Here is a 57,671-nt window from a genome sequence, read left to right on the forward strand (position 1 = left end):
AAAGGCGAGCCAATCCCCGAATTTGATGTGCAAGCGCCGATGTTGAGTTTGCCATACATTCTCGGTACAACTAAGTCAACAATACCTGCAAATACTGCTTATTTAACACCCCCAGCAGATTGTCAATTGGCTCTATTACCAGGACGCAAATTCAAAGTGGGGATTGTCTGGGCGGGAAATCCTAAACATCGCAAAAATATGCAGCGTTCTTGCAGTTTGAGCGCATTTCTGCCACTTTTGGACGTTTCAGGGGTGAGTTTTTATAGCTTGCAGAAAGAGCTGTCACAGGCCGATCGCACGCTGTTACATCAAACCTCGATCGTCGATTTGAGCCCCCATTTGGGGGATTTGGCTGATACCGCAGCCGCGATCGCTCAACTGGATTTAGTGATTACCGTCGATACCGCTGTTGCCCATTTGGCGGGGGCTTTGGGCAAACCAGTGTGGATTTTGCTGGCGTTTTCCCCCGATTGGCGCTGGCTTTTGGAGCGGGAAGACAGTCCTTGGTATCCGACGGCGCGGCTCTTCCGTCAGTCGATCAGGGGCGACTGGGAGGGTGTTTTTGGGCGGGTGGTACAGGCTCTGGGGCTGGCGGTTTCTCAGCATGGCGCGCCTTCGGATTTGGCCGATGCAGCGTTGCTGGAGGGGCGTGATTTGCAGCGACAAGGCAAGTTTGCGGGTGCGATCGAATGCTATGAAAGGGCGATCGCGATCGATTCTCATAACCCCATGGCGTACAGCAATTTGGGTGTTGTTAAACAACAAATGGGTTTGCTCCCACAGGCGATCGCCCATTACCGCCAAGCTTTAGCCCTTGAGCCGAATTTGGCGGAAACTCTCAGCAATTTGGGGAGTGCTCTGGCGGATGCAGGGGAAACAGCAGATGCGATCGCAGTTTACGATCGCGCTTTGAGTTTAAACCCTAATTGCGCCGAAGCTTGGATTAATCTGGGGCTGGCGCGGGAAGCCCAAGGGGAGTTGGCGGAGGCGATAAACTGCTATCAGCAAGGGATTCAAGTTAATCCTAATTGTCCTGAAGCTTACTTGAATTTGGGCATTGCTTTGGAAAAACAAGGGGATAAAGAAGGGGAAGCCAAGGAGTTTTACGATCGGGCGATCGCCAATTATGAACGGGCGATCGCGATCGAACCGAATTACTTTGAAGCCTTGCACAATCTAGCCTACGCTACTATTCGACAGGGAAAAATTGCCTCGGCGATCGCGTATTACGAGCGATCGACTGCACTGCAACCGAGTTTAGCAGAAACTCTGATTAGTTTGGGGAGTTCGCTGCAACAGCAAGGAAAGTTAGATGAGGCTCTAGCCGTTTGTCAGCAAGCGATTCAGAAATTGCCATCCCATGCTGAGGCTCATTGTAATCTCGGAATTGTGTTTCAGAAACAGGGAAAAATTGCCAAGGCGATCGCCTGCTATCACCAAGCTTTGAGTCTCAAACCAGACTTCCCAACAGCTTTGAACAATCTGGGTAAGGCTTTTGAGGATGATGGCAAAATGGCAGAGGCGATCGAATGTTACCAACGGGCGATCGAACTTCAACCCGATGGAATTAATTCCTGCAACGGTTTGGGAAATGCTTTGCGGCAACAAGGACAGTTTACAGATGCTGTCGCCTGCTACAGTCACGGAGTTGAGTTCAATAAAACTCATCCAGAAGCTCACTTAAATCTCGCTTTAGCTTTGCTGCTGATGGGAGATTTTGAACGCGGTTTTTCCGAGTATGAATGGCGGCTGCTCGTTCAAGAAAAACAGTTTCCCACTAATAACTTTATCCAGCCTTTTTGGGATGGCAAAGATTTGGAGGGAAAAACTATTTTGCTGTGCCCAGAACAGGGTTTAGGCGATGCCATTCAGTTTATCCGCTACGCAGATTTAGTTAAGCAAAAAGGCGGCAACGTCATTGTTTGGTGTTCGCCCCAATTACAGCGCTTATTTGAACAGGTTTGGGCCATCGATCGATTAATAGTCGATCCAGAAGCAGCCCCGGATTTTGATGTGCGCGCCCAATTAATGAGTTTGCCTCACCTTTTGGGTACCACCTTAGCAACTATACCCGCCCAGGTTCCCTATTTAGCACCGCCACCAGGTCTAGAATTTACTCTTCATGCAACTTCCAATTTAAAAGTAGGAATTGTCTGGTCTGGAAATCCTAAAAATTCCCAAAATAACCTGCGTTCATTTCCCTTAACTTGCTTAGTAAAACTCTTAGATATTCCGGGAGTAGAGTTTTACAGCTTACAAAAGGAATGCCCAGAAGCAGAACGTACCTTATTAGAGCAAATGCAGATTGCAGATTTAAGTGCTTATTTGCATGATTTTGCTGATACAGCCGCGGCCATTTCGGCTCTGGATTTAGTCATTTCCATGGATACTTCTGTTGCCCATTTGGCTGGTGCATTGGGGAAACCAGTGTGGATTTTACTTTGTTTTACCCCCGATTGGCGCTGGATGTTGGAGGGGGAAGAGAGTCCTTGGTATCCGACGGCGAGGTTGTTTCGACAAGAAAAAGCCGGGGATTGGGAAGGGGTTTTTGGGCGGGTGGCTTTAGCACTAAAAGCTCAGATTTGCGAGCATCAACCCGATGAAAATTTAATCGAAAATCAGTCCCTTCTAGAGTTAGCTCAACAACAGTTTAATCGGGGAAATCTGCTGAAGTCCCAGGGTGATTTTTTTGACGCGATCGCCTATTTTAAAAAAGCTTTAGTTTATCAGCCAGATTTGATAGCAGCTACAACTAATTTGGCGGTGACGCTGCACCAAATCGGCGATTTTACCGAGGCAGCCAGATATTATTTACGAGCCATAGAAATCGACCCAGACTCCCCTCAAGGATACAACAACTTGGGTATTTTGCACCAATCTCAGGGGCATATGGCCGAGGCTGTGTCTTGTTTTCAAAAGGCGATCGCCCTGAATCCACTCTATGTCAAAGCTCTGAACAATCTCGGCTCAATTCTCCAGCAGCAGGGAGAATTTTCCAGTGCGATCGCTTATTTTCAGCAAGCGCTTTTTGCTACTTCTAATTACGTGCCAGCACTGATAAATCTGGGCGTGGCAATGGAAGCCAAAGGTCAGCCAGAAGAGGCTAAACGCTTTTATCAACAGTGCATTTACCTAGAACCTGACAACTCGCAAGGATACTATTATTTGGGTAATTTGTACTTAAAATTACACGAATTCCCATCAGCAATTGATAATTTAGAAACCGCCTTAGTTTTGCAGCCAGATTCTGTGGAAAGTTTGAATAATCTAGGCAGTGCTTTAGAAGGAATTGGCGACATACCCAAAGCAATTGCCTCTTACGAACGAGCCTTGAAACTTGATGCAAAATGTGGTAAAGCTCATTTCAATTTAAGCTTAGCATTACTGTTGCAAGGAAACTTCGAGCGCGGTTTTGCTGAGTATGAATGGCGATGGGAAACAGAGCAGGGAAAACAATTGGACTGGTTCCCTTTGACACAGCCAGTTTGGGATGGTTCTGATTTGGCAGGAAAAACAATTTTGTTACGTTGCGAACAAGGTTTTGGCGACGCGATTCACTTTGTACGTTACGCCTCCATTCTCCAGCAAAAAGGTGCTAAAGTATTGGTCTCTTGCTATCCAGAACTCAAGGGTTTATTCCAAACAATTCCGGGAATTGAACAAGTAGTAGTTAAAGTAGAAGAGTTGCCGGAATTTCAGTTACAAGCACCGCTGATGAGTTTGCCCTATATTTTGGGAACAAACTTAGAAAATATCCCGGCAAATATTCCTTATTTATCGCCTCCTGCTGACGGGAATTTCTCCCTAGATTCAAACCCAAATTTTAAAATAGGGATTGTTTGGGCTGGGAGTTCGGAACATTTGAAAGATTTTATGCGATCGACTGATTTAAGCTATTTTCTGAAATTGTTAGATATTCCAGGAGTAAGTTTTTACAGTCTTCACAAAGAATTATCGGCGGGCGATCGCACTTTATTAAATCAAATTCCAGTCACAGATTTAAGCGATAATTTGAAGGATTTTGCCGATACCGCAGCGGTGATAGCACAATTGGATTTAGTAATTTCTGTAGATACTGCTGTCGCCCACTTAGCCGGTGCTTTGGGAAAACCAGTCTGGATTTTGCTCTCTTTTGTACCCGATTGGCGGTGGATGTTGAACAGAGAAGATAGCCCTTGGTATCCGACAGCACGGTTGTTTCGCCAGCAAAAACCTGGTGATTGGGAGGGAGTATTCGATCGCCTAAAAACAGCCTTACAACACAGGGCGGGCACGCACCATCCACAAGACAGGGCGGGCACGCACCATCCACCAACCCTAAAGTCTAATTTATTATCACCCGCCCAGGTAGAATTTCACATAGCAAATGCTCTCAACAAACAGGGTAAAAAAGCAGCAGCGATCGCCCGATATAAACAAGTAATTGCGCTGAATCCCAGTCACCCAGAAGCCCACAGTCATTTAGGCTATCTCCAACAAGAAGACGGGCTAATATCCGAGGCAATTTCCCATTATCAACAAGCCCTAGAAATCGACCCCAATCAAGGTGAAACCAACTTATACTTAGGTTACGCCCTCGAAGAAGAGGGAAAAGTTGCTCTTGCGATCGAATATTACGATCGCGCAATTCAATTATCTTCAGACTCAGCGCATACTCATTTGAGACTAGCCTTAGCCTTGCTTTCAACTGGCAATTTTTCCCGCGGTTTTGCTGAATATGAATGCCGCTGGCAAACTCAAGAATTGGAATCCAGATATTTCGCCCAACCACTTTGGGATGGTGGTAATTTCCAGGAAAAAACTATTTTGCTGCACTCAGAACAAGGTTTTGGCGATGCCATTCATTTTATCCGCTACGCACATTTAGTCAAGCAAAAAGGAGGCAAAGTTATTGTTGCTTGTCATCAATCTTTGCAGCGTTTATTTGAAGGAGTTGCAGGCATAGATTGTGTAGTAACGAAGCCAAAGGATTTGCGAGAATTTCAACTGCACGCCCCACTATTGAGTCTACCAAAAATTATGGGTACTACCTTAGAAAATGTACCAGTTAATATTCCTTACATAGCTCCCGTACAGGATTTTAAATATTCCATAGAACCCAATAATCAACTCAAAGTAGGGATTGTTTGGTCTGGTAGCCCGCTGCACCGAAAAAATCCCGTTCGCTCCTGTACGTTGAAGGATTTTAGGAAGTTTTTAAACGTGCCAGGAGTGAGTTTTTATAACCTTCAGAAAGACTTGTCACCGGGCGATCGCACTTTATTAAATCAACAGCAAGTGCAGGATTTGAGCCCAGAGTTAGGAGATTTTGCCGACAGCGCAGCCATTATTTCCCAACTGGATTTAGTAATTTGTGTGGATACTGCTGTCGCCCACTTAGCCGGTGCTTTAGGAAAACCAGTGTGGATTTTGCTCTCTTTTGTGCCCGATTGGCGGTGGATGTTGGAGCGTGAAGATAGTCCTTGGTATCCCACTGTCAGGCTGTTTAGGCAGCAAAAAGCGGGTGATTGGGAGGGAGTGTGCGATCGTCTAAAAACAGCCTTAGAACACCTAATTTCCACTCGTTCCCAGGCTCAGCCTCAAATTCAAGCCCCAGAAACGCCCCCACTAACCCCTAGGGAGTGTTTTCAAGCTTTCCAATTAGATTCAGATCCCCCTAAATCCCCCTTAAAAAGGGGGACTTTGAGTGAATTCTCCCCCCTTGTTAAGGGGGGCTGGGGGGGATCTCCGGGTTTGAAAACAGGCCCTCGTTCCCAGCCTCAGCCTGGGAACGCAGATGCTTTGGCTCCGCCTCAAATTACTCGTTCCCAGGCTCAGCCTCAAATTCAAGCCCCAGAAACGCCCCCACTAACCCCTAGGGAGTGTTTTCAAGCTTTCCAATTAGATTCAGATCCCCCTAAATCCCCCTTAAAAAGCGGGACTTTGAGTGAATTCTCCCCCCTTGTTAAGGGGGGCTGGGGGGGATCTCCGGGTTTGAAAACAGGCCCTCGTTCCCAGGCTCAGCCTGGGAACGCAGATCCAGAGGCTCAGCCTCAAATTCAACCCACACAAACACCCCAAAAACTAACAGGAATTGGTATCACCTGGCCAGTCAGCGTCACCAGCGGCTGGGGAATTTACGGCATGAATTTAACACTGCAACTGGCGGCAAATCCCGCCTGGGAAGTTGCACTATTAGCACCACCTTCCATCTCAGAAATTATCAATCCGCTGCACAAAACACTGTTATTACCATTATTAGAAAAACAGAAACAGTTTCAAGAATTAGTAGCAGCCAATTCAGACAAACAAATCAATTGCAACTTTCCAGCACTTTACGCCCTGGGCAATAATTTAGTATCATCTGGTGTGGAAAATCAAATTACCAGTGACTTTCCAGTAGGAGTCATCTTTTTTGAAGACACTATAATCACAGCAGAAGCATTAGAAAAAGCCAAAAAATATAGTTCGATTGTCGCCGGTTCCCACTGGAATGCCGATGTTTTGAAAAGCTACGGCTTGACTAATGTGGCGATGGTAAATCAAGGCATTGACCCCGCAATTTTCCATCCTGCACCCAAATCTAATCTATTTGGCGATCGCTTTGTCATCTTCTCCGGCGGCAAACTAGAATATCGCAAAGGTCAAGATATTATTGTCGCCGCTTACAAACGCTTTCACAAAAAACATCCCGAAGCATTATTACTAACAGCATGGCACAACTTCTGGCCTCAATATATGTTAGGAATAGAACAAACCGGAAACGTCATCGGACTTCCCAATATTAACCGCGATGGCAGTTTAGGAATTGCCCCATGGTTAGTAGCTAACGGTTTACCTGTTGACTCTTTTATCGACATTGGCTTAATTCCCAATCATCTCGCCGGACAAATATTGCGAGAAGCCGATGCAGCCGTTTTCACCAATCGCTGCGAAGGCGGCACTAATTTAGTTGCAATGGAAAGCATGGCCTGCGGAATTCCTACTATACTATCAGCAAATACTGGTCATTTAGATTTGATTCATAGCAATAATTGCTATCCTTTATCAAGTCAGGGACGAGTTAAACCTACTGTTCATTTTTCAGGTATAGAAGGCTGGGGAGAGTCTGATGTTGATGAAGTCGTCGAGGCTTTGGAACAAGTTTATACTAATCGGGAACAAGCTAAAAGTCGCGGTTTAGCTGCGGCGAATTTCATGCTTGATTGGACTTGGGAAAAACAGGTTAAGCGTTTTTTGGATGTGATTGGCGGGCTATATACATAATTCCCGTAGGGGCGGGTTCATCAACAATAATCGCCCCAAAACTAACAATTTCAAAAACCCGCCCTCTCTCACTCTCACCCAACAAACAATATTAATGTACATTCAGATTTACGGTGGGGCGGGGGCGGGTTTATATTAATTGTCGGTGATTATTATGTATGGTTGGCGAACCCGCCCCTACAAATAATATCGTTTCCGGTTGTATTGGAATGATTTAACCGCAGAGAACACAGAGGACACAGAGGGAGAGAATAGAAATCTGAATAATTCAGATGCTACCGGATTTGATATAAAATGTAGGTTTAAATTACAATTAGCCTAATTTGATGCTGGGGATTTGCTGCTATCAAATTAAGGAAGAAGGAAGAATGCTTATACAGTCTTATTCCTTAAAATTGTAGGGTGCGTTAGGTGAATTTCTCAAACAATTATGCAGGGTTTAGAGATCTGACGCACCTTACTAATTGTGACAATTGGGTAACTCCTAATCAAGTATATCACTGAGGACGATTTATGAAAAACCAAAAAGGCAAAGTTTATCTAGTCGGTGCGGGGCCCGGAGATTGTGATTTGATGACAGTGCGATCGCAAAAATTGCTCTCCCAAGCCCAAGTCTTAATCTACGACGCTCTAGTCGATATCCCCCAACTAGAATTAATCCCCGTAACTTGCCTCAAAATCGAAGTCGGAAAACGCGGAGGCAAACCCTCAACTCAACAACAAGAAATCAACCGTTTGCTAGTAGAATACTGCCACAGAGGCAAACAAGTAGTCCGCCTCAAAAGTGGCGACCCCTTTATTTTTGGACGTTCTAGCTCCGAAATTCAAGCATTAATCGCAGGGGACTGTGACTTTGAAGTCATACCGGGAATTTCCTCCGCCTTCGCCGCACCATTGCTAGCAGGAATTCCCCTCACCGATCCAGTAATGAGCCGCTGTTTTGCAGTGATGAGCGCCCACGAACCAGATGCTCTGGAATGGGAAGCATTAGTCAAGATTGAAACCTTGGTAATATTGATGGGAGGGCGCAATTTGGGTGAAATAGTTTGGCAATTACAAAAGCATGGATTATCCAGCCAAACTCCGATCGCGATTATCCGAGATTGCGGCCGCCCAGAACAACGAATTTGGCTGGGTAATCTCTCCGATATTATATCCAAAACTACAGATCAATCTCTGTCACCTTGTGTGATAATTATTGGGGAAGTAGTAAGATTACGCGAATATTTAATCCAGCCCGAAAGCACCAACATGATCGACATAAATATCACTCTTAATAAGAACCCATTGCCGCTAGCAGGCAAAACTATTTTAGTCACTCGTGCAGCTTCTCAATCTGGTCAATTTACCCATCGCCTCCAGCAACAAGGAGCCCGCGCCATCGAAATGCCGGCCCTAGTTATTGGTCCCCCTTCCACCTGGGAACCATTGGACAGCGCGATCGCCCAATTGTCAAGCTTTCACTGGTTAATTCTCACTTCCACCAACGCGGTAGACTACTTTTTTGAAAGACTAGAAACCAGTGGCAAAGATGCCCGCAGCTTGTTCGGAATTAAAATTGCAGTTGTCGGCAAAAAAACAGCCGAAACCTTGCGATCGCACTCTTTGCAACCAGACTTTATTCCCCCCAACTTTGTCGCCGATTCCCTAGTCGAAAACTTCCCCTGGGAGGGCGTGGAGGGCGAGCGCGGGGGCATCGCCCCTACCAACTGCAAAATCCTATTTCCCAGAGTAGAAAGTGGTGGCAGAGAAGTTTTAGTCAAAGAATTCACCGCCAAAGGAGCCCAAGTCATCGAAGCACCAGCCTATCAATCTTGCTGTCCCGAAAACATCGATCCGATCGCCTTAGCTGCGCTGCAAAATCGAGCAGTTGATATTATAACCTTTGCCAGTTCCAAAACCGTACAAAATTTTTGTAAACTGATAGAACACAGCCCAGAATTGTCTCGCAATCAGGATTGGTTGAAAAATGTTTGCATCGCTTCCATCGGACCGGAAACTTCCAAAAGTTGCTATAATTTTTTGGGTAAATTAGATGTGGAAGCTAAGGAATATACCTTGGATGGGCTCAGTGAGGCGATCGTTCAATGGGTTGCAGAAAATCCAAGTTTGTAGTTTATTACCAAAAATTTGAGTCTAAAGTCCCGTTCTTTTAGGAAGACTTTAATTTTCCCATGACAGGTCAGCTAATTGCCTAGGTTTTTGATTGGTCGATCGCCCTACCAGCATCAACGCCCAATGCGATCGCCTCAGTCAAACAACCAGCAACCCAACTATTAACAGCCTTTGATAATTTAAAACTTAAAAAAAATGGTTTCAACAGAAAAAGCACCGACGACTGGCCGTGTTTCGTCTCGGTGCTTTTTCTGGTTCGCTCCTCACACGTCCATTACTCTAGCCGACTCAGCCAACCCTGTCAAGACTTTTTACAAAACTTTTTTTGGCAAGTCTTCTAACAGCGGAAACATCAGCCTTGAAAGCCTTCGGCACAAAGGATCGGGATGCTGGGGAGACTCATCAATTCAACTGGGCCATCCAGTCCAAAATCAGAGCATTGACTTGAGTGGGGCGTTCGTCGTGGGGACAGTGCCCTGTGTTGGGAATCGAAACAAATTTGACCGATCGCCCATTATCGGCCAAATCCTGATAGATTTTACTACCTGCGATCGGAGTCCAGGGGTCATCTGCACCCCAAAGCACCAATAAGGGGCGATCGACTTTGGGCAGCAATTCCGAGGGTTGAGGACCTGCGGGGGCTGTCAGAATCGACGCAAAAACCTGTTGGGCTCCCGGATCGCAGGAGGGGGCGTGGAGGAGTTCTACAAGTTCCTCCGTAATGGCTTCCTGGTTCCCGTAGACTTGGCGCAGGGTGTTGCGGATGCGGTGTTTTTGGCGGATGTTGTGGAATAGCAATGGGCCAAAAATGGGCGATCGAACTAATTTAGCAAAAGTCCCCATCACGAATCCCAGAACAAAGTTAAGTTCTTGGGGACGGTGGTTGAGCCCACCAGCACAATTAATCAAGACTGCGCCGGCGGATATTTCGGGATGATTGGCGACTACCATCAAACTCAGCAAAGCGCCGATGGAATTCCCGACAAACACCGCCGGTTCCTGTACCAACTCCGTCCAAAAATCTGTCAGCAATTCTTCCCACAACTCTAGGCTGTAATCTAGAGCTGGCTTAGCAGAAGCACCGAATCCCAGCAAGTCTAGGGCGAATACTCGGTAGCCGCCAGCAGCCAGGGCGGGGATGTTGTTTCTCCAATGTCCGATCGAAGCTCCAAAGCCGTGAATTAAGATGAGAGGGTGGCCTGTTCCTTGGACTGTATATTGAATTTTGTGGCCGCGCCATGTCCAAATTAATTTTTCTAAGCTGTTGGCTGATACTAGCTGTTGTGTAGTCACGGCAGTTATGCAAAGTTTTGTTAACTAATTCGATCGTAGCAGGATCGCGCGGCTTGAGCTACTGCCTCCGCTAGAATCTAGAAGATAAGTAGAAGGAAGAAGGAAGAAGTCACCCCCCCCAGCCCCCCCCAAGGGGGGAAATTCAGGAAGAAGATCGATGTGAAGAAGGAAGAAGTCACCCCCCCCAGCCCCCCCAAGGGGGGAAATTCAGGAAGAAGGAAGAAGACTTATGCAGTCAGCTTTTCGGTCATCCGTATTTTACGTTTAATTAAGTGGATTTACTTAATAGGACTTATGGAATAGCACTCAAGAAACCGGGTTGTTTATCAAATATTGAGCAAGAACGAGTATTCTCACAAAAAAAACTGATTCTCACCTCCGCGTAAATCCGAAAAAAGTTCGATCGCACATCCCCCATAATTCCTGTGGAACAGGCTGTAGGGCCTGTTTTTGACTATCTGTTTGGGAGACATCTATAGCAATCCTAAATCATTTGTGAAATTTCTCTCTTACCCCCTCCCCTTAGTAAGGGGAGGGTTGGGGTGGGGTAAAAACTTTACGACTCCTGCAAGGATTGCTATATTCTTGAAATTAAATATTAAAATTTCTGGTGCGTAATGTGAGTTTTGTGAACAATCTTTTGTCGTTATAGTTGTCCAGGTTTTGATATGCTAACAAAGTGAGTCTCACAAACGCGATTGAAGTATGACAGGCAGCATAGGACAACCCACAGCTTTAAGCAATCGACCATATTTAGTCTTAAATAGTCAAGGCCAAGTTTTACAGTTTGAGTTGACACAGCAGCAACACGTATTGGGGCGCGATCGCACTCGTGCCGATTTAATCGTACCTGAACTCTGGCGCGCAGTTTCCAGCGTTCACGCTGTTTTGCGCCAAGTAGGTGATAATTACTGGATTTACGACGGTAACGGTCAACAGCCAAGCACTAATGGCCTATTTGTCGATCGCACGCGCATCACTCCCAACGACGGTTATTGTCTGAAAAATGGTACAGAAATTAAAATCGGTCTTGACCCAAAAAATCAAGTTTTACTGACATATTTTAACCCCACTGCAAATCAAGTTGTAGCATCAAACAAACAGTCAATTTCCCTCAAAAATCGGTCTGTATTGTTGGGTCGCGATCCGAATGCAGCACTGCAATTAGACTCTCCCCTTGTGTCCAGACGCCACGCCACCATTGACCAAGACAGTCGCGGTAATTATATTTTACGAGACCACAGCGCCAACGGCGTGTTTGTTAACGGTCAGCGAGTCACAAATTCTCTACAATTGTCCGAGGGAGATGCCATTCGGATCGGTCCGTTTACTCTAATTTACCACAATGGCGAGTTGGAGATGCAAGACTCCGGCAATCAAATTCGTTTGGATGCTGACTGTCTGGTGATTCCCAAGCGTTTAAGGCGGATCAAATTAGCGATCGAACCAGGGCAATTTGTCGCCTTAGTAGGCGGTAGCGGCGCGGGAAAATCTACTTTAATGCGGACACTATTAGGAATTGAAAAAACTACTAGCGGTGTCGTTTATATCAACGGCGACGACCTCAGAAAAAACTTCAATATTTATCGCAATCAAATTGGTTACGTCCCTCAAGATGATATTATCCACGCAGATTTGAAAGTAGAAGAAGTATTAACCTATGCAGCTAAACTACGTCTACCACCCGATACAAATGTTAAGCAAGTAGTCGCAAAAACCTTAGAAGATATTGAAATGACTCACCGCAGCAAGGCTTTAGTCAAAGAACTTAGTGGCGGACAGCGCAAACGGGTTAGTATCGGAGTCGAACTGTTAGCCAACCCGAAACTCTTCTTCTTAGACGAACCGACATCAGGACTAGACCCCGGTTTGGATAAAAAGATGATGCAACTGTTGCGAAAGTTGGCAAGTCAAGGTCGGACGGTGATTTTAGTCACTCACGCCACAGCAAATATCACCATGTGCGATCGTATCGTATTTATGGGTCGTGGCGGTCGCCTCTGTTACTTCGGGCCACCAAAGATAGCCCTAGACTTTTTTGATGTTAAAACTGGTGATTTTGCCGACATTTACAACGAACTAGAAACAGAAGAAAGCAACGTTCAAAGCTGGGCGGATAAGTTTAGTAATTCTCCCTATAATCAGCAATACATTGAAAATCATTTCAGCATAGACAAGACCACAAATACCCCACAAAAAAAATCTACACCCCCTCCCCAGCCAAAATCTGTATCTTTTATCCAACAACTGGTTATACTTGCTCAACGTTATTTCCAGCTAGTTTGCCGCGACGGCGTTAACTTAAGTTTAGCTCTTTTAACTGCGCCGATAGGCATTAGTTTACTGCGGCTTGCAGTCAGAGACAAAGACCCGTTAATTGGCGCACCGGAAGCAACTTTAGCACCTTTAGCCTTGCGAGTTTTGTTTGTCTTTACCTGTGCAGCCATTTGGGTAGGATTGGCAACTTCTATCCAAGAAATTGTCAAAGAATCAGCTATTTATCTCCGCGAACGTTTAGTCAATTTAGGATTATTTGCCTATGTAGGTTCAAAAGTTTTAATCCTGTCCGGGTTAGCCCTATTGCAAACTATCTTAATGGTAGCAATAATTTTGATTGCTTTTAAACATCCAGAACCGAGTTTAATTTCCTGGCCTGTGGGAGTAAGCATTACCACTTTTCTGACTTTACTTAGTTGCGTCAGTCTCGGATTAGTGGTTTCAGCCATCGTCAAAAATGGCTCTCAAGCTAATAGCGCTTTACCTCTGTTATTACTACCTCAGATTATATTTTCTGGAGTTTTGTTTAAGATGGAAGGTGCCGCCAGTAAATTTTCTTGGTTGATGTTAAGCCGCTGGTCTGTGGGTGCCTATGGCTCTTTAGTTAATGTCAATGCCATGGTTCCCGCAGCTACTAAATTGCCCGATGGGAGTACGCTTCCTCAGCCCTTTGAGCCTACTCCTGTTTACGATCCCACTTGGGAAAATTTGAGTTTAAATTGGGGGATTTTGTGCGTGCATATTGTGGTTTATTTAATCTTAACTGTGTGCTTGCAGAAATGGAAGCATATTTTGTTCCAATTCTTCGATCGGATATCAAATCTGGTTAAAAAAATGATGAAGCTAGTGGGAGGTAAATAGAATATTCTGAGGATAGCGAATAGATTGTATGAATTATTGGTTGATGAAGTCGGAACCGGATGTTTATAGTGTTGCGGATTTGAAATCAGATGGGATTTCGCTCTGGGATGGCGTTCGTAATTATCAAGCTCGGAATTTTATGCGAGAAATGAGTCAGGGCGATTTAGTCTTTTTTTACCATTCTAATACTAAGATACCGGGGATAGTCGGCTTGATGCGTGTCGTTGAAACTAATATCCCCGATCCAACTCAGTTCGATACAAATAGTGAATATTATGATGCTAAATCCACCTTCGCAGCGCCTCGCTGGCAAACTGTGAGAGTGGAGTTTGTGGAGGAATTTGTAAAATTAATATCTTTGGATGAACTGAAGGAAAATTTTAGTCCCGATGAGCTTTTGGTGGTGAGGAAAGGCAATCGGTTATCGGTGATGCCGGTTTCTGAAGCCGCGGCTAAGAAGATTTTGAATCTGAGGATGATATGTTGATTTTAGAGTCGGTTAAGTTTCAAATTAGTTTAAGGGATATTTACGATCGCATAAAATTTGATGGGGAGTATCAACCAGTCTAGATCCCCCTGGCATCCCAGGGCTGTTTCATTCTCAGACAAATCATAATTTTGTAGGGGCGGTGTCAAGAGTGCCCGCCCCCCTCATCCACTTAAGATAGCCTAAAGACCCGCTGCACAAACTGCCGCTCCAATCAACCCTACATTGCTATTCAAAACAATGTGAACTGGTATCATTTCCAATAGCGAATCCATCCGCCCTTTGTGGGTAAACGCCCGCATAAAACTGCCTTCTTCCATCAGTGGCAAAATTTTAGCAGCAATGCCACCAGCGATGTACAAACCGCCGTAGGGTAAAAGGGTAAGACCCATATTTCCCGCCACAGCGCCGTAAGCTTCTACAAACATTTGCATAGTTTGTTCCGAAAGTCGATCGCACTTTTCCAGTGCCGCCTTGGCAATTGTCGCTCCGGGATCGACCGTTTTTTCAGTTTTCCCAATTTCTGACTCCCATTGTTTAATAATTTTCCCTACCTCCGCTGATTCCGGCGCAAATTTTATGTCCCGCAAAAACTGATAAATTGCCACAATTCCCTGGCCCGAAACTACTCGCTCGATGGATATTCTGGGAATGTCGTGTTTTGCTAACAAATATTTCAGCAATTGAAACTCCAACTCGGAGCGAGGTGCAAAGTCACCGTGTCCCCCTTCGGAAGAAAAAACTCTGAGCCCATTGGTGTCGGGAATAGCAAAACATTTGCCCAAACCAGTACCCGCACCAATCACTGCAATTGGATCGCGTTCTCGGAGTTTTCCGACTTGCAAAGTGTGCAAATCTGTCCCATCCAAACCAGACACGCCGTAGCCAATGGCGACAAAATCATTAATTAAACTAACGTGAGATATTCCTAATTCTTGTTCGAGACGCTTTACCTCAAGCTGCCAAGGCAAATTCGTCAGTTTGGCAGTATTGTTAAGGACAGGGCCTGCGATCGCAAAACAAGCTGTTTCCGGTACTGGTGCCAAGTCCAGCTTCACAGCAGCTTCCGCCAAAAAATGCTGCACCATCGGCACTAAATCTGGAAACTCTCCACTGGGATAGCGCAACTCATAAAGAGGTTTCATTTCACCCTCAACAGTCTTTTCCACTAAGCGTAAAATCGTCTTAGTTCCGCCAATGTCACCAGCCAATAATAATGCCATAAACCTCCGATTAAACCAACTGTTAACTGTTAACTGTTAACTGTCAACTGTTAACTGTCAACTGTCAACTGTCAACTGTCAACTATAACTATCCGTCCTCTGAATTGCCAACCAAGCCCGCAGCACCTCAGCGACTGTCCAAGCTTGTGCAGTGCAGCCCCTTGGGGAATGGGGTGCATCGCCCTCAAAAATTTCACCCAAACTGCCAACTCCGCCAGCTAATATATGATGTGCCATTGGTGCTAGGAATTCGCGAGCTTGTGCTGGGTCTTTGTATACCTGCAAGTGAGCCAACACAAAGGGCCCAATCAGCCATCCCCAAACCGTGCCTTGGTGATAGGCGCTGTCGCGCTGCAATGGATCGCCTCCGTAGTCGCCCCGATACTGCGCGTCTTCCGGCGAGAGGCTGCGAAGGCCAACGGAAGTCAGAAGTTGTTGAGCGCAGGCATCTACCACGCCCCGACATCGATCGGGCGTGAGTAAAGGTGTATACCGCGGCCCATGCTTAGCCCCCATCTCTTTTGGTGACAAGGAGTTGGGCGATGGCAGACAACTTGAGTCTAGGGGTAGAGACACGGCGAATATCTGGTTGGGCCGCAGTCGGTCATCATGTCCGTCTGGGCCGTCGAGAACATCGTAACAGTAACCTTTCCTGTCGTTCCAGAAACGAGTGAATCCGGCTGCTGTGCCACGGGCTAATTTCTGGTATTCATAGTCAGGTTTTCCCAATTTTTGAGCAAAACTGACCATTGCTTGTATGGCATTGTACCAAAGAGCGCTGATTTCGATCGGCTTACCAATCCGCGGTGTCACCACCCAATCGCCGATTTTTGCGTCCATCCAAGTCAGTTGCACCCCCGTTTCCCCGGCGTAGATCAAACCGTCCTCGGCATCGAGGTGGATGTTATACCGAGTACCCTTGATGTGCCAATCCACAATCTCACATAATGTCGGCCAGAGTTCGGTCAAGAGTTCGTCGTCTCCGGTGTCATCTATGTAAGCGCGAATTGCTTCAAAGTACCACAGGGTCGCGTCTACGGTGTTGTATTCCGGGGCACCACCGCGATCGGGAAAGCGGTTTGGCAACATCCCGCGATCGACATACCGCGCAAAAGTTCGCAGGATCGATCGAGCAATGGACGATCGCCCCGTACACATTGTGAGACCTGGTAGAGCAATCATCGTATCCCGCCCCCAGTCGCTGAACCAGGGATATCCGGCGATGATAGTTTTGCCCTCCGGTTCCTCTGGTAGCGGGCGACTGACGATAAATTGGTCGGCGGCTAGCACTAAGTGATTTATCCAATCGGGATTTTTTCTCACATTTGACCATTTTTCCAGCACTTCTTGGTCATAGGTGCGACGGATTTCTAAAGCGATATCGCCGTTTAACAGGGGATTTTTCTCTGTGCTGGCTATCAAAGTGAGAGAGTTTCCCGGTGCGATCGCAAAATGGAAAGTCGCTGCGTGCAGATGATCCTCACAACACTCCAATCCCCGCCGCCTTTCGGCTGCGAGGTCAAATCCGTAGTGCCAATTGTATAAGGGCGTAGAAACTCGAAATTTCGCCTCTGGTGGGGCATCAGTTAGCAGGTAGAGGGGTGCAGCTTTGTTAAATGCAGTCACACACACGCCTTTTTCCACTGTTTCTAGACCGATTTGCCAATCGTCCGCCGTGGTGATGTGGTGATAGTCGCGATAGTCGATCAGGGCCTTGACAGCCAGGGCGATCGGTTTTGAGGCGCGGTGCAAACGATATTGAATATACGTTGTGTTAGCACTTTGTTGCATCCAAATCCGCTTTTCTAGGATAGCGTCCGCCAGCGCAAATCTCCAAACAGGTGTCGTACCTTCCAGGTGAAAGCTTTCGATGTAGTTGTAGCCGTGGGGTTCGATCGTCCCGTCGGCCCAGCGATTTGTATAAAGAGGATAGGCGCGATCGTGATACACCGCCGTCTCGTCCAGTTTGGCGAGCATCAAAGTGCGTCCCAGCGGGGGTTGGAGTGCAGCCACCAGCAGACCGTGATAGCGACGAGTGAGGAGATTGGCGATCGTCCCACTAGCATAACCGCCGATCCCGTTTGTCACCAACCATTCGCGAGACTCCGCCGAGTCCAGATTGCAGCAGATTTCCCGTCCAAAAGCAATAACCATAGGAATACACTCGCTGACTTGTCATCTACCTTTAGATCTATTTTAAACATTATTTTCCCCAAAAATAGTCACCCTTAAAGAGGACTAATTTGGCGATCGGGCAAACCAGATTCATGCTTTAATGTAAATGGAATCCACTACTAATTTAGCCGAAGCCAAAAATTGTAAATGTGGTTCAGTCTAAAGTTAGTTGTCTGTTACTCTTTTAAGTTATATTACTTGTAAAACAGGCTGGTTGGCGATCGGGGCTCAACAGACCTATTGCCAAAATAGCATTTTTAGTCATACCGCCAACCTATGCGATCGGGAACAGAACTTAAAATGAAGATAGGAGCAAACTACCTTGGCAACAATCAATGCGAATTTACTGTTTGGGCCCCCACCCTTAAACAAGTAGCAGTTCAACTTGTTTCCCCAGACAAACGCCTGCTCCCCATGCAACAATCCGCCACCGGGTATTGGCAAACCACCGCTACAGATATCCCACCAGGAACCCTCTACACCTACCAACTAGAAGGCAACATCCACAGACCAGACCCCGCCTCCAAATATCAACCCCAAGGCGTACACTCCCCTTCCCAAGTCATAGATGAAAGCGCCTTTACCTGGACAGATAAAGATTGGCAAGGCGTGCCACTAGCAGAAACCATCATCTATGAACTCCACGTCGGCACATTCACCGAAGCCGGAACCTTTGAAGCCATAATTCCCCAACTAAAGCAACTCAAAGAACTGGGAATCAACGCTCTAGAAATTATGCCCGTCGCCCAATTTCCAGGCGATCGCAATTGGGGCTACGATGGCGTATATCCCTACGCAGTCCAAAACTCCTACGGTGGTCCCGAAGGCTTCAAAAAACTGATCGACGCCTGCCACAAACAAGGTATTTCAGTAATTCTTGATGTAGTTTTCAACCACCTCGGCCCAGAAGGAAACTATCTCCGTGACTTCGGCCCATACTTTACCTCCAAATACGGCTCAATTTGGGGAGACCCCCTCAACTTCGACGACGCCTACAGCGATGGAGTCCGCCACTACTTTCTGGAAAACGCCCTATACTGGTTTCGAGACTATCACATCGATGGCCTGAGACTCGACGCAATTCAAGCAATATTTGAAGTAACTGCCAGACCGTTTTTGCAAGAAATAGCCGATGCCACCTACGACCTTTCTCAACAGTTAGGACGGCAACTTTATTTAATAGCAGAAAGCGACTTAAATGATGCCCGCGTTCTGCGTCCTAAAGAACTAGGAGGATTCGGACTAAATGCCCAGTGGTGCGACGATTTCCATCACGCACTGCACGCACTTCTCACAGGAGAAAACGACCGATACTACCAAGACTTCGGCAAGTGCGAACAATTAGAAAAATCCTACCGAGAAAGCTTTGTTTACTCCGGTCAATACGCCCCCCACAGAAAGCGAAAACACGGCAGTTCTGCCCAGGATGTACCAGCCCATCAATTCGTCGTATTTTCCCAAACCCACGACCAAATCGGCAACCGTATTTTGGGAGATAGACTTTCAAAAATAGTTGATTTTGAAGCCCTCAAACTCGCCGCCGGCACTGTCTTAAGTTCTCCCTACATTCCTTTCCTATTTATGGGAGAAGAATACGGAGAAGAAGCACCATTTTTGTACTTCGTTTCACACTCCGACGAAAACTTAATTGAAGCGATTCGCAAAGACAAACAACAAGAATTTAAAATCTTTGAAGGACGAGGCGAATTTCAAGACCCCCAGAGTCCAGACAGTTTCCAAAAGTGCAAGTTAAACTGGGAACTACCAACAAAAGGCAAACATAAAATTCTCTGGGAATGGCACCAACATTTAATTCAACTGCGGCGCACCATACCCGCCCTTAAAAAACTGGATAAAACCAGCCTAGAAGTTTCCAGCATCGAAGCAGAAAAAATCTTATTTCTACGTCGGTGGACAGATGACAGCCAGATATTCTGCATTCTAAACTTCAACCAACAACAGGTTGCTTTTACGCCAGAACTTCCCCAAGGCAATTGGAAAAAGATTTTAGACTCTGCTGAGGCAAAATGGATGGGGCCAGGTTCCACCTTGCCAGAAAAAATAACTTCTGACCCAGAATTGATTGTCACACCCCATAGTTTTGCGCTCTATGAATTAGATTAAAACAGGAGGCAGAGCCTCTAGATATCTGTTCTCAGGCTCTTCCTAGAAACCAGAAAGAAGTATTTTATCTCTGGTTTCTCTTGTCTCTCTCGTTCCCAGGCTCAGCCAGGGAATGCAGTCCCGGAGGCTCAGCCTCCTCTTTATCTCTGGTTTCTCTCGTTTCTCTCGTTCCCAGGCTCAGCCAGGGAATGCAGTCCCGGAGGCTCAGCCTCCTCTTTAAAATAAAAAACCATAAAAAATTAGGAGTAAAATTCTCTGGTTTCTCTCGTTTCTCTCGTTCCCAGGCTCAGCCAGGGAATGCAGTCCCGGAGGCTCAGCCTCCTCTTTAAAATAAAAAACCATAAAAAATTAGGAGTAAAATTAACATGATGCGAATTCCCACAGCAACTTATCGGATTCAATTTCATGCAGGCTTTAACTTTGAAGCCGCCAGACAAATCGTTAGCTATCTAGAAGAATTAGGCATTACCGACTTGTACGCTTCACCAATATTTAAAGCCAGAAAAGGCAGCAGCCACGGCTACGATGTAGTTGACTCAAATCAGCTCAATCCCGAATTAGGAACCTCAGAAGACTTTGAAGCACTCACCGACGAAATCCACAACCGAAAAATGGGATGGTTGCAAGATATCGTCCCAAATCACATGGCTTACGACACTCAAAACTTGCTGTTGTTAGATGTATTGGAACACGGACCAGATTCCGACTATTTCGATTACTTCGATATTGAATGGGATCACGGTTACGAACATCTCAGAGGTCGAGTGCTGGCTCCGCTGCTGGGTAATTTTTATGGAGAGTGTCTCGAAAATGGCGAAATTAAACTAAAATACAACGACCTGGGGTTAAGCATCAATTACTATAGCTTAAAATTGCCAGTCAAAATACAATCCTACGCGAATTTCATCAGTCATAACTTGGGACATTTAGGCCGCGAATTAGGCAGACGTCATCCTGATTTTATCAAGTTTTTGGGAATTCTTTATCTGATTAAGAATATTCCTTCAGAAACCAAAGGAAAAGAAAGATACGATCAGATAGCTTTTGTCAAAGGACTGCTGTGGGAACTCTACAATCAAAATCCGATTGTTAAAGAATTTATAGATGAAAATATCAATTTTTTTAATGGAGAAAAGGGGAATCCCGAAAGCTTTAACCTACTGGATGATTTGCTGTCCGAGCAGTTTTACCGTCTGGCTTTTTGGAAAGTTGGTGCAGAAGAAATTAACTACCGCAGATTTTTTACTGTCAACGAACTAATTTCGGTAAAAGTCGAAGATATAAAAGTTTTTCATAAAAATCATGCTCTGATCTTCGACTTGATTGAAGAAGGAAAATTTACGGGATTGAGAATTGACCATATCGACGGACTTTACGATCCCACAGAATATTTAAAACGGCTGAGGCACAGAATCGGTGATATTTACATCACTGTGGAAAAAATTCTCGAACACAAAGAAGATTTGCCCTCCTACTGGCCCATTGAAGGAACCAGCGGTTACGACTTTTTGAATTACGTAAACGGCGTTTTTTGTAGGTCCGATCGCGAACAGCAATTTAGCGATATATATTACAGATTCACTAGGCTCAGCGTCCCCTACGAACAGTTGTTTATAGATAAAAAAAGGCTAATTATTGAGAAAAACTTGGCGGGAGATGTAGACAATCTCGCTCAACTTTTGAAAAATATATCCGGTCAATCTCGACAGGGAAATGACTTTACTCGCCCAGGCTTGGAAAAAGCCTTGTCAGCAATTTTGGCAATTTTTCCAGTTTACCGAACTTACATTAATCAAGAAGGCTTGAGAGAGTCCGATCGCACTTATGTAAAAGATGCGATCGCCAAAGCCAAACAACAAATCCCACTGCTGCTAAAAGAACTTAATTTCATCGAAACAATCCTGTTGTTGGAAGCAGAAGAAACCTTAACAACAGAACAAAAAGAGCAGCGACGCCACTTTGTGATGAAACTCCAGCAGTTGACAGGCCCTTTGATGGCAAAAGGCATTGAAGACACACTTTTATACGTCTATTACAGACTGTTATCACTCAACGAAGTGGGAGGAAACCCCAGTCAATTCGGCGTCTCCCTCACTGAATTTCACCAATTCAACCAACATCAGCAAGCAGTGTGGCCGCACAAAATGAATGCCACGGCTACCCACGATACCAAGCGTGGCGAAGACGTGCGCGCCCGAATTAACGTACTGTCAGAAATCCCCGATGAATGGGAACAGCAAGTCAAATCTTGGAGAGAGTTGAACTCTTCCAAAAAAGTCAACTTGGTGAATCGTATGGTTCCCGACACTAATGATGAATACTTCTTTTACCAAACCTTAATCGGTAGTTTCCCGTTTGAAGAAATCGAAAATACCGACTTTATTGACCGCATGAAAGATTATGTGATCAAAGCCGTCCGCGAAGCCAAAGTTCATACTGCTTGGCTGAGACCGGATAACGAATACGAGACTGGCTTTATGACTTTTGTCGATCATGTTCTCGAACCTGGTGAACAAAATCAGTTCCTCAAAAAATTCGCACCTTTCTGGAAAAAAGTAGCTGATTATGGAATTTTAAATTCCTTATCTCAAACATTGCTAAAAATCACCGCTCCTGGTGTCCCCGATATTTATCAAGGTACGGAATTTTGGGATTTAAGCCATGTCGATCCAGATAACCGCCGTCCAGTGGATTTTGAGCGCCGAATTCAGGTGTTGCAGGAAATTAAACAACAAGCTCAAAGTGACATTTTGCAACTGATTGAAGATTTGATATCAACCAAAGAAGATGCGAGAATTAAGTTGTTTTTGACCACCAGAGTTCTCGAAGCCAGAAAACAATACTTGAAAGTTTTTCAAGCAGGTAATTATCAGCCACTGGAAGTAGTTGGGAGATTTAAAGATAATCTCATCGCCTTTGCCCGCAGCTACGAAAATACAACAGCTATTGTCATTGCTCCTCGGTTTTTGACTGGGATAGTCAAGGCAGAAGAAATGCCACTAGGCGAAAAAGTCTGGAAAGATACGAAGCTAGAATTGTCCGAGGAAATGCCGTCTGTTTGGAAAGACGCGATTACAAATCAGATTGTAGAAAGTAACGGTCAATTAGCAATTGCTGAAGCTCTGAATTACTTTCCTGCGGCTTTATTGATTGGTGAAAACAGCAATTAAACTTATAGGTTGCGTCAGTTGTAGGGTGCGTCAGATATTGATTATTTCGATTTCAACAGGTTGTTTGGAACTGACGATCGACCGGACATGATATTATTTATCCCTGTAGGATGTTGACAAGTACATGAGAATAGTGTAAATTATATTGTCAAGGTCAATAAAGCAAAAGTGAATCTGTGCTGTACGGCTGTGAGGGCTGGCAGCTTTAAAGTTTGAATCAATTTTAATAAACACAAAACCTAGTTCGGGACGGATGTGAGGTTCGCGGGGCTGGGGAAGTGGTGAAGATTGCATGAATTGCGATCGTCTTTTTTCCGGCTTTATGTTTTTGGCAAACAATTAGTTTTTTAAGAGAGCTAACAATGATCCGATGGCAATCAATGACTGGCGTGGTAATGGGCGCGATCGCGATCGGCAGCCTAGCTTTGAACGCTAAACCCAGCCAAAGTCAATCAGCATCAGGCTTTATGTGCGATGCCTCCTCCGGTTCGCCCGCGACGGTATACCAAAATCGCCAAGGGGCACGGGAGGTTTGGATTAACTGGGTTTCCGACTACTTCCGCGACTCTGGCTACGATCCCATGACACGATGTCGGGAAGTCAGCGGGCGCTTGGAAAGTTTCCGCCAAAACAAACAGCTAAAGTATGTGACAGTTGGCTACATGAACGGACAGCGAGTCATTTGCACCGCTAGTCAAGTCAACGGGCGCTGCGACGGCTTGATTTATACACTCAAACCAGGTCAAGACTCGGTTCGCACATTGTATCAATTCATGGGGTTGCGGGAGGGACAAGCGGGTGTACCTTCCCTGTCTGAAAGCGATGCGATGCCCTACATTGACGCGCGCCCACGGTTAGGGGAAGAAGGCGGCAACTCCGTAGCACCTCCTGCGCCGGCTAACAATCAGCCTGCACCGGTCAATAATCAGCCTGCACCTCAACAGCCTACTGGCGGTGGAATGCGGGAGCTTTAAGGTGAGCAAGTTGCTACGCATGGTGGCAATTTGTGCGATCGCGGCGAGTCTTTTTCCAATAAGAATCGCCGCTCAACCTGTGATGGCGAATTATGGGGTTGCTGACAGTCAAACTGCCAATATTGAGCGTTTGGCGAGGTTGATGACGGTGCGAATTTTAACACCGAATGCTTCTGGTTCAGGGGCGATCGTTCGGCGACAGGGGCAAGTTTATACGGTGCTGACGAGTTGGCACGTTGTGGCGTTCAGCCAGCAGCAGACGATTATTGCGCCGGATGGCCAGAGGTATCGGCTTTTGAGAGCGCCGTTGCAGTTGGGAAATGCGGATCTGGCGATCGTCCAATTTCGCAGTTCCATTCAGTATCAAGTAACCAGAATTAGCACTGATTTATTAACAGTAGGAGAACCCGTATTTGCCGCAGGATTTCCGATGTATCGGGGAGGTAGTTCAACTACTACTTTCGACCAAGGAATTCGAGCATTTCGGTTTACTCAAGGCGTTGTATCAGTGCTGCCGCCAAAATCCCTCGCTCAAGGCTATCGTTTGGGTTACACAAATGATATTGCTGTCGGGATGAGTGGCGGGCCAATTTTTAACAGTCAGGGGTTATTAATTGGCATTAATGGGCGGGTAAAAAATCGCGACCCAGATTTTGGAGTTTATGCCTTTGAAGATGGAACAGAACCGTCAGGGAGAATGTTAGAGCAAATGGTTAATTCTAGTTGGGGAATTCCGATTAGTACCTATTTGCGATTTATTTCGTCTTACAGTCGATCGTCGAATTACCCACTATCCGCCAGGGATTAAAATCCCTGGCTAATAGCTAAAGTCCTCTAAAGAGGACTGAATTTTACGGTTAGTCCACTTAAGTGGACTTATGCTTTGAGACAGGGATTTCAATCCCTGTCGGATCGGCGAGAAAGTGCAAGATATTTAGTTTCAGATTATCAACGGAGTTAGTTTATGAATTTAGGTTTTAATCGGTCTAATTACATTCCCGGCATTCTAGCCGGAACGGTAGCGGTAGCAACAATTGCGATCGGTCAGCCCGCAATGGCAAAAACGGCTAGAGAAGTAGCTAAAATTGCCGTTCCTACTACAGTACAAATTAATAATACTCTAGCTACTGACAAAGGCGGTTCTGGGGTAATTATTGCTAAGAAAGGCAAGATTTACACGGTGTTGACGGCGAATCATGTGGTGATCAATCCTAATTCCGAGTACGTGATTGTTACTTCTAAGAAGAAAGAGCATAAAGTGACGGAAGTGAAAGGTTTTCAGAATAATGACATCGGGCCGGATTTAGCAATTGTGATGTTTGAGAGTGACGAGGAATATTCAGTTGCACCGATTAGTAATTCCGATGAAGCCGAAATCGGTTCAGGGGTTTATATTTCGGGGTATCCTTTGCCTGCGGGTGTGGGTAGTCAAGAACGGGAATATCAGTTTACGAATGGGCAAGTTACTAATGTGCGATCGAGTAACGATCAAGGATATACGATGCGTTACGACGCAGTGACGCGGCGAGGAATGAGTGGCGGGCCTGTTTTTGATGTTAGCGGCCGAGTGATTGGAATTCACGGACAGGGAGATACAGTTGGTCGAGTGCAAAATGAGGCTGGGGGAAGGCAAGAAGAAGTAAAAACGGGGTTTAATTCAGCGATTCCGATTAATACTTTTGTGGGGATGATGTCGCAGGTGGGGATGGAGAAATCTGCTTTGAAGGTGGATGAGAAACCTGCGGAAAATGCGGATGCGGAAGAGGTAAAACCAGGGGAGGCGCAGGGTTGGTTTGCAGATTTTGGTAAAGAGATAGTTAAGGATGTGATTCAGAGGGGAATTCGGAGACTTTTGCCATTTTAGAGTTGTAGGGGCAGGGCATCGCCCGCCCCTACAGGGTTAATTGGAACATTATTTAATCATTGAATTGAGGTAAATTATGCGTCGTATTCGTATTTTTGCTCTGGGTATTGTCAGTTTTTTCGCTTTTTTAATGAGTGCTTTGCTGGCTCCGGGTACGTTTATAAATCGGGCTTTATCGGCTGCACTTTGTACGGTTTTTAGTTTTAATTCTACTATTTGCACGGTGAATTTAGTTAATTCGTCCGATCGCGTGGTGGCGGCGACTCCGCCTGCTGTGGAAAGGAATATTGCGGATTGGTTGGTGCAGCGAGCTCCGGGGGAGTTTGATGATGCACCGAGTGTGCGGCCTGGGAGTAATCCGCAGGCGCCGCCGTTTCCTCAAGATCCGGGGCCGAATCAGCCATTGCGTCCTGATTTTGATAACCCAACGGGACAGACAACCGTCACCACACAAGTACCTAACTTAGAAGGTATATGGCTATATGCTGGAAGTTATCAACCAGATTTTTCAGGTTTGGTGGTTGGGAAGTTTATGAGGTTTTCAGTGGTTGAGGGAGCTTTGAGGATTGACAAATGTTCTTCTAATTGTAGATCTGAAATTCAATATCCGGTACTCAACAACAGTAGGGTTCCTTTTGAGCAAATGCTTGAGGTAGATTTTGCAGATGACGATATGAAGATTAAGCTTTTTCCGAACAAAGATTTCACTCTTTTTTTGGGTAGTGCAGACAAGGTTGAAAAACAAAATTCTCAGGTGATTTACTTTTTTCTTTCAAAATTAAGTCAATCAAAGTATCCTGTAAGAAATAATAGACAGAGAAAAACTAGCAATAAAGAAGAAGTTTTTCTGCTTGCTAGTAACATTAATAAGAGTAAGCTAGAGATCGGGAAGAAACAAGAAGTTTTTCTGCTTGCTGGTGGTATACCTAATTATAAAGCGAAATGGGGTGCCAACCCAAATTTTGATAATTTTGCATCCGGTGCAGAAAGAGCAAATTCAACAGCTAATCAAGCTGAAGCAATGTTGCAAACAGGAAATGAGGTTGATTATTTTACTCGGGAAAATCCAGATACTCCCAAGTCTGGATTCGGTGGAAAAGGGCCAAATAATCCAAACAATAATCCATCACAAAACGGTAATCGAGGAGGGAACAATGGCTCAGGAGGGAACGGTAATCAAAGACGCAACAATAACTCGAATACGGGTACATCTAGAGAGGAGCAAGCAATTCAATTAGGTCAGGATCAGGCACCTCAACAGATAGATTTATTACAGGGAGGTGTCAAGAAAATAGGAGATTCAATGCAATCGATCCTGAATAATGTGGGGACACAAAAAAATACTATTGCTGGTGTGGCCGTTGGTGTTGGCGGAATTGCTGCTTTGGGATCAGGAAATGCCAACGCATCAGAGATGGGAAATCCCGTAGATGACGCGGCTCAAACTGCGGCATTATCTGCTGCATCAACTTATTCCAGGGAAAGAAATGGAGACTATTCTGGACTTGGGGAACAAGCCGCTAGAAATCGTTCTGAGGATACTGCTTCTGCTGCGGCTCGTGAAGCACTGGGCACGATAGAAGGTAAAGTCATTGGCAATGCCTCATCGTGGGGCGAGCCACATCTCACAACCTTTGACGGTCAAAAATACGATCACCACGCAATCGGTGAGTTTGTCCTGACCCGATCAAAAGACAAACACTTCGAGGTACAAGTTCGCGAAGCTCCCTATGGATCGAGCTCATCGCTGGGAATAAATATCGCCGCCGCTATGCGAGTCGGCAACGATCGCGTCGCCATCTATTCCCAAGATTTCCCTGATAACAACACTCAAGATCCCTTGCGCGTTAACGGCAAAACCATTTCAGGGGAAAAACAAAACCTATCCGGTGGTGGCTTTGTTGCTCGCACGGGCAGTGGCAGCTACCTCGTGCAGTGGCCCAGTGGTGAGCAAGTAAGTGTGAAGATTTTTAACAAGCTTGTTGAAGTGACACCGGGCGTAACCGAAGGCGATCGGGGTCAACTCGAAGGTTTACTCGGCAACTTCAACGGCAACCTCTCAGACGACTTTATGACTCGTGATGGTCGCGTCATTGCAGAAAATAAAGAAGCGATGAACATTGCCCGATCAGTATTAAGTAACTTTGATGTTAGCCGCTGGATTCCTATTCCACTCGACCCACTGACCGAAGCTTTTTTAGACTCCATTCATCGGCAATTCGGCGATAGTTGGCGGATTTCCCAAACAGAATCACTGTTTGATTACCCCCCTGGCAAAAATACTGATAGCTTCACTAATAAATCCTTTCCTAATGGTTTCAAGATATTGCGGATGCTTGCCCCCCAAGCCGTACAACTTGCGGAAGAAACTTGTCGTAAAGCTGAAGTACCGAGCGAACGCCTAGAAGGATGTTTATTTGATGTGGCAGCCAGTGGCGATGTCAGCCTTGCCAGTGTCGCTGCTAACATCCTTAAAAACGAAGTTAAGCAACGAGTTGAACAAGAAATTCGTAATCGCGTTCCGATTCCGATTCCTTTACCCTTCTAATTCGCGATCGCTCTTTTCATCCCCTTTCAAAAAAGAGCGATCGCCCCTAAAGATATTATGAGGCGATCGCTCTTTTGTGTGGAAGGGCGACCCCTTATAACCACCTATTAGTGAGATTGCTTAGGTGCAATTTCAAATCCTAGTTCAGATACATAAAAACAAACATCAAACTCTGCCAAAAAATTTAACCTTCCTAAAATGAGCGGCATATTTCTTTGTCTAGTCCAAGCAAAAGCCAAGTTAACTGGTGCAAACCTGCTGACTGTCCCTGACAACAACAAAGCCCTAGCCTCGATATTTGCCAGATTTCCAGATAAAGAAATAACAAAGGTTTGTTCGTCCCAAACAGCCCCTAATTGTAAACCAATTTCATAAGGCAAAACATTCATGCTTGCCCCAGTATCCAGCAACCCCATCATTTCAATTGACTGGTTTCGATAGCTTAATATTATCGGTAAATAAGGCGCATAAGATACCTCGCCAAAGCGATCGAATTTAGAGGCAAAAGAGTATTTTTCACCATTAAGCATTTTGCAGTTGCTTTTGTTCCTCTAAAAACTGTGCTAATTGACGTGCTCCTTCATCGGAATTATGCAACATCTCAAAATAATTATCTTTCGACTCTAAGTTAGCCAAACCTTCTTCTTTTGCTAACTCAGAGACCAAAAATTCTATTACTCTTAATTTATCCACACGAGATAAATTACTAAGCAGAGGAAATAGTTGTGCAATTGGCATAATTAAAATTTCCATTTTCTTTTGTGAGGTGCGATCGCCCTTATTCTATGCGCGTTTATCTGTGGTAAAAAAGGGCGATCGCCTTTATTTATCTGGTCTTAAACACTGGCATAATGTTTAGCGATTAACTCTCTAACTAACGGTAATAACTCAAAAGGAATTTGGACAAACGCTTGATCTTTATTGTCAAACGCTGCTTCATCTTCTGCTACTGCTTCATCTTCTGACTGTCGATCGTAATGTTCGATCGTTTGGCGTACTCGCTGTTCATCCCAATCCAAGGGAAATTTATTTTGTGTTGCCATATTTACCTACCACGTTGTCGGCGTTTATAAGCACTCAAAGGTTTACCTGTTAACTCATACGCTGTTATAACAAAAGCGCTATATGACTCAGGTTCAGGAACGTAAACTATCTTAAGATAACGGCCATCTATAGTTTGACCAATAGCTACCCGCGTACCTTCACGCCCCAAACGATCCTCACCTGGCTTTCTCAGTATATCCTCAACTTCTACCTCATTGACTCCATGCTCATAGATATGAGGTAAATCAGTTTCAGGATCTATATAAAAGCGCAAATTCATACATTAATTCTTTTTTTAAACAGATTAACCCCAATCTAATATAGCATAAAAATTGGCAATGTGATGTATAAGGAGCTATGAAAATGAAATTTCCTTTGTTTAAAAGAGTAGCATTACGAACCGATGTACCCAAGTACAAACTCTGTCGAGGAGATATTGCCACTATTGTTGAGCATCATCCCCACCCCGATGAGGATGGCTACAGTCTCGAAGTTTTTAATGCTTTAGGTGAAACTATAGCTGTAATTACCTTAGCTGAGTCGCAAATTGAACCGTTGATGTCTAATGAAGTTTTGCGTGTCAGGACTTTGACCGAGGCTGCATGAACAGTCCTGGACGCACGGGCGGTCCGAAACCGGGTTTGTTACCAAATTGCCAAGGGATGCGAATCTGACTCCCAAGTAATAGAAGAGACATCTCCCATAATTATACTATTTCTCTAAAATCGTGCAATAATCTTTGACCCTCCCTAACCCCCCCTTATAAAGGGGAGGGACAAGACTAATGTTGCATTCTTTTTTTAAATTGGTATTATTGTGGAACAGGCAGGATGCCTGTTCTTGACAAGCTTTTTAGGAGATGTCTAAGTAGCACTGAAGTTATTGAGGCGTTTGGAACTAGAGTCGGCCTACCGAGAAGCATCTCTAGAAAATGACCCGGATTCGGACGTGACAGTTGCAGATGGACTGACAGATGAAACCTGTTGAAATTTACTATGCAAACCTCAGCCCTGCGGTGGGTTCCGAGATGGATAAACGCCGTCCCATATTAATAGTCAGCAATGATGCTAATAACCGTGCTGCAAATATTGCATTTATACTTGGATTAAGGGTGATATATCTGCGGCAAAAAAGAGCGATCGCTCTTTCGTGAAAAATAGGCGATCGCTTTTTTGGTTGGTACGGGCGATCGCCCTTTTCTAACTCCTCTTCTTTGCGATGCGCTAAGTAAAAGATGAACAGCCGCTAAGTTTATAGCACACACAGGCAGAACAGCCAAAAAAGCGATCGCCCCTACCAACCACACAAAATTTATACAACAAAGACGGCAAATACAACAAAAATTATACGGTTTGCCACAATACCCCGATCGCTCAAACCCCGTACATTAGGAAGAGTAAAGAAAAGCAGTCAACAACTGTAGCGCTGCAAAGCCGATGAATGCAACCGTCCCTCACAGGTTCGGTAAACACGCCTTCATCCCAAGGTCTAACCGCCCGCAGTATAGAGATAATCACCCTATCGAAGACTGTATTAAAGCAGGACTCACTATCCGTACACCTACCCAGGTGAAATCGCAGTCCTGAATAACCAGACTATCACACAGATAGAAAACCAAAATTTTGTAGAGATTGGAGCCGGAACACCCCTATGGGAAAAGTAGTTGGAATTGACCTAGGTACGACAAACTCCTGCGTCGCAGTTATGGAAGGCGGCAAACCCACCGTCATTGCCAACGCTGAAGGGGGTCGCACCACACCTTCCGTCGTAGCATTCACCAAAAATGGCGATCAACTTGTCGGACAAATCGCCAAGCGTCAAGCCGTGATGAACGCCGAAAACACCTTTTACTCAGTAAAACGGTTCATCGGCCGCCGCGTTGACGAAGTAACCCACGAAACCACAGAAGTTTCCTATAAAGTCCTCAAAGTCGGAAACAGCCTCAAACTCGACTGTCCCGCCCGCGGCAAGCAATTTGCGCCAGAAGAAATTTCTGCCCAAGTTCTGCGCAAACTGGTAGAAGACGCCAGCAAATATCTAGGCGAAACTGTCACCCAAGCAGTAATTACCGTTCCCGCTTACTTCAACGACTCCCAGCGCCAAGCTACTAAAGACGCTGGCAAAATTGCCGGGATTGAAGTGCTGCGGATTATCAACGAACCTACAGCAGCAGCTTTAGCCTACGGGTTAGATAAAAAGAGCAACGAAACCATCCTCGTATTTGACTTAGGTGGCGGTACCTTCGACGTATCGATTCTGGAAGTCGGCGACGGTGTATTTGAAGTATTGGCAACTTCTGGAGACACTCACCTTGGTGGTGACGACTTCGACAAAAAAATTGTGGATTTCATCGCCGGAGAATTCCAAAGAGCCGAAGGCATTGACCTCCGCAAAGACAAACAAGCACTGCAACGCCTGACAGAAGCAGCAGAAAAAGCCAAGATTGAACTGTCTAGCGTTACCCAAGCAGAAATCAACTTGCCATTTATTACCGCGACTCAAGACGGGCCAAAACACTTGGACACCACCTTGACCCGCGCCAAGTTTGAAGAACTCTGCTCGGATTTAATCGATCGCTCTCGCATCCCCGTAGAAAACGCAATTCGTGACGCCAAACTAGACAAATCTGCAATTAATGAAGTTGTCTTAGTCGGCGGTTCTACACGCATTCCAGCCGTGCAAGAACTGGTCAAAAAAATCCTCGGCAAAGACCCCAACCAAACGGTAAACCCGGATGAAGTGGTAGCAGTTGGTGCCGCCATTCAAGCAGGCGTACTGGCAGGCGAAGTCAAAGACATCCTGTTGCTCGATGTTACTCCCCTGTCCCTCGGTGTCGAAACCTTGGGCGGCGTGATGACCAAAATCATTCCCCGCAACACCACTATTCCTACTAAGAAGTCAGAAACTTTCTCGACTGCTGTAGACGGCCAAACAAACGTGGAAATTCACGTTTTACAAGGCGAACGGGAAATGGCAAACGACAACAAAGATTTGGGAACATTCCGCTTAGATGGAGTACCCCCAGCTCCCCGTGGCGTCCCTCAAATTGAAGTTACATTTGATATCGATGCTAACGGTATTTTGAATGTAGCTGCTAAAGATAAAGGTACTGGTAAGGAGCAATCTATTAGCATCACTGGTGCTTCCACTTTGCCCAACAATGAAGTTGAGCGCATGGTGAAGGAAGCCGAATCCAATGCGGCTGCTGACAAAGAACGTCGCGAACGGATCGATCGCAAAAACCAAGCTGATTCTCAAGCCTATCAAATCGAGAAGCAGTTGGCAGAATTGGGTGATAAAGTTCCCCCATCTGACAAAACTAAGATTGAAGGGCTGCTTAAGGACTTGCGCGAGGCGATCGCAACCGAAGATGACGATCGCATCAAAACCCTCACAACCGAGTTGCAACAAGCATTCTACGCTGTTAGCAGCAACCTGTACCAGCAAGCAGGTGGCCCTGGTGGCCCTGGTGGCCCTGGTGGCCCTGGAGACGGCGGCCCCACAGGCGGCGGTGACGATGTAATTGATGCCGACTTCACTGAAGGCAACAAATAGCAGGCTAAACTAACAGCCATCAGCTAGAATTAGGAAACCCGGTTTTGAATAGAAACCGGGTTTCTCAGTGTTATGAAAAATGATACCAATTCCGGTTGTATCGGAATGATTTAACCGCGAAGGCGCTAAGGACGCGAAGGAAGAGAAGAGAGAGTTTAATACAGCACGATGAAGAGAGGGTTTTATATGATTAGGCGATCGCAATCGCTTCTACAAAAATTTTCGTCCTCCTCCGCGAACAAAAAAATAAAGTCAGGAGTAATCTAAATGTCTCGTTCTCCTATACAAAATTCATCCCCAAACACTACCAACAAATCCCATGTTGCATCCTTGCGCCGTCTCCGTCGCATCAGCAATTTACTAGACAATGCAATTCCCATCCCCGGCACCAAATACCGGATTGGACTCGATCCGATATTGGGACTGATACCGGGTGGCGGTGATTTAATCAGTTCCATTTTTGCAGGTTATGTTGTGTTTAAATCTGCCCAAATGGGAGTGCCACAAGAGACTTTAGTACAAATGGCCGCTAACATCGTGTTTGATACAGTTGCTGGGACTGTACCCGTGGCTGGAGATTTGTTGGATGTTGCTTGGAAGGCTAATGTCAAAAATATAGAATTGCTGGATGCTCATTTAGGTTCCCCTGAACCTGCTGGGAAAAAAGCTGATTGGTTATTTGTGGCGGCTTTACTGTTGGGTTTGGCGTTAATTGTTGCTGGTGTAATTTTCTTGAGCGTGCTGTTTTTTGGGTGGGTTTTTCGAGCATTTACAGGGGGTTGAGAATGGATAGACAAAATACACCTAGTGCAAGCAGCAGCACTACGCTATTTACAGCAGTTCTAATAATTTAGCAGTAGCGTTGACAACGATTTGAGCAGAACCGGCGAAAAAAGGTCGATCGATCGTGGCTAGGGTATCGCTAGATTGGTGATAATGGGGCGATCGCAAATTAGCCGTATCTGTCACCAAAACAGCACCAACTCCCTGATACCAAAAAGGCGCATGATCGCTGCGCAAAACATCGGGGGTCAGTACCCCTTTCAGAGGAACTGGTAGCGTCACTATCGGTGGTAAACCTGCTTTTCTCGACTCCGCAAAACTACCCAATAACTGCGGATGTTCCGCATCACCAATCACTGCGAGAAACTCACCCACGTTGCGAGAAGTCACCCCCGCTGCATCCAGAAAAGCTTCCGGTGTCAACCCTTCGGGATATCGCTGACATCCGGCAGTATGGCAAGCATAACCCACCATATCCAAGACTACAACTCCCTGCAAATTTTTTAACCGCGCGGGACTACTGGTAAATGCTAAACTACCTAAAAGTCCGATTTCTTCTCGATCAAAAAATGCCACTTGTAGTGTCCGACGTGTGGGACGGGCTGCTAGCAGTCGTGCTACTTCTAAAGCTACTGCAACTCCGGTAGCATTATCATCAGCACCGGGTGATTTGAGTACAGTATCGTAGTGGGCGGCGACGAGAATTGCACCGGCTGTTGAGTCTGTACCTTTTCTTTCGGCGAAGATGTTAGTTCCTCTCTCGAAGGGTTGCAATTGGGGGGAAAATCCTACTATTTTCAATTGTTCAGAAATGTAATTTCTGGTGAAAGATCGATCGCTCTCTCGATCCCGTTCTCCGGCTAAATTTTCCAGGTGTTTCCACAAACGAGACTGGTCAATTTGGGGAAAATCCACTGCTTTTTTGGTAGCAGGAAGTGGCGAAGCAGAGGGGTTTTGGGAAATGGTAATATTGCCTCCCCTCCCAACTTCGGCTACTGGTGACAAATGCTGCCACGAATAGGAACCCAAACTGGCAGCTCCAATCGCAAATATAAATACAAGTATCCAAATTAATTGTTTCATTAACAGGTAAAATTTTGATGCTGTCAGGAACGAAAACCTAGGTACATGACTGATGGGGGAGTGAGAAATTATGCCCGTTAACTCTCCCCAGAACCTTAATCAAAAATATTGATGGTTATTCCCAGTTTATATCTTTACTTTCTACTACAAACCCATTGTTTTTTGCAACTGCTTGAGGGATAGTGTTTGCCGAAAATTCCACAACTTGATTTGGTTGTTGAAACCACTCAGCATAAGTGGGAGTCAACTCATCAGACAGCGCTTTGAAAGTGCGTATTTCCGCTTCTAGCTGGGCTGCTATCTGATTAATCCGCCTGGCTTGTGCTTCCAAGTGCTTTTCCCCAGTTTGAACTTTATTTTCTATATCTTGCCAGTGCTGTTGGGCTAGCATTTTGTCCATTTCAGCTTGTTTATATTCAAATAAAACCTGTTTTTGTTGCAATTGCTTTTCCAGAGTTCTGATTTCTCGGTCAATCTCTTCGAGTTGCTGCAACCATTGTTCGCCAAAAGCAGCATTTTGTCGGTGGAACTCGGCAATAGCTTCCGGGGTATTGTTTTTGGGAAAGCTGACTGTGACGCGGCAGGACGAGCGCTGTTTGTAAAGTTTTTCCCGCGACTCTTGCAGGGTGGCAATTTCGGCTTGCATGGTGCGGACTTCTGTTTGGAGTTCTGGCAGTGTCTGACTCATTGTTTCAATTAGTGGACCTTTGCATAGATTTTAAGCTAATTGTTGATTTTTCTGACAGGTCTCCGAGAGTTCTCTGTTAGAATTTTTTTAGTTGAGGGCGATCGCGGGTGCTGTCTAGGCATAATGTCGCATAATTTTTGGCACAATGGCCAATGACATATTGCAAAATAATATTAAGATTGTAGTGGATTGGGAGGATGATTTGAATATTTATATAGCAATCCTCGCATCACGCGCCGTGAATTTCTTACTCCCTCCCCTTAATAAGGGGAGGGTTGGGGTGGGGTAAAAAACTTTACGAATGCTATAGCAATCCTAAATCATTTGTGAATTTCTTACTCCCTCCCCTTAATAAGGGGAGGGTTGGGGTGGGGTAAAAAACTTTACGAATGCTATATAATTTTACTGGCAAAAATAAAGTTAAATTAAGCTGTGATATTTTGATTTGTATACTTAAAACTCTAGTCAATTTTTCCACCTTTTGATAAGGTGATAATGATTTATTTAAAATCAGGAACGGGAGCAAATGAAAATTACTGGTCAATTACTTTTAGGATATTTAACTGGTGCTATTTTCTGTCTAATCGGCTCTATTAATTTGAAATTATTGCCAGGAAACGCCGCCAACCAATACGGTAATTTTTCTGTAAACAGCAGTCAGGTATTGCCTCAGAATTATGACGATTCGCCAGGGGATTGGGGAGCTACTCCTGCTGGCAAAGTCGATTTAGTTAACAAATCCGATGGCATTAAGGTGAGGAATTCCTCTACAGATTTTTTTATAGATACGGATACCAATAAAAATCCAACAGATAATTATAGTTTAAATCAGATAGCTTATTATCTGGCTTTTATGTCAGTATTAGTTTCTTTATTGATGAGAACTAATATGGCGAGTATGTTATTAAAGGCGATCGTAAAATTTAATTTAAATGGGAAAAATATTAATAGTAACTCAGCCAAAAATCTCAATTCAGAAGCGAGAAACAACGAGCCGAATATAGGGCATACTATTGCGAAAATGACTCAAGATTTGCAACAAACTGCCGAATACGCTCTGGATATTTTTGAAGATATTAGTGTATCAATCGTTGCCACTACGCCCACCGGGAATATTTTATCGTTAAATTATGCTACCTGCCAACTCTTAGGATACTCGAAAAAAGAGTTAATCGGGAAACCCATAGCCACCATTTTTAAGAAAACAGAATTACCGCTGGCTGGGCGAGACACTGAAAATTTAACAGCGGGAGATTCTGTCCGCAACGTCGAGAAAGTTTATGTGTCGAAACATGGCAGAAAGATAATTGTACTCCTATCTATTTCCACTATTCGCGATGGAAAAGGCGAGGTAAGTGGCAAATTATATGTAGCCCAAGATATTACGGAAAACAAGCGGGTAGAAAGAGATTTGCGTCGCAGTGAAAAAAAGTTTCGACAACTGGTAGAAACTGTGAATGCTGCTGCATTTATCTATCAAGGCAGACAATTGCGCTATGTCAATTCTCAAACGGAAGCTATTACGGGATATAGTCGCGAAGAATTGTTATCAATGGATTTGTATGATTTAATTCATCCTGAGTTTCGTTCCGTAGTTAAAAAGTGGGGAAAAGTTAGCGAACATCGCAAAAAAGGTAATTTAAAACATGAAATTTTACTTATTTCAAAAAGCGGAGAGGAACGTTGGATAGAAGCAACATTAGATCTGATTAAGTTTGAGCGAAAAGGTTCTATATTAGTCACTGCTTTTGATATTAGCGATCGCAAATTATCAGATTTAGAACTAGAAAGGTCTCTTTCCTTACTGCAAGCCACCATTGAATCCACTGCTGATGGCATTCTTGCCGTTGACAGCCAAGGAAAAATTCTCACCTTTAATAGCAAGTTTGCCCAAATGTGGCAAGTGCCGGATTTCCTGCTCGATTCCCGCTCTAATAATCAAATTTTAGGGTTTGGAATTAATCAATTAAAGTATCCAGAAACTTTTCTCAAACGCTCTCAAGAATTGTCCGAGCTACCGGAGTTAGAAAGTTACGATATCATCGAATTAAAAGATGGTAGAATTTTTGAGCGCTACTCTCTACCACAGCGCACGGGAGGAAAAATTAGTGGCAGAGTCTTTAGTTTTCGGGATGTCACGGAACGGCTGCGCGCTGAAGAAGCATTGCGTAAAAGTGAAGAACGGTTTAACCTGCTGACGCGAGCGACAAATGATGCTGTTTGGGACTTAGATTTGGTGAATGAAGAATTATGGTGGAGCGAAGAATTTGATAAATTATTTGGTTATAAAATTTATAATAATCAGACTATCAATTTGGGATTTTGGTCAGATAAGATTCATCCCGAAGAACGGGAAAAAGTGATAAATAATTTCAATAATACCCTAGCAGGGGAGGCTCAATATTGGTTAGAAGAATATAGCTTTCGCTGTGCGGATGGCAGATATGTTTTTGTGCTAGACCGGGGCTATATTATCCGTAATGAAAGTGGCAAAGCGGTGCGGGCAATCGGCACTATGATGGATATCACTGAGCGCAAACAAGCTGAAGAAATTATTCGCTATCAAGCTGTTTACGATCAACTTACTGGCTTGCCTAACCGTATACTTTTTAACCAGCGACTTTCTACGTCATTAAAACAGCTTAAAAATAGCAAAAAAATATTAGCTGTGATGTTTTTAGACTTAGACAGGTTCAAGAAGATTAATGATACCCTAGGTCACGCAGCGGGCGATCGACTGTTGGAAATTTTTGCCGCCCGCATCAACGACACTTTGCGAGGAACGGATACGGTGGCCCGCTGGGGTGGGGACGAATTTACAGTGCTACTACCAGACATCAATTCGCCGGAAGATGCAGTCAGAACTGCTCAAAGAATACAAGAGAGTTTAAAGCCTGTATTTAAACTGGAAGAACAGTCACTGCACATCACTAGCAGCATCGGGATTGCTCTCTATCCCGATGATGGAGAGGATGCGGAAACTTTAGTGAAAAATGCAGATGCTGCTTTGTACCGGGCGAAAGAAAGGGGAAGAAATAACTATCAGTTTTATAACTCAACAATTAATCCTCAAGGCAGTCAGTTGCTGATTTTAGAAAGTAAGCTGCATGATGCTCCTGAACAAGGAGAATTTGAGCTTTACTATCAGCCAAGAGTGAATATTACTACTTGGAAGATACAGGGCATGGAAGCGTTGCTGCGCTGGTATCATCCAGAATTAGGTTTGATTTATCCCAATACGTTTATTCCGATCGCGGAAGAGAATGGGCTAATTGTATCGATTGGGGAATGGGTTCTGGAAACTGCTTGCAAACAAAACAAAGCTTGGCAGGATGCTTTACAGCCAGATTTACGGATAGCAGTTAACTTCTCGGCGAGGCAATTCCAGCAATTCAATTTATTAAAAATGGTGTCGGATTGCTTGGAAAAAACTGGTCTAGAACCGAAGTATTTAGAGTTGGAAATAACCGAAAGTACCGCGATGCAAGATATGGAGTATACGAAAAAAGTGCTGACGCAGTTGCAGAATATGGGAGTGCAGATTGCGCTGGATGATTTCGGAACGGGTTATTGTTCTTTAACTTATCTCAAAAAATTTCCACTTAATATATTGAAAATAGACAAATCTTTTGTCAGCGGGCTGACCAATGACCTGTCGGAAAGGGCGATCGCCAATGCTGTAGCCACTCTGGGGCGAGACTTGAATTTGAATGTGGTGGCAGAAGGGGTGGAAACGAAACAGCAGTTGGAATGTTTGCGATCGCTCCATTGTCAAGAAATTCAAGGCTACTACTTTAGCCCTCCCCTATCAGCCAATGATGCTACTAAAATTTTGATCGATTCTCTGTTGAAAAAGGCAAAAATTGCTTGAGAAGGAGGGGTGAGGGCGTTCGGGCTAAGTGAGAGCCTCTGCATCTTTGGTAGAACCGATTGTGCAGCAATTACTTGTCTTGTCTTTCTATTAGACATCGACCATATTTCCTGTGGGGAGTAGGGGTTAGGCATCCTACCTCCCTTTGACAGCCTTTTTTGGAGACGTCTATTATACGATCGATCTGCGTAACAGCTTATTGTCAGCTTCGTTAACTCTGCCCCTGCTTTGACTCAGTAGATTGATCTGGCTCTGTATTCTGCTCATTCGATCGTGTCTCATCTGGTTTTTGGATTTGCTTAAGATGAATTTCATTCACCTGATTGATAAAGTTTTCTATTGCCATTTTTGTCATTTGTTGATGTTGGGCTTCGTCGGCTACATCATAACAACGATAAGCCGGACTCACTCCCAATATAAATTTCTCCTGTTCCGCTTCCAACAATTCCACAGTCGTGTTAGCAGAAATCCAATTCTCCTGAAAAGGAAAGGAGGTAACTATACTGGCGACTATTGAGGCGACAGCGGGACAAATTACGGGCAGCCACTTGAGCAAAGTTTGACCTGGTTCCAATTTGTCTACCAATACTAAAATTGGTGTGACTCCCGATAAAATAACGGTTGCCAATTGGAAAGTATAATAAATATTTCTCGAAGTCTCTCTAGTCTTTTTATAGTCGTCAATCAACTCCTGGCAATATCGTAAAGCCTTTACTCTCACGGGAGTTGTCAGATTGTATTCTGAAGAATTATTCGGGTTCAACAGATAACTATATAATTCAGCTTTTCTTCCGAGTTCTAACTGATTAGTAAGATTCCTAGAGTTCTGAGCCAATTGTCTATTGGTCAGAAACATAAAAATAAAGCTAGAGAGAAAAACAGCTCCCCAGATAACGACAAGTTGATTGTCTGGAAAAACTCTGGTAAGGATGCATACACCAGCAAAAGCAGCTAGGGATAAATACTCAATAATTTTCAGGAAAGATAACATTTGTGGATTTGATGAGACTGTATTGGAAATCTCGGTCTGGTTTTTCTGTGCAGAAGTAGTCATAAAAAAGCTCGGTAAGTGGGCAACTCAGAGTCTTTAGACCTGAGAGGGAAACTATAAGGGGGACTTTAGTCTCCCTCAATCCCCTTTCGGGGTTGGAGAGGTATGGTTGCCTCTCCTGTGAGGTATGGTTGCCTCAATCTCCCTTTCGGGGTAATGCGGTGCACGCTCGCGTAGTCGAATGTGTTCGCTTCGACCTGGTTATAAAGGCTTGTTAAGCTTGCAATTTCTTACAAGCGAGCGTGGCGTTGACTCAGGGAGTTCCTGACTGCCTTGTAGTTAATTTGGCGATCGGATACAAGTTTAGCTGATTGGTGTTCCTACCTCAACCGCCAGATTGACACTCCGGGCGCGTGAACGCGCGGGGATTCTTGGTTCAACCAGTCGGCTTGCCCGTTGATGTCAGCGAGTTAAAAATTAAAATAGTGTGCAGAATAACGCACTTGTGCCAAAAGACAGAGGAAAATATCGCTACCCAACAATAGAAAATTTGTCTATGCAGCCGATTCGTACATTTAACGTTTCCCCTTCCCTACCCACAATTCTCGAACCCCTACGCAAGCTTGCCTACAACTTGCACTGGGACTGGAACGTAGAAACCAAAGACTTATTCCGCCGCCTCGATAGAGACCTATGGGACTCCAGCAACCAAAACCCAGTGCTGATGCTAGGGACCATTTCTCAAGAGCGACTGCAAGAAATGGCAGAAGACAAAGGCTTCATTGCCCAAATGAACCGAGCCGCCCAGCAGTTAGAGGATTATCTCAAAAATCGCGCCTGGTACCGCAAACAGCGGGGCACAGACCTGGAAGAATGCTACGCTTACTTTTCGATGGAATTTGGCTTGGTCAAAGCCCTGCCCATTTATTCCGGGGGTTTGGGCGTCCTGGCTGGAGACCACCTGAAATCTGCGAGCGATTTGGGATTGCCCCTCGTCGGCGTGGGCTTGCTTTACCAAGAAGGCTATTTTTCGCAGTATCTCAATGCCGACGGTTGGCAACAAGAACGTTATCCGCTTAACGATTTTTACAATATGCCGCTCCATCTGGAACGGAATCCCGACGGTTCAGAATTGCGGATTGAGGTAGACTATCCGGGCCGCAAGGTTTACGCGCGGATTTGGCGGGTGCAAGTGGGTACGGTGCCTCTGTACCTGATGGATACGAATATTGAACCGAACAGTCGCTACGATCAAGATATTACCGACCAACTTTACGGCGGTGATAAAACCCTGCGGATGCACCAAGAAATCATGCTGGGTATTGGTGGTGTGAAAATGCTCAAGGCTTTGGGGCTGACTGTCACTGCTTATCACATGAATGAAGGCCACGCGGCTTTCATGGCTTTGGAACGGATACGCATACTTATGGAGGAACATCACCTGAGTTTCACAGAAGCCGAACAGGTGGTGATATCTAGTAGTATGTTTACGACTCACACGCCAGTCCCTGCGGGGTTTGACTTGTTCGAGCCGAGTATGGTAATGCACTATCTGGGTCAATATCCCAAGATTTTTGGGTTGTCCCAAGAGGATTTTCTGGCCCTGGGCCGGGAAAATACGGGGGATGCCTCCGCACCTCTGAATATGGCAATTCTCGCTATCAAAATGTCGAGTTTTGTCAATGGGGTGGCGGCTTTGCACGGTGTGGTGTCGCGGCCGATGTTTGGGGGGCTGTGGCCGGGTTTGCCACAGGAAGAAGTGCCGATTACTTCGATTACCAACGGGGTTCACGCTCGCAGTTGTGTGGCTAAGTCTACTCAGGAGTTGTACGATCGCTACCTTGGCCCGGACTGGGAAATGACTCGTAAGGACGATCGCCTGTGGGATAAGATGGCTTCGATTCCTGATGAGGAATTGTGGCGGAATCACGAACGCTGTCGATCGGAGTTGGTGGTGTTCGCGCGGGAGTGGCTACAAAAGACTTTGCGGGAACGGGGCGCTGCTCCAGGCGAGATCGAACACGCACGGGAGGCTCTGAATCCGAAGGTGTTGACCATCGGGTTTGCTCGTCGTTTTGCTACTTACAAACGAGCTACGCTATTCTTGCGTGATGTCGATCGCATTATGCGGATTATGCGAGACCAAAACCGCCCGGTGCAGTTTGTGATTGCTGGGAAGGCTCACCCGATGGATATTCCGGGTAAGGAATTGATTCGGGATATTGTTCACTTCATCCGCGAACACGACACGATGAGTTCGATGGTGTTTTTGCCGAATTATGACATTAATGTCGCTCGGATGATGGTGTCGGGCTGCGATGTCTGGCTGAATACGCCGCGCCGCCCCCGTGAGGCTTCTGGTACTTCCGGGATGAAGGCTTCGATGAATGGTTTGCCGAATCTGAGTATTCTTGATGGCTGGTGGGATGAGGCTGATTATGTTCGGACCGGTTGGCCGATCGGACATGGGGAGTTTTACGAAGATACTAAGTATCAGGATGATGTCGAAGCTAATGCTTTGTACGAGTTGATGGAGAAGGAAGTTGTACCGCTGTTTTACCACCGGGATTCTGATGGAATTCCGCGCGGTTGGACGGAAAAAATGAAGGATTCTATTCGCTTGAATTGTCCTTTGTTCAATACGACTCGGATGGTGAAGGAGTACGCGCGGCGGGCTTATTTCCCGGTGAGCGATCGATTCTACACGATGACTAAGGATAATTGCGCTCCGGCTAAGGAGTTGTCTCACTGGAAGCAGAATTTGCTGCAAAAGTGGCACGACATTAAGATTGAGGCTGTTGATATTTCCCAAGATCAGGAAGTTAAGGTCAATCAGTCGATCGATGTTAAAGCTCGGATCAATCTGATGGGGTTGACGCCGGCTGACGTGCAAGTGGAACTGTATCAAGGTTCGATCGATGTTAACGGAGAAATTGTTGGTGGTGTGCCGATGGTGATGGAGTATTTGGGACAAGATGGTCACAATGCTAGTCTTTATACGGCGGACATTACCTATACTTCTAGTGGCTTGCAAGGTTTATCGCTCCGGGTTTTGCCGAAGCACGAAAATCTCAGCAGCCCCTATGAACCTGGTGTGATTCTCTGGGCACATTAGAAGGTATAGCCTTTCTCTGTTAGGTGGGTACTAGGTAATGGGTAATGGGGCATAGGGCATGGGGCATAGGGCATTACCTATTACCTATTACCAATTACCTATTACCAATTACCTATTACCCATTACCTATTACCTATTACCTATTACCTATTACCAATTCTCGACCTTACGGAAGTTGGGGAATGACAATGTAGCCGGTTTGGCGATCGCCCAAGACCAAATTCCGCTCTATTCCCCAGTACCACCAGTGAGCGCCTATATAAGCGCACAGCAAGGCATCTAGCTGGTCTTCTAAAGCTTTGAGGGTGGCAATACTGGTGGGAATTTCTAAGGGAATTAAACCGCCAAGACTCCCAGGTATCTTGCCTGTGCTAGAAGGCAGATTTAGAGAGGGTTCAAGGTTTGGTAAAATATCTCTAATATACTGGCAGAGTTTCATCAATTCTAGTTGACGTTCTGCCAGTTTTCCTTTTTTATATTTAATGATTCTGTCTAATTTAAATAAGTTTATTGTGGCTGGATGAGGATAAACTTCTATTTGATATCTGCCTAACTTTTGAGCTTCAATAGTTGGGGCGTGAGCAAATTCTCTGGCTTCTAAACTGAGGCCTAATTCTACAGTTTTTTGGGCGAAGGGGCGGGAAAGGTTGGCTGGATAACACCCTGCGTGGTAGCGCCCGAAATGTTTGTGGGTGAGTTTATCGGCCTCTCGCATTCCAGTGGCATTGGCGATGATTGTGGGGGCATCTACGGCGATGATTGCTGGTTCTGTTGGGGAGATTTGGGTTTCGATCCAGGTGAGAATGTCATTGAGGGATTGTTGGCGATCGCACTCGATTAATTCCAATCGATTGTTTTCCCAATTTAAGCAGCATAAACCACTTGCTCCAGAACTCCAACCTAAGTCTATGCCGATAAATTTCATAAGTTTTTTTAGGAGGCTTGAATACCAGCGTTGAGTTTCCGGTTAGTTTAAGGGAGATATGCGATCCATTTAAGGGGGGTTAGGGCGTGTTTTCTTTTGTCTTAGATCCCCCCAGCCCCCCTTAAAAAGCAGGGTGGATTTATTGTCAGAGGATAAATGTATCATAGTATTGCGATCGGGTTAAACCCGATCGCAAATACTATCCTAACTCGGTACATCACTAATGATTAATTGTCAAATCCCTACAGGATTAATTGTTTCTTGTCAAGCACCTACTGACTCACCCCTGTACGATCCCATCGTGATTGCTGCCATGGCTCGATCGGCTATCAATCAAGGGGCCTCCGGGGTGCGCATTGATACCCCCAGCCACATTGCAGCCGTGCGACAACAAATATCCGCCCCCATCATCGGGATTTGGAAACAGCAATTACCGGGATGCGAGATTTACATTACTCCTCGATTTGAAGACGCGCGGGCGATCGCCGATGCTGGATCTGATATCATTGCTATTGACGCTACTCTCAGAAACCGTCCCCTACCAGAAGAAGATTTAAAGACATTCATTGCTCGTATTCACAGTGAATTGGGCAAATTAGTCATGGCAGATGTAGATACCATAGAAGCCGCGATCGCGGCGGCCCAAGCAGGTGCTGATACAGTAGCAACTACTCTTTTTGGTTACACTTTTGAAACCAAAAATCTGCGCCCACCAGGCTTTGAATTACTAGCTGAAATTATCAAAAAAATCAACGTTCCAGTTATCTGCGAAGGTGGTATTTCCAGCCCAGAAATGGCAAAAAAAGCCTTAGATATAGGGGCTAAAGCTGTGGTTGTCGGTACAGATATTACGGGAATTGACAATAAAGTTGCCGCCTATAAATTGGGTATTTGTTAGTTATTATTGATTATTTATTAATTGGGGTGAATTACCTAGATTATTTGGTAGGGGCTCATCAAGTAGCGGAGGAAATTCCACCCGCCATTGCCCCTACCTAAGTCGATGGTGCATCGGGGAATGCGGCTAAATTAGTACGCCATTAATGAAGCTGCTCACTAAAGCCAAGGCGAGGGCTCCTAATACCGCACTCAACATCCCCTTCCGCAAGCTAAATCCCTCAACCAATTTAGCAGCAGTGGCAAAAATAATCACGTTCATTACAAACGCAAATAGACCCGACAGTAAGCCCAGGGTCAGCAGGTTCGGCACTAAAAAAACGGCTTTTAAAATGGGCAAAATTAAAACATTCAAAATCCCCAACACCGCCGCAGCAAATACTGCTTTCGGTGTGCTGTCAATTTCAACGCCGATCGGCAATTGAGAAATTAGCAGCAAGCTACTACCCGTCACCAGCCAAGCAATCAACAAATCAATCGGCTCCATAGCCCATACCTCCTTCACAGTTGTATTGTCAAAAAATTTGATATTTGAATATTCAAGAGCTTTAAACTTAGCTTAATCAAACAATCCCCCTAATTCCTCTACCCATCGGCAGAATCTGGGTTTGATTTACTCTGAGAAAAAAAACTACTAGGCGATCGGCAAATTTTCCCGGATGGGAACCGCTGCAACCTGTTAGTTGAAAAAAAAGAGTAGATTCAGTTATATGGCTAGTGACTTTTCTTTTAAATCTCAAGTCAAATTAGACAAAAATGCCTTGGATCATCCTGCACAGCGTCGCAGTCGATCGCTCCAAGTCATGGTTTTTATGCTCCTGGTCACTACCTTAGTTACATTGCCCCTGTTTCGGCTAGCTGAACTGCAACTGGTTCAGGGAGCTTATAACCGACAACGGGCAGAAAACAACCGGATTAGGCCAGTTTCTGTAGCGGCAGTGCGCGGTCAGATTTTAGATCGTAGCGGGCAAATTTTTTCGGCCAATCGCGTATCTCGATCGGTATATTTGTGGCCAAAAGAGCGATCGCCCCAGCAGTGGCAAGAAGCAGCCACTACACTCAGCCCCATAGTCAACATCCCTGTGGATGAAATCCTCAAAAAAATCGAAAAAGCAGGCTATAAATCTGCCCTACCAGTCCCAATTAGTAAGAATATAGATGTTGCAACCTTCGTCGCTTTGGGAGAACAAGCCAATACTTTGCGGGGGGTAGAGATTCGTGCAGAATCCAGCCGCGACTATCCCAATAAGGAATTAGCATCGCATCTTTTGGGATACGTCGGCGAAGCTACTTTAGATGAATTAAAAGCTAATCCTGGATATCCGATGGGCATGATCGTCGGTAAAATGGGAGTTGAGAAATTAGTTAATCCCAGTTTAGAGGGCGTGTGGGGAAGCCGTTTGATTGAGGTCAATGCTAAGGGTGAAGAAATCCAAGATTTAGGTGTAAAAGAGCCGATTCCCGGCAAGCCTGTACAGCTAACTTTAGATTTAGATATGCAGAAAACTGCCGAAAAAGCTTTGGGAAATCGCCTTGGTGCTGTGGTGGCGATCGATGTTAAAACTGGAGCTTTGTTAACCATGGGTAGTTGGCCGACATTTGACCCCAATATTTTTACCCGTAAGGTAAGTCAAAAAGAATGGGACCGACTGCAAGGACCTGACAAACCATTTTTAAATCGAGCAGTTCAAGGTTATCCAGTCGGTAGCACTTTTAAAATTGTCACTTCTGTAGCCGGGATGGAGTCGGGCAAATTTTCTCCTGACTCGACTTTGGTTAGTTCTTCTTCAATTACCATCGGCGGAATTTCGTTTAACGAACACGGTGCTGGTTACGGTGCGATCGGTTTCCGCGATGCTTTAGCCTACAGCAGCAATACATTTTTCTATCAAGTAGGCATGGCTGCGGGGCCGGAACAAATGGCTAAATGGGCTAAAAAAATGGGAATTGGTGGTACTATTAATTTAGAACTTTTGGGGTTAGATGCCGCCAATCACGGTCAAGTTCCGATACCATCAGAGAAACGGAAAATGTATGGAGAAGACTGGTATGTGGGCGATACGGTAACAATGGCGATCGGTCAAGGTTTGGTACTTTGCACTCCCTTAGAATTGGCTGTGATGGTATCAACTATTGCCAATGGTGGTTGGCGAGTGCAGCCACATTTGCTGGCTTCTCAAACCAATACTCCAATTACTAAAAAAGTTCAAACAGGTATTAAGCCGGCTACTTTGAATGTGATTCGCCAGGGATTGATTGATGTGGTAAAAAAAGGTACTGGTAAAGCCATGAATGATGGTACTATTCCTTTGAGTGCTGGCAAAACAGGGACGGTGGAAATGCCCGGTCATCCTGACAATTCTATGTATGTGGGTTATGCTCCTGCTGACAAACCGGAAATTGCGATCGCAGTTATAGTTGAAGGCGGTGGATTTGGTGCTGTGTCAGCGGCACCAGTCGCTCATGAGGTATTCCGAACTTATTTCCAAAAGCAAGGTTTTAAACCGACTATTAAGAAGCCTTAATAGTCATGACTAAGTAGTTATTAGTTATTGGTTATTTGTTGGTTTTCATTTGTTAGTTGTTAGTTGTTATTGGTTATTTGTTATTTGTTAGTTACAATAACCCACAACCAACAACCAACAAGCCTTCGACTTTGCGGTTGCTGCCCTTCGACTACCCTTCGGCTACGCTCAGTGCAAGGCTCAGGAACCGCGGAGTCGAAGGGCCGGGAACCGCCAACAACCAACAACCAATAACCAATAACCAACAACCAATAACTAACAACCAATAACTAACTTCCAATTCTATCCAGAATAATCATTTCTGAACCAACAACAGGACTTCTAGCTATTAGTTTACCTTCCTTATTCAAAACTTCTAAATTACTAAAATCTAGTAAATTAGCTTCTTTAAACATTTGATTTACTATCTGATTTTGTTCTGTTTCGCTCAGCCCATACCAATCTTCAGCTACTTTTACTGTCAACCGACTACTGGAAAAATTAGCTTCAAAGGACTTAGCTAAACCGCCACCAAGTCTAGCGGTAATTTCATCAACTTTATTTTGAATCCCAGCAATCAGAGACTGTTCCGGTGTCAGCGGCGGTGGGGGGACAATTTCTACCGCTTTCGGTGCTGTCGGTGCCACTAAATCCGGTAAGTTGCTTTTGAATTCAGATTTGGCTTTTTCTGATGCGATCGCTTCTGGCAATTTGGCGATAGGCTGTGGCTGCTGTAGCGTTTCCGGTGCCACAAAATCGGAAAAATTGGTCGGCGATTCTATCACTTGGGCGATAGGCGCATTGGCTATTTTCTCCGCTGGTTTTCCCGAAAAAATATTCAGACTTAAACCGACTGTGACGATCGCAATTGCTGCTATTGCTGCATTCAAAATGGGATCGGATAACTTCTGGGTGAGGGATGCGGGTAACAGCGATCGCACTAGCTTCACAATACTTTGCCAAAGTAAACCGACTTTCTCTAAAAAACCACCTTGAGTGCTGGTTGCTACAGACTTACTATCAGATTTTACAGCAACTTTTGGTGTGGGAATCGTGTTAATTTCTGCTGCCATACTTTCAGGAGTTGCAGAGTTTGGGGCTGAGTCAATCTCCGCTGTTGGAGGTTCAAAGGATTCTGGAGTTGGCTGGTTTGGTTGTTCTTCTGACATTTTTTCTGCCTTTGGGCCTTGCAAATCTACTTAAATCGGATTAATTTTAGTTGAGTTATAGCAGAAGGAAGAAGAAAGAAGGAAGAAGGAAAAATTTACCCCCCTACCGCCCTTGGGGGGAAGGAAGAAGGAAAAATGAAAATGCAATCACAGCAATAGTTGCAGCGATTAAAAACGTCCTAACTTTCTTGGTTGTTGCTAGATCTCAATCTTAATTTATCATTTTATTTAGTTGTCACTGAATCAATATGAGCATCAAACGTCGTTACTTTCTGATTTTAGGCAGTCTCAGCAGCTTAGGTTTTGCTGGAATCTGGAAAATGTTTCAGCTTCAGACTTCTTGGGGCACAGATGCCAATGCGGCTGTACTTTCTGCTGTTGAGGGAGAAAGGGCGATCGCTCCTTTACCCACTACACCACCTATTTTACGCTTTATTTCGATCGCAGACACGGGTACTGGTGCCGAGGGACAATATGCTGTGGCTGAGGCGATGGCGCAATATCACGGGCAAAACTCTTTTAATGTGGCTATTCTCGCCGGTGACAATATCTATAATAACGGCGAATTTGAAAAAATTAATGCTGTTTTTGAACGACCCTATCAGCCCTTATTACAACAGGGTGTCAAGTTTTATGCTTGTCTGGGAAATCACGATATCCGTACAGCTAACGGCGACTTGCAAGTTAAATACCCAGGCTTTAATATGGCTGGTCGCTACTACACTTTTCGGCGCGAATCAGTCCAGTTTTTTGCCCTAGATACTAATGATAATGCTGACTGGAAAAATCAGTTAGTTTGGCTGGAAAAAGAGTTGAGCCAGAGCACTGCACCTTGGAAAGTTGTTTTCGGACACCACCAGGTTTATTCCTCTGGTATTTACGGATTAAATCAACCTTTTATTCAGACTTTGACACCCATGTTTCAAAAGTACGGCGTGCAGCTTTATATTAACGGACATGAGCATAGTTATGAACGGACTCGATCGATTAATGGTACTACTTATTTAATTTGTGGTGCTGGTGCTGGTACTCGTCCGGTGGGGCGTTCTGAATGGACGGAGTATGCTGCTAGTCGGTTGAGTTTTGCTACCTTTGATGTTTATGAAGACCGGATGTTTGTGAGTGCGATCGGTACTGATAAGCGGGTTTTCGATCGGGGCGTGATTGAAGTGCGATCGGCTTAATTCACAGCATATTCAGGAGCAAACAAGATGAATAGGGGTTGTCGGGCTAATCAAACTGGTTTTGTTTTAGAAACAACTGTTGCAGGCACTTTACAAGCTCACGGCTATCTCGAAATTTGCCCTCATTTACCGAAAAAGCGCAAGCGGGATTGGCTGTTAGTTTCTACGGAAATTCCTAAGCGGTATGCCAAACAGGTATATATCGGGTCTAGCATTTATGAAACTGAAATAAATGTCGATTTTTATATTGTTGGTTCTGGGGCAATTTCTCAGGGTTTAATCGTTGAGTGTAAGTGGCAAGAAGATAAAGGTTCTGTTGACGAAAAGTATCCTTACCTTAATTTAAATATTAAAAATTGCTATCATGTGCCAACTATTGTGATAGTTGGTGGTGATGGCATGAGGCAAGGATCGATCGAGTGGTTCAAAAAACAAATTGCTGATAATCCAAATCTATTGGGAGTTTACAAGCTCGAAGGGTTTATCACTTGGGCCAATAAACATCTGTAAGATAACTAACCTAAAAATTGATTGTTTGAGAACCAATTATTATTCCATAATGCTTGGAGATTAGTCTTATGTTTTGTCTGGTATCTGGCTCTTCTGTTTTTTGGATATTGGCTTACGTCTTTAAAATGAACGGATTAATAATTCCTTGACTTTGCCACGCTTACAACTATTAGAATTGATTCCCCTAGCTGCTGAAATTTCAATTAATTGTGGCATCCTAGCAGTTTTAAAAGCTTGAGAGTCTGTGTAAATTTTCTTGATGAAATCACAATGAGAGTTAGACAGCATCACTTTCACACCCCGTTCGGCGAGTTCTGCAAAAACGTCTCTCAGTTGCAGTTGTTCGGCTTCTTTGAAGTTATGCCGGTTGTAAGCTGTGAAGTTACTCGTGGCACTGATAGGATGATAAGGTGGGTCGAAATAAACAAAGTCTTCACTGCTTTTGACAAAATCCCTTACTCGATCGAATTGCCTAACTTCAATTTGAACGGAAGCAAGGGCAGATGATACGGCTCGCAATAAATCTGCTTGACAAATGTTAGGTTTTTTGTATCTGCCTATGGGAACATTAAATTCACCTTTGGAATTTTCTCTGTAGAGTCCGTTGTAACAAGTTTTATTTAGATAAATCAGTCGCGCTGCTTTTTCTGTATCTGTTTTATAGGATTGCGATCGCACCCAATAATAGTAGCCTTGATTGTGCCGGCTGTGTTGTAACTGATGCTCCTCTAACAGTTCAATTAACTCCTCCACCCGATCCCTGACGCAGCAATAGGCGTTAATCAATTCTGGATTAATATCTGTCAAAATAGCATCCAAACCAGGTTGCTGCTGCTTTAAGTGAAAAAAAACAGCACCACCCCCCAAAAAAGGTTCGTAGTAAGTTGTGAAATTTTGAGGGAAATAAGGTTGATATTGTTCAATCAACTTACTTTTACCTCCAGCCCATTTCAGAAATGGACGTGGCAATATTTGAGAAGGTGCGACAGCAGACATTTATGTAGAAATAGCAGCCTTATCATATTTATCACAACTAGAACTGAATGCAATCTGAATTTGCGATCGCAGTTGATGTGCCCGCACTCACTGGACAATCCAGTGGCGACAATTGAAAATTTGTCGCTAGAATTATATTTGTTAGGACGATCGCCCAAATGCCCGATCGAGCCGAATGCAGTCCCGATCGCCCGATCAACCCATTTAGCTCCGGCTGTGCCAAAATTGTCTCACTCGTTCACAAGTGTTACCAGTGAAAAATGACACTGGTACACTTTACCCCACCAAGCTCATGCAAGATTTCATTAATAACGTCTCCCGTTATCCCCGTTTTTTGATTACTGTCTGTCTGGGAATCTTTTTTTTCCTGTTCGAGCGACTCAAACCTCTACTCGATCGACCAGCTACGGCCATCGCCCTAGTTAGTTTGATCGTCGCAACTTTCGTCTTTTTAACTTTTACACTGCGCGCTATGTTAGGTTTGAGTCCGGTTTAAAGGCAAGCTCAAGAGTGAATAGCCATAGAAACCATAGAAACCATAGAAACCCAACCAGTCATGCAAACTCTACAAATTAGAAAGGGAAATTAGGAATTTCGAGTTTTGAGTTAAAACATCAACTCTCGAACTAACTCCCAATTCGTTGTCGATCGCACACTTGCCAAGAGTCACTGCGATAGATTGGAAGAGGACATCTAGATTCAGTAACGATTATCCCCCTTGCTCAGTTCATAGGAAGCGGCACAACCCGCCCCGCTTTCCTCTCACGTTAACCTGACGGTATCAAGAGAGTCTCCAGCGGTAAAGACAGATGAAGTTTGAACATATCTATCAATTTTTTCAAGACCCCCCTCCTGTTTATCTAAACAAGGAACTAGCAGTGTGCTACATTCTCTCCGTCTTATTACGCGGAGATTCCTACGGAACCGAACTAATCGGACAACTAGAGAGGGAATTCCCCATCTACCGACTTTCTGACACCGTACTCTACAGCGCACTTAAATTCCTGGAAGATGAAGCCGTCATCACCGGTTACTGGAAAAAAGTAGAAGGACGCGGCCGCCCTCGCCGGATGTATCAAATTCTCCCAGAGTGGCGACATCAAGCTCAAGACCTCGCTCATCTTTGGCATGGATACATTGCTCAGGGAAAAGGGGTGTCTAGACATCAGCACCAAGACTTAGAAACCGGCCACAGCGGTTAGTGCAATTTTAATCCGATGCCTCAACTCTTCAGATGTCGGCACTACTTGCAAAGCGATTTGCCCCGTGGGCCTTCGCTTTGCTCAATCGCATCACCGAAGAACCTATCGAAGGGCATTTTTGCTTCTTCCTACTTAATTCCCCTTACACAAACTTTTAGCTGATGAATAATCCTGTTTTGCCATCCACCTTTGTGCTGACGCTGCTGTTAGCTGTGGGCTTGTTTTTTTTCATCAAGGCTTCTGTCAAAGACCGAACCGAACAAGTTAAACTCTCTTCCGAGAGTAACCAAGAGTCACTGTTAACCCAGCTACAAGAGTATTTTGCCCAGAGAGCTTACCGAGTTGCAGCCGTCGATGCTCCTAACTACCAAGTCACTTTTGAAGGGTTTGTCCGGCCTAGTTGGTTTTTAGCTATTTTTTTAACCCTCCTGAGTGCAGGGGGCGCTTTGTGCCTGGGACTGGTTTTGGCGATGCTAGTTCCTCAGCAAGGTCAAATTTTTCTCGCTTTGGTGTTACTATCGCCACTGGCAGGAATATTTTACTGGAAAAAAGCTGGACGCCCTGAACAAGTCTCTCTCAAACTGGAATCCGTCGCCGAGTCGGGAAGCCAAACCAAGAGCCTAATTACTGTCAGAGGTCATCGCGACGAACTCGCCGTCATGCAAAAAGCTTTGGCTCTGACACCGATCGATTGACAATTTAAACGTCACCTTTTCTGATAATCTAGATGCTGTCCGTCTAGCATTGTCAGAGACCTCAATTTTGAATGTCTCTATAGCTGACACTTCGAGCAGACTAAACTATGAATGCTTGAATTTTGTGTGTTCGTGATTAGTTCCATCCAACTAATGCTCAAACACACCATCGAAACAGTAGCTCCCACAAAAGCCATTATCTTGAGAGTGCCGACTGTGGCGATCGCCCTTGTGACGATCGCTTCTATTGCGATGGCTCCTTGGGCCTAAGTTTCTAAGGAATTTTCGCTTAAATTTGCAGTTGACACCCTCTAGACAATGATCTATTTTGAGCTTTTGTTAAAAAGTTGCACTAACTTTGCCCTCAATGTTTTGAACTAAACTTTTTGAGTTTACCGTTATAAACTCAGCATTTTTAGTTTTTAGTTTGGGGGTTTTCGGTTCTGGCTTTTGGGTTCTGGGTTTTGGCTTCTGGCTTTTGAGCTATGCGCGACTGGCTGATACCACAGGAATTTTTTCTGTGGTAGACGACTCCAACATCACTTTTAAGCTGGGAAACAAGAAATGGTTCTCTTCTACGTATTGAGCTCCAAATAAACCTTTTTCAGCCCAGAAGTATCGATCGGTGGTATGCTCATTGCGTTTGACCAACAGCAAAGCTGGGGGGGCAATGCCTTCAGCATGGATGAACTTGCGAGCCGCTGTTACGGGTTTATCTTCGCCGCTCTCGATGCTATATTGAGGCACACACTCTAAAATCCTGCGTCCTTCTTGTCGGCGGCGACTTTTGCGCTTGCGTCTCCTGGCCAATTTCTTTACCTCCTCTGTGAGCAGACAGGTTGTAATTATAGCTACCAAATCCGAGCCGAGTATATCCGTTCTAGCTCAAAATATCAAGTTGATTTAATAATTCGACATAATCTTAACATTTCTACGGCTTGACCACAGTATTGCCATCGTGGTAGGTGAACCCTCCAACTATCCCTCGCTCAAAAAAATTAGGAAGTCTGAAAGCTATACAGACTGGTCATTTAAAGAAAATTTACCCCAAAAACATTGAGGGCAGGGAGAACACAGCAGTCTGTAATCGATAAATTAGAAGTTGTAATTTACTTAATAATTCCGTTAAATATCTTAATGCGGCGCTCATGTTAAAGCCAGCCAGTTCCGAATTTGTCAAGCTTTGTCGATCGCAGGTGGCGATCGCCGTCAGTTTGGGAGCGACATTCAGCGCCATATACCTGACGGAAGAACTGATCGAAGGTAGCCAAGCAAAATTGATACCGATCGCCGTTTACCCGGAAACCTCAGAGTCCTGGGTTCAAAATCAGAGCGTGAGGCAGCAATCTCCCACAACCTCAGCATTAAAGGCGATCCCGCGACTGCTGGCAGACCAAACTCAGAGTCGAGAAAACTCAGAAATGGGGGCGATCCAGCCAGAGTCTATTCCAGGTTTTAATAGCAATTCCCATCAGTGCCAAGGCCCAGAAAATATTTGGCTGTCTCGGCGCCAAATTGTGACACCTCTGATTCACGAAGGAGTAGTAATGGGACTTCTGGTCAGCGGCAGACAAGACAGGCCCTGGAACGATCGAGAGGACGCTCAAATACAACAAATTGCTCGCACCCTGGCCCTCGCCTGCATTTTAGACCAGCGATCGCAGTGGATGCAGCAAGAACTACGCCAGCAGCGACAAATCCAAAGTCAGGTTTATGACACGATGCAGAATTTACTGCACCAGTTCAAAAGTCCGCTGACAGCCTTGCGGACTTTTGGTAAGCTGCTAGTAAAGCGGCTCGTCCCGGAAGACAAAAACCGCAACGTAGCTGTGAGTATTATCCGAGAGAGCGATCGCTTGCAAGAATTGCTCTTACAGTTCGATCGAACGGTTGACATCGGCGAAGCTAATTTGAGACTACCCTCTGGTAGTTCAGAAATAGAGATGTCCCAGGCTGAATTAAATCGTCAGTCTCCTCTGTCTCTGTCACCTGTGAGCAATCAAGATCAATCCTGTTCAGTTGCAGAAGTGTTAAAACCGCTGTTAATTTCAGCTTCTGCGATCGCCTCCGAAAGAAACCTCAAATTAGTAGCAGAGATTCCAGGAAATTTGCCCGCAGTCTCAGCGAACGATCGAGCTTTGCAGGAAGTTTTGAGCAATCTCATTGACAATGCCTTGAAATATAGCAATCCTGGTAACAAAATTTACATTAAAGTAGACAATAAAGCACAAGAAGCCAATGGAACCAAACAACATCAATTGCCAGCCCTAGCAGTTGCTGTCAGCGACACAGGTTCAGGAATTCCCCCCCAGGATTTAGAGCATTTATTTGAGCGACACTACCGGGGAGAAAAAGCCCAGACAGAAATTCCCGGAACCGGATTAGGTTTAGCGATCGCCCGCGATTTAGTCCACCAAATGCAAGGAGAAATAGAAGTATACTCTCCCCTCAATCCTGAATGGGTACCCTCTGTCGGGTCACATTTATCTCCCAGCGATCGCGGCACTACCTTCGTGGTTTGGCTGCCACTGAGTCCGTAAATCCCTCTATTAATAGGAGATATTTTCTATGAAGCGCCGCTCTTTATTTGAAAAAAAATCACCTTTCTTTATTTTTTTTAATTTACTGAAAAAACATTTTTTTACCGTCCCGTTTTTGGTCGGATTCAACACTTTGACTATACTCATGTTGGCTGGAATCAGCATATATGCCAAAATTACAAACAAGGGAGATGGAGTTGAACGCCTGTTTAGCGATCCGTTTAATTTCTGGTTGCCTTACGAAGGCATTTTAACAGGAATCTCCGAATTATTTTGGTCAATTCCCGTAACAATTTGTGCATTTACGTTCGGAGTGCTGCGCCAAAAAAATCATCGCCCTTCCGCCCAAAGCTTCTTATTTTTTAGCGCTTTATTATTGGGAGTATTTTTCCTGGATGACAGATTTAGGATGACTTTAATTCTTTCTGGTTTAGGGGTATCCAAGAAATTAATTTATTTGTGTTATGCCACTGGCATTTTAGTTTGGGGGTTGAGATTTTGGAAGTTCATCAAAACTACTCCTTACTTGCCATTAATAGCAGCATTTATGTTATTTGCCTTTTCCAGATTAGAAGATATCTTCGCCGCCAAAAGTCAAGGAGTCCATGCTATGTTAGAAGATGGCACTAAATTATTAGCTCTGATAAATTTAGCACTGTATTTTTGGCATATATGTCATCAAGAACTTGTGGGAAAAAAGCAGATAGACATAGATGAAATCTGAGGACGCAAAAGCTATAGAGCCTGTCTCAGTTAGGTGAGGCAAGGGGTAATTGCCATGACCAGTTTGAGTGATTTCGATATAACCAACAACAAATAACCAATAACCAATAACCAATAACCAATAACCCTTTACTAAAAAAGCTATATAATGATTGAAGAAAGTTCTTCAATATTGTTAATTATAAAAGTTGGTTCTAGGGAAAGACATTCATGGCGATCGCCATAGCCATAAGCCGCCCAACAAGCATCAATCTGAGCATTTTTAGCAAACAGCAAATCCACTGCTGTATCACCAACCATTAAAACTTCACTATTATTCAATTCTGGAAAAAGTGGTTTGATAATTGAGTAAAATACAGTTGGGTCTGGCTTTTGAACCATTTCTCCATCATCTCCTATAATCAAATCAAAAAAACTGTGGATACTCAATTTTTCCAAAAATAAGTTAACAAAATTAACGTGTTTATTACTGAGAACTCCCAGAGTTAATTCCGCTTGTTTGGATAGCTCCAATATTTGCGTTGTCCCCGAAAATAGAGCCAGTTGTTTTTCACCTTCAGTGCGATAATAGTAACGATAAGTTTCAACCCATAGGGGAATTTCTGTTGCTTCTAGAGCTGGATGGAGGATTTGAAAAGTCTTGGCTAAATTAATACCGATCGTACCTCGAATGAGATCGGCAGTCGGTGGTACTAGCAGGAATTTTTCAAAAGTTTTGGTAATGCAAGATATAATAGCATTATGAGTAATTGCCAAAGTACCATCAAAATCAAAAATAATTAACTTGTACTGACTCATATTCCTCTTCCAATCTCAATTAAAATTTTTCAGCATTCGGCT

Annotated in this window: 44 protein-coding genes (1 of these 44 only partly in view); 26 read left to right on the forward strand and 18 right to left on the reverse strand. The window is 44.7% G+C overall.

The window, feature by feature from the left end:
• Both AAFP11_RS05740 and cobA read left to right on the forward strand, forming a co-directional pair.
• A protein-coding gene (locus AAFP11_RS05740; RefSeq protein WP_341736156.1) for a tetratricopeptide repeat protein crosses the window boundary here: on the forward strand, window positions 1-7,245 show its 3' portion. Its footprint begins 2,745 nt before the window's first position; only the last 7,245 of its 9,990 coding nucleotides appear in the window; its start codon lies beyond the left edge, outside the window; it ends in the stop codon at window positions 7,243-7,245.
• Between the two features lie 513 nt (window positions 7,246-7,758).
• Entirely contained in the window at window positions 7,759-9,360 is a 1,602-nt protein-coding gene (gene cobA, locus AAFP11_RS05745) for a uroporphyrinogen-III C-methyltransferase (protein ID WP_341736157.1), read from the forward strand.
• A 79-nt stretch (window positions 9,361-9,439) separates the two neighbouring features.
• Here the strand turns inward: cobA and AAFP11_RS05750 are convergent, their stop codons facing one another.
• Window positions 9,440-9,565 carry a hypothetical protein gene (locus AAFP11_RS05750; RefSeq protein ID WP_340522816.1) on the reverse strand — a complete coding sequence of 42 codons (126 nt, stop codon included), beginning with the start codon at window positions 9,563-9,565 and terminating at the stop codon, window positions 9,440-9,442.
• Window positions 9,566-9,762: 197 nt separating this feature from the next.
• Window positions 9,763-10,653, reverse strand: a complete 891-nt coding sequence (locus tag AAFP11_RS05755) for an alpha/beta fold hydrolase (protein ID WP_341736158.1) — start codon at window positions 10,651-10,653, stop codon at window positions 9,763-9,765.
• 705 nt (window positions 10,654-11,358) lie between these two features.
• On the opposite strand from AAFP11_RS05755, the gene AAFP11_RS05760 reads away from it, so the two are divergent.
• Together AAFP11_RS05760 and AAFP11_RS05765 are read left to right on the forward strand one after the other, a co-directional pair.
• Window positions 11,359-13,791, forward strand: a complete 2,433-nt coding sequence (locus AAFP11_RS05760; RefSeq protein ID WP_341736159.1) for an FHA domain-containing protein — start codon at window positions 11,359-11,361, stop codon at window positions 13,789-13,791.
• A 28-nt stretch (window positions 13,792-13,819) separates the two neighbouring features.
• Window positions 13,820-14,278 carry an EVE domain-containing protein gene (locus tag AAFP11_RS05765; RefSeq protein WP_341736160.1) on the forward strand — a complete coding sequence of 153 codons (459 nt, stop codon included), beginning with the start codon at window positions 13,820-13,822 and terminating at the stop codon, window positions 14,276-14,278.
• 182 nt (window positions 14,279-14,460) lie between these two features.
• Here AAFP11_RS05765 and AAFP11_RS05770 read toward each other — a convergent pair whose 3' ends face one another.
• Entirely contained in the window at window positions 14,461-15,501 is a 1,041-nt protein-coding gene (locus AAFP11_RS05770) for a glucokinase (RefSeq protein WP_341736161.1), read from the reverse strand.
• A gap of 78 nt (window positions 15,502-15,579) precedes the next feature.
• Window positions 15,580-17,655, reverse strand: a complete 2,076-nt coding sequence (locus AAFP11_RS05775) for an amylo-alpha-1,6-glucosidase (RefSeq protein WP_341736162.1) — start codon at window positions 17,653-17,655, stop codon at window positions 15,580-15,582.
• A gap of 321 nt (window positions 17,656-17,976) precedes the next feature.
• On the opposite strand from AAFP11_RS05775, the gene treZ reads away from it, so the two are divergent.
• From treZ to AAFP11_RS05805, 6 genes are all read left to right on the forward strand, one after another.
• Window positions 17,977-19,800, forward strand: a complete 1,824-nt coding sequence (treZ, locus tag AAFP11_RS05780; protein ID WP_341736163.1) for a malto-oligosyltrehalose trehalohydrolase — start codon at window positions 17,977-17,979, stop codon at window positions 19,798-19,800.
• A gap of 368 nt (window positions 19,801-20,168) precedes the next feature.
• Window positions 20,169-22,970 (forward strand): malto-oligosyltrehalose synthase, encoded by a 2,802-nt coding sequence (treY, locus tag AAFP11_RS05785; protein WP_341736219.1) that lies wholly within the window; start codon window positions 20,169-20,171, stop codon window positions 22,968-22,970.
• Window positions 22,971-23,332: 362 nt separating this feature from the next.
• The gene (locus AAFP11_RS05790) at window positions 23,333-23,944 is read left to right on the forward strand and encodes a COP23 domain-containing protein (RefSeq protein WP_341736164.1); all 612 of its coding nucleotides are present in this window, start codon (window positions 23,333-23,335) and stop codon (window positions 23,942-23,944) included.
• 1 nt (window position 23,945) lies between these two features.
• Window positions 23,946-24,752, forward strand: a complete 807-nt coding sequence (locus AAFP11_RS05795; protein WP_341736165.1) for a serine protease — start codon at window positions 23,946-23,948, stop codon at window positions 24,750-24,752.
• 156 nt (window positions 24,753-24,908) lie between these two features.
• Window positions 24,909-25,808 carry a serine protease gene (locus AAFP11_RS05800; protein ID WP_341736166.1) on the forward strand — a complete coding sequence of 300 codons (900 nt, stop codon included), beginning with the start codon at window positions 24,909-24,911 and terminating at the stop codon, window positions 25,806-25,808.
• 76 nt (window positions 25,809-25,884) lie between these two features.
• Entirely contained in the window at window positions 25,885-28,356 is a 2,472-nt protein-coding gene (locus AAFP11_RS05805) for a VWD domain-containing protein (RefSeq protein ID WP_341736167.1), read from the forward strand.
• Window positions 28,357-28,463: 107 nt separating this feature from the next.
• Here AAFP11_RS05805 and AAFP11_RS05810 read toward each other — a convergent pair whose 3' ends face one another.
• The 4 genes from AAFP11_RS05810 to AAFP11_RS05825 all read right to left on the reverse strand — a co-directional run bounded on the left by AAFP11_RS05810 (window position 28,464) and on the right by AAFP11_RS05825 (window position 29,680).
• Window positions 28,464-28,886: a retroviral-like aspartic protease gene (locus AAFP11_RS05810; protein ID WP_293274773.1), complete on the reverse strand. Its 423-nt coding sequence runs from the start codon at window positions 28,884-28,886 to the stop codon at window positions 28,464-28,466.
• Window positions 28,879-29,109, reverse strand: a complete 231-nt coding sequence (locus AAFP11_RS05815; protein WP_341736168.1) for a hypothetical protein — start codon at window positions 29,107-29,109, stop codon at window positions 28,879-28,881. The genes AAFP11_RS05810 and AAFP11_RS05815 overlap by 8 nt, the downstream gene beginning before the upstream one ends.
• An 83-nt stretch (window positions 29,110-29,192) precedes the next feature.
• Window positions 29,193-29,399, reverse strand: coding sequence for a hypothetical protein (locus AAFP11_RS05820; protein WP_236507057.1), 207 nt, complete (start codon window positions 29,397-29,399; stop codon window positions 29,193-29,195).
• A 2-nt stretch (window positions 29,400-29,401) separates the two neighbouring features.
• On the reverse strand, window positions 29,402-29,680 hold the full coding sequence (locus AAFP11_RS05825; protein WP_293176988.1) for a hypothetical protein: 279 nt from the start codon (window positions 29,678-29,680) through the stop codon (window positions 29,402-29,404).
• Between the two features lie 83 nt (window positions 29,681-29,763).
• Here AAFP11_RS05825 and AAFP11_RS05830 point away from each other — a divergent pair, with 83 nt between their 5' ends.
• From AAFP11_RS05830 to AAFP11_RS05845, 4 genes are all read left to right on the forward strand, one after another.
• On the forward strand, window positions 29,764-30,006 hold the full coding sequence (locus tag AAFP11_RS05830; protein WP_194068057.1) for a DUF4926 domain-containing protein: 243 nt from the start codon (window positions 29,764-29,766) through the stop codon (window positions 30,004-30,006).
• Between the two features lie 367 nt (window positions 30,007-30,373).
• A complete protein-coding gene (locus AAFP11_RS05835) occupies window positions 30,374-30,553 on the forward strand; it encodes a type II toxin-antitoxin system PemK/MazF family toxin (RefSeq protein WP_341736169.1) in 180 nt (59 codons plus the stop codon).
• Between the two features lie 497 nt (window positions 30,554-31,050).
• Entirely contained in the window at window positions 31,051-32,955 is a 1,905-nt protein-coding gene (dnaK, locus tag AAFP11_RS05840; protein ID WP_341736170.1) for a molecular chaperone DnaK, read from the forward strand.
• A 267-nt stretch (window positions 32,956-33,222) separates the two neighbouring features.
• Window positions 33,223-33,738: a DUF4112 domain-containing protein gene (locus AAFP11_RS05845; RefSeq protein WP_341730901.1), complete on the forward strand. Its 516-nt coding sequence runs from the start codon at window positions 33,223-33,225 to the stop codon at window positions 33,736-33,738.
• A gap of 48 nt (window positions 33,739-33,786) precedes the next feature.
• Here AAFP11_RS05845 and AAFP11_RS05850 read toward each other — a convergent pair whose 3' ends face one another.
• Both AAFP11_RS05850 and AAFP11_RS05855 read right to left on the reverse strand, forming a co-directional pair.
• Window positions 33,787-34,821, reverse strand: coding sequence for a M28 family peptidase (locus AAFP11_RS05850; RefSeq protein ID WP_341736171.1), 1,035 nt, complete (start codon window positions 34,819-34,821; stop codon window positions 33,787-33,789).
• Window positions 34,822-34,936: 115 nt separating this feature from the next.
• On the reverse strand, window positions 34,937-35,509 hold the full coding sequence (locus AAFP11_RS05855) for a hypothetical protein (protein ID WP_341736172.1): 573 nt from the start codon (window positions 35,507-35,509) through the stop codon (window positions 34,937-34,939).
• Between the two features lie 526 nt (window positions 35,510-36,035).
• Between AAFP11_RS05855 and AAFP11_RS05860 the strand changes: the two genes are divergently transcribed.
• Entirely contained in the window at window positions 36,036-39,380 is a 3,345-nt protein-coding gene (locus AAFP11_RS05860) for an EAL domain-containing protein (protein ID WP_341736173.1), read from the forward strand.
• A 211-nt stretch (window positions 39,381-39,591) separates the two neighbouring features.
• Here AAFP11_RS05860 and AAFP11_RS05865 read toward each other — a convergent pair whose 3' ends face one another.
• On the reverse strand, window positions 39,592-40,434 hold the full coding sequence (locus AAFP11_RS05865) for a DUF4231 domain-containing protein (protein WP_341736174.1): 843 nt from the start codon (window positions 40,432-40,434) through the stop codon (window positions 39,592-39,594).
• A gap of 493 nt (window positions 40,435-40,927) precedes the next feature.
• Here AAFP11_RS05865 and glgP point away from each other — a divergent pair, with 493 nt between their 5' ends.
• On the forward strand, window positions 40,928-43,486 hold the full coding sequence (gene glgP / locus AAFP11_RS05870) for an alpha-glucan family phosphorylase (RefSeq protein ID WP_341736175.1): 2,559 nt from the start codon (window positions 40,928-40,930) through the stop codon (window positions 43,484-43,486).
• A 166-nt stretch (window positions 43,487-43,652) separates the two neighbouring features.
• On the opposite strand, the gene AAFP11_RS05875 is transcribed toward glgP, so the two are convergent.
• Window positions 43,653-44,411: a DUF429 domain-containing protein gene (locus tag AAFP11_RS05875; protein WP_341736176.1), complete on the reverse strand. Its 759-nt coding sequence runs from the start codon at window positions 44,409-44,411 to the stop codon at window positions 43,653-43,655.
• Between the two features lie 223 nt (window positions 44,412-44,634).
• Between AAFP11_RS05875 and AAFP11_RS05880 the strand changes: the two genes are divergently transcribed.
• Window positions 44,635-45,309, forward strand: coding sequence for an N-acetylmannosamine-6-phosphate 2-epimerase (locus AAFP11_RS05880; protein WP_341736177.1), 675 nt, complete (start codon window positions 44,635-44,637; stop codon window positions 45,307-45,309).
• Between the two features lie 126 nt (window positions 45,310-45,435).
• Here the strand turns inward: AAFP11_RS05880 and AAFP11_RS05885 are convergent, their stop codons facing one another.
• The gene (locus AAFP11_RS05885; protein WP_341736178.1) at window positions 45,436-45,795 is read right to left on the reverse strand and encodes a phage holin family protein; all 360 of its coding nucleotides are present in this window, start codon (window positions 45,793-45,795) and stop codon (window positions 45,436-45,438) included.
• 223 nt (window positions 45,796-46,018) lie between these two features.
• Here AAFP11_RS05885 and mrdA point away from each other — a divergent pair, with 223 nt between their 5' ends.
• On the forward strand, window positions 46,019-47,833 hold the full coding sequence (gene mrdA / locus AAFP11_RS05890) for a penicillin-binding protein 2 (RefSeq protein ID WP_341736179.1): 1,815 nt from the start codon (window positions 46,019-46,021) through the stop codon (window positions 47,831-47,833).
• Between the two features lie 269 nt (window positions 47,834-48,102).
• Here mrdA and AAFP11_RS05895 read toward each other — a convergent pair whose 3' ends face one another.
• Window positions 48,103-48,981: a hypothetical protein gene (locus tag AAFP11_RS05895; RefSeq protein ID WP_341736180.1), complete on the reverse strand. Its 879-nt coding sequence runs from the start codon at window positions 48,979-48,981 to the stop codon at window positions 48,103-48,105.
• 248 nt (window positions 48,982-49,229) lie between these two features.
• Here AAFP11_RS05895 and AAFP11_RS05900 point away from each other — a divergent pair, with 248 nt between their 5' ends.
• Together AAFP11_RS05900 and AAFP11_RS05905 are read left to right on the forward strand one after the other, a co-directional pair.
• Window positions 49,230-50,165 carry a metallophosphoesterase gene (locus tag AAFP11_RS05900; RefSeq protein WP_341736181.1) on the forward strand — a complete coding sequence of 312 codons (936 nt, stop codon included), beginning with the start codon at window positions 49,230-49,232 and terminating at the stop codon, window positions 50,163-50,165.
• Between the two features lie 27 nt (window positions 50,166-50,192).
• A complete protein-coding gene (locus AAFP11_RS05905) occupies window positions 50,193-50,675 on the forward strand; it encodes a PD-(D/E)XK nuclease superfamily protein (RefSeq protein WP_341736182.1) in 483 nt (160 codons plus the stop codon).
• Window positions 50,676-50,795: 120 nt separating this feature from the next.
• Here the strand turns inward: AAFP11_RS05905 and AAFP11_RS05910 are convergent, their stop codons facing one another.
• Together AAFP11_RS05910 and AAFP11_RS05915 are read right to left on the reverse strand one after the other, a co-directional pair.
• Entirely contained in the window at window positions 50,796-51,671 is an 876-nt protein-coding gene (locus AAFP11_RS05910; RefSeq protein ID WP_341736183.1) for a DNA adenine methylase, read from the reverse strand.
• A 37-nt stretch (window positions 51,672-51,708) separates the two neighbouring features.
• Window positions 51,709-51,894, reverse strand: a complete 186-nt coding sequence (locus tag AAFP11_RS05915; RefSeq protein WP_341736184.1) for a hypothetical protein — start codon at window positions 51,892-51,894, stop codon at window positions 51,709-51,711.
• A 69-nt stretch (window positions 51,895-51,963) separates the two neighbouring features.
• Between AAFP11_RS05915 and AAFP11_RS05920 the strand changes: the two genes are divergently transcribed.
• From AAFP11_RS05920 to AAFP11_RS05935, 4 genes are all read left to right on the forward strand, one after another.
• Complete coding sequence (locus AAFP11_RS05920) at window positions 51,964-52,167, forward strand: DUF751 family protein (RefSeq protein WP_340523995.1); 204 nt, start codon at window positions 51,964-51,966, stop codon at window positions 52,165-52,167.
• A gap of 313 nt (window positions 52,168-52,480) precedes the next feature.
• A complete protein-coding gene (locus AAFP11_RS05925; protein WP_341733238.1) occupies window positions 52,481-52,873 on the forward strand; it encodes a PadR family transcriptional regulator in 393 nt (130 codons plus the stop codon).
• Between the two features lie 161 nt (window positions 52,874-53,034).
• Complete coding sequence (locus AAFP11_RS05930) at window positions 53,035-53,568, forward strand: cofactor assembly of complex C subunit B (protein WP_341736185.1); 534 nt, start codon at window positions 53,035-53,037, stop codon at window positions 53,566-53,568.
• A 111-nt stretch (window positions 53,569-53,679) separates the two neighbouring features.
• Complete coding sequence (locus AAFP11_RS05935) at window positions 53,680-53,838, forward strand: hypothetical protein (RefSeq protein WP_341736186.1); 159 nt, start codon at window positions 53,680-53,682, stop codon at window positions 53,836-53,838.
• Window positions 53,839-54,051: 213 nt separating this feature from the next.
• Here AAFP11_RS05935 and AAFP11_RS05940 read toward each other — a convergent pair whose 3' ends face one another.
• A complete protein-coding gene (locus AAFP11_RS05940) occupies window positions 54,052-54,378 on the reverse strand; it encodes a DUF3155 domain-containing protein (RefSeq protein ID WP_340523987.1) in 327 nt (108 codons plus the stop codon).
• 338 nt (window positions 54,379-54,716) lie between these two features.
• Here AAFP11_RS05940 and AAFP11_RS05945 point away from each other — a divergent pair, with 338 nt between their 5' ends.
• Window positions 54,717-56,108: a HAMP domain-containing sensor histidine kinase gene (locus tag AAFP11_RS05945; RefSeq protein WP_341736187.1), complete on the forward strand. Its 1,392-nt coding sequence runs from the start codon at window positions 54,717-54,719 to the stop codon at window positions 56,106-56,108.
• 28 nt (window positions 56,109-56,136) lie between these two features.
• Window positions 56,137-56,832 carry a hypothetical protein gene (locus AAFP11_RS05950; protein WP_341736188.1) on the forward strand — a complete coding sequence of 232 codons (696 nt, stop codon included), beginning with the start codon at window positions 56,137-56,139 and terminating at the stop codon, window positions 56,830-56,832.
• A 140-nt stretch (window positions 56,833-56,972) separates the two neighbouring features.
• On the opposite strand, the gene AAFP11_RS05955 is transcribed toward AAFP11_RS05950, so the two are convergent.
• A complete protein-coding gene (locus tag AAFP11_RS05955) occupies window positions 56,973-57,629 on the reverse strand; it encodes an HAD family hydrolase (RefSeq protein WP_341736189.1) in 657 nt (218 codons plus the stop codon).
• Between the last annotated feature and the right edge of the window lie 42 nt (window positions 57,630-57,671).

Source organism: Microcoleus sp. CAWBG640 (genome assembly GCF_020883015.1).
Taxonomy (GTDB): Bacteria; Cyanobacteriota; Cyanobacteriia; order Cyanobacteriales; family Microcoleaceae; genus Microcoleus; species Microcoleus anatoxicus.

What these genes read in the sequence shown, in the direction of transcription:
- cobA (WP_341736157.1), top strand. Translation starts at nt 7,759, where the DNA reads ATGAAAAACCAAAAAGGCAAAGTTTATCTAGTCGGTGCGGGGCCCGGA.
- AAFP11_RS05760 (WP_341736159.1), top strand. Translation starts at nt 11,359, where the DNA reads ATGACAGGCAGCATAGGACAACCCACAGCTTTAAGCAATCGACCATAT.
- AAFP11_RS05765 (WP_341736160.1), top strand. Translation starts at nt 13,820, where the DNA reads ATGAATTATTGGTTGATGAAGTCGGAACCGGATGTTTATAGTGTTGCG.
- AAFP11_RS05770 (WP_341736161.1), bottom strand. Translation starts at nt 15,501, where the DNA reads ATGGCATTATTATTGGCTGGTGACATTGGCGGAACTAAGACGATTTTA.
- AAFP11_RS05775 (WP_341736162.1), bottom strand. Translation starts at nt 17,655, where the DNA reads ATGGTTATTGCTTTTGGACGGGAAATCTGCTGCAATCTGGACTCGGCG.
- treZ (WP_341736163.1), top strand. Translation starts at nt 17,977, where the DNA reads ATGAAGATAGGAGCAAACTACCTTGGCAACAATCAATGCGAATTTACT.
- treY (WP_341736219.1), top strand. Translation starts at nt 20,169, where the DNA reads ATGCGAATTCCCACAGCAACTTATCGGATTCAATTTCATGCAGGCTTT.
- AAFP11_RS05790 (WP_341736164.1), top strand. Translation starts at nt 23,333, where the DNA reads ATGATCCGATGGCAATCAATGACTGGCGTGGTAATGGGCGCGATCGCG.
- AAFP11_RS05800 (WP_341736166.1), top strand. Translation starts at nt 24,909, where the DNA reads ATGAATTTAGGTTTTAATCGGTCTAATTACATTCCCGGCATTCTAGCC.
- AAFP11_RS05805 (WP_341736167.1), top strand. Translation starts at nt 25,885, where the DNA reads ATGCGTCGTATTCGTATTTTTGCTCTGGGTATTGTCAGTTTTTTCGCT.
- AAFP11_RS05810 (WP_293274773.1), bottom strand. Translation starts at nt 28,886, where the DNA reads ATGCTTAATGGTGAAAAATACTCTTTTGCCTCTAAATTCGATCGCTTT.
- AAFP11_RS05815 (WP_341736168.1), bottom strand. Translation starts at nt 29,109, where the DNA reads ATGGAAATTTTAATTATGCCAATTGCACAACTATTTCCTCTGCTTAGT.
- AAFP11_RS05820 (WP_236507057.1), bottom strand. Translation starts at nt 29,399, where the DNA reads ATGGCAACACAAAATAAATTTCCCTTGGATTGGGATGAACAGCGAGTA.
- AAFP11_RS05825 (WP_293176988.1), bottom strand. Translation starts at nt 29,680, where the DNA reads ATGAATTTGCGCTTTTATATAGATCCTGAAACTGATTTACCTCATATC.
- AAFP11_RS05830 (WP_194068057.1), top strand. Translation starts at nt 29,764, where the DNA reads ATGAAATTTCCTTTGTTTAAAAGAGTAGCATTACGAACCGATGTACCC.
- AAFP11_RS05835 (WP_341736169.1), top strand. Translation starts at nt 30,374, where the DNA reads ATGAAACCTGTTGAAATTTACTATGCAAACCTCAGCCCTGCGGTGGGT.
- dnaK (WP_341736170.1), top strand. Translation starts at nt 31,051, where the DNA reads ATGGGAAAAGTAGTTGGAATTGACCTAGGTACGACAAACTCCTGCGTC.
- AAFP11_RS05845 (WP_341730901.1), top strand. Translation starts at nt 33,223, where the DNA reads ATGTCTCGTTCTCCTATACAAAATTCATCCCCAAACACTACCAACAAA.
- AAFP11_RS05850 (WP_341736171.1), bottom strand. Translation starts at nt 34,821, where the DNA reads ATGAAACAATTAATTTGGATACTTGTATTTATATTTGCGATTGGAGCT.
- AAFP11_RS05855 (WP_341736172.1), bottom strand. Translation starts at nt 35,509, where the DNA reads ATGAGTCAGACACTGCCAGAACTCCAAACAGAAGTCCGCACCATGCAA.
- AAFP11_RS05860 (WP_341736173.1), top strand. Translation starts at nt 36,036, where the DNA reads ATGAAAATTACTGGTCAATTACTTTTAGGATATTTAACTGGTGCTATT.
- AAFP11_RS05865 (WP_341736174.1), bottom strand. Translation starts at nt 40,434, where the DNA reads ATGACTACTTCTGCACAGAAAAACCAGACCGAGATTTCCAATACAGTC.
- glgP (WP_341736175.1), top strand. Translation starts at nt 40,928, where the DNA reads ATGCAGCCGATTCGTACATTTAACGTTTCCCCTTCCCTACCCACAATT.
- AAFP11_RS05875 (WP_341736176.1), bottom strand. Translation starts at nt 44,411, where the DNA reads ATGAAATTTATCGGCATAGACTTAGGTTGGAGTTCTGGAGCAAGTGGT.
- AAFP11_RS05880 (WP_341736177.1), top strand. Translation starts at nt 44,635, where the DNA reads ATGATTAATTGTCAAATCCCTACAGGATTAATTGTTTCTTGTCAAGCA.
- AAFP11_RS05885 (WP_341736178.1), bottom strand. Translation starts at nt 45,795, where the DNA reads ATGGAGCCGATTGATTTGTTGATTGCTTGGCTGGTGACGGGTAGTAGC.
- mrdA (WP_341736179.1), top strand. Translation starts at nt 46,019, where the DNA reads ATGGCTAGTGACTTTTCTTTTAAATCTCAAGTCAAATTAGACAAAAAT.
- AAFP11_RS05895 (WP_341736180.1), bottom strand. Translation starts at nt 48,981, where the DNA reads ATGTCAGAAGAACAACCAAACCAGCCAACTCCAGAATCCTTTGAACCT.
- AAFP11_RS05900 (WP_341736181.1), top strand. Translation starts at nt 49,230, where the DNA reads ATGAGCATCAAACGTCGTTACTTTCTGATTTTAGGCAGTCTCAGCAGC.
- AAFP11_RS05905 (WP_341736182.1), top strand. Translation starts at nt 50,193, where the DNA reads ATGAATAGGGGTTGTCGGGCTAATCAAACTGGTTTTGTTTTAGAAACA.
- AAFP11_RS05910 (WP_341736183.1), bottom strand. Translation starts at nt 51,671, where the DNA reads ATGTCTGCTGTCGCACCTTCTCAAATATTGCCACGTCCATTTCTGAAA.
- AAFP11_RS05920 (WP_340523995.1), top strand. Translation starts at nt 51,964, where the DNA reads ATGCAAGATTTCATTAATAACGTCTCCCGTTATCCCCGTTTTTTGATT.
- AAFP11_RS05925 (WP_341733238.1), top strand. Translation starts at nt 52,481, where the DNA reads ATGAAGTTTGAACATATCTATCAATTTTTTCAAGACCCCCCTCCTGTT.
- AAFP11_RS05930 (WP_341736185.1), top strand. Translation starts at nt 53,035, where the DNA reads ATGAATAATCCTGTTTTGCCATCCACCTTTGTGCTGACGCTGCTGTTA.
- AAFP11_RS05935 (WP_341736186.1), top strand. Translation starts at nt 53,680, where the DNA reads ATGCTTGAATTTTGTGTGTTCGTGATTAGTTCCATCCAACTAATGCTC.
- AAFP11_RS05945 (WP_341736187.1), top strand. Translation starts at nt 54,717, where the DNA reads ATGTTAAAGCCAGCCAGTTCCGAATTTGTCAAGCTTTGTCGATCGCAG.
- AAFP11_RS05950 (WP_341736188.1), top strand. Translation starts at nt 56,137, where the DNA reads ATGAAGCGCCGCTCTTTATTTGAAAAAAAATCACCTTTCTTTATTTTT.
- AAFP11_RS05955 (WP_341736189.1), bottom strand. Translation starts at nt 57,629, where the DNA reads ATGAGTCAGTACAAGTTAATTATTTTTGATTTTGATGGTACTTTGGCA.